Raw genomic sequence first — 55,501 nt, forward strand, 5'->3', positions numbered from 1 at the left:
GACCGAACTCGGCGCGGGCCTCGGCCCGCCGCGCGGCGCGGTCGAGCGAGGAGATCGCCCGGCGCAGCGGCATGCCGACGTGCTCGCCCCGGTGCAACCGCGTGCCGGGCACGGTGACCGCGACGCGCGCGGCGACCCGCGCACCGACGCGGTTGGCCAGCCCCGGCAGGGCGTTCTGCTCGTGCACGACCACCGGCACGCGGGCGCGGCGGGCGGCGAGGTAGGCCGGCAGCGCGACGTAGCCGCCGAAGCCCACCACCACGTCGGCGGCCAGCTCGTCGAGCAGCGCCCGGGTCTCGGCGACCGACCGGCGCACCCGACCGGGCACGCGCAGCAGCTCCGGCGTCGGCTTGCGCGGCAGTGGGACCGGCGGGATCAGCCGCAGGTCGTACCCGCGGGCCGGGACCAGCCGGGTCTCCATGCCGCGCGCGGTGCCCAGGCAGGTGATGCGCAGCTCGCCGTCGCGCCGGCGGAGGGCGTCGGCGAGGGCCAGCATCGGCTCGATGTGCCCGCCGGTGCCGCCGCCGGCGAGGACGACCGACCGCACGGCGCTCACCGGTTCCCCCCGGGCCGGCCGCGCGGGGCGACCGGGCGCTGCCGCGGCGCCGGGGTACCGGCGGGGGTGCGCAGGGGCGCGCCGCCCCGGGTCCCGGGCCGGGCCGTGCCGGTGGCCCGTGACGGGGCCTCGGTGCGCGCGGGCGAGCGGCGGACCGCGGCACCACGGGCGTGCAGCAGGGTGCGGGCGCTGCCGACCACCGGCCGCTCGGGGACGCCGGTCGCGGGGACCCGGCGGGGACGCACCTGGTCGACGGCCGTCGTCGGCGCCGGCATGAGCAGCCGGGCCAGCCGGCCGCGCTCGGCGGTGCGCAGGTGCTCGACCGCCGCCGGCTCGGAGCGGGCGAAACGGGCCAGGAGCCCGACGATGAAGAGGGTGAGGATCAGGGAGGTGCCGCCCGCCGAGATCAGCGGCAGCGTCACCCCGGTCACCGGCAGCAGTCCGACCACGTACCCCATGTTCATGGTCGCCTGGCCGATGAGCCACACGGTGATCGCGACGCAGGCGAGCTGGACGAAGCGGTCGGCCGAGCGGCGGGCGATGCGGAAGCCGGCGTAGGCGAGCACCCCGTAGAGGGTGACGACGACCAGGCAGCCGAGGAAGCCCAGCTCCTCGCCGATGATCGCGAAGATGTAGTCGGACTCGGCCTCCGGGAGGATGTTCCACTTCATCGCGCTGTTGCCGAGACCCACGCCCCACAGGCCCCCGGTGGCCAGCGCGTACATGCCGCGGATGGCTTGGAAGCCGGTGTTGGTGGGGTCGGCGAACGGGTCGAGGAACGCGGTGATCCGCTCCATGCGGTACGGCGCCGCCGTCACCATGGCCACGACGGCGACGGCGGCCACGCCGGCGAAGGCCGCGAACCAGCGCATCGGCATCCCACCGGCCCAGAGCAACCCCACCAGCACCAGGCCCAGGCTGACCACGCCGCCGAAGTCGGGCTCGGCGATGAGCAGCAGCGACAGGATGCCGAAGACGGGCAGCACCGGCACCAGCAGCGACGTCGTCGTCAGGTACCGCTCGCGCAGGGCGAGCACGTGCGCGCCCCACAGCGCGAACACCAGCTTGCCCAGCTCGGACGGCTGGAAGTCGGTGACGCCCAGCGAGATCCACTGCCGGGCACCGTTGCGCTCCTGGCCGATGCCGGGGATGAGCACCAGGAGCAGCAGGACGACGACCACGATCAGCGCGATCGGCGACCAGCGGCGCACCAGGCCCACCGGGAGCCGCATGGCGACGACCATGGCCCCCAGCCCGATGCAGGCCAGCACCAGCTGCTTCACGCCCGGCGCCCACGCCGGCTCGTCGGCCAGCGCCGCCTCGATGGAGGAGGCGGAGAAGACCATGACCAGGCCGATGAGCAGCAGCAGCCCGGCGGCGCCCAGCACCAGGTGGCAGCTGGTCATCGGGCCGTCCAGCCACGCCGGGGCCGGCCAGCGGCGGGCCGGGGGCCGGGGAGACGGCATGCGGACCCGGTCGCGGCGGGCCTCGCGCAGCGGTCGTTCGGTGGTGGTCATCGCGTCACCCCAGCGCCCGCACCGCGTCGGCGAAGGCCTGCCCGCGGTGCCCGTAGTCCCGGAAGACGTCCATGGACGCCGCGGCCGGCGCGAGCAGCACCGTGTCCCCGGGCCGGGCCAGGCCCGCGGCGGCGGCGACCACGCGGGCCATCGTCGTCTCGGCGTCGGTCCGGTCGGCGTCCATCGGTCCATCGTTCCCGCTGGCCACCTCGACGACCGGCACCGACGGGGCGTGTCGCGCCAGGGACTGCGCCACCACCGCGCGGTCCCGGCCGAGCAGCACGACCCCGGCCAGCCGGTGGGCGACGGCGGCGACGAGCGGGTCGACGTCGGCGCCCTTGAGCAGGCCACCGGCGATCCAGACGACCCGCGGGTAGGCGGCCAGCGAGGCGCCCGCGGCGTGCGGGTTGGTCGCCTTGCTGTCGTCGACGTAGTCCACCCCGTCGACGGTGGCGACGAGCACGTTGCGGTGGGCTCCGCCGCGGAAGCCGGCCAGCCCGCGGGCGACCGCCGCCACGGGCACGCCGGCCGCGCGGGCGAGCGCCGCGGCGACGAGGGCGTTGACGGTGTTGTGCGGCCCGGGCACGGGCAGCTCCGCGCGCGCCATGATCAGCTCGCCCGCCGGGTCGGCGGCGAACGCGCGGTCCACCAGCGTCCCGGCCCGCACGCCCAGCTGCCCGGGGGCGGGCTCGTCGAGGGTCACGGTGACCGGACGGGGATGGCCGGCGACGAGAGCCGAGGCGACCGGGTCGCCGGCGTCCGCCACGGCGATCGGCGCGCGCTCGAGGATGCGGGCCTTGGCGTCCCGGTAGGCGGCGAAGGAGCCGTGCCAGTCGGTGTGGTCGTCGGCGACGTTCAGCACCGCCGCGGCGGCCGGGGCCAGCGACGAGGACCAGTGCAGCTGGAAGCTGGAGAGCTCCACCGCCACCACGTCGTGGGCCGGGGCGCCGTCGCCGTCCCGGGCGGTGACCACCTCGACGAGGGGCCGGCCGACGTTGCCGGCGGCCACCGCGCGGTGCCCGGCGGCGGTGAGGATCGCCTCGAGCATGGTGACCGTCGTCGTCTTGCCGTTGGTGCCGGTGACGGCCAGCCAGGGCGCCGGCGTGCCGTCCGGGCCGGGGATGCGCAGCCGCCAGGCCAGCTCGGGCTCGCCGATGACCTCGACCCCGGCGGCCGCGGCACCGGCCAGCAGCGGCGCGTCGGGCCGCCAGCCCGGCGAGGTGACCACCAGGTCGAGGCCCTCGGGCAGGGCCTCGGGAGCGCCCAGCCACTCGGCGCCCCGGCCGGTCAGCTCGTCGACGGCCGGGGGCCGGGTGGCATCGGTGAGCAGCACGCGGGCCCCGGAGTCGAGCAGCACCCGCGCGGCGGCGGCGCCGGAGACGCCCAGCCCGGCGACCAGGACGGCGCGTCCGGCGACCACGGATCCCGTCGCGCGCACGGCGTGCTCCCCTCCGCTCACAGGCCCACGAAGTTCAGCCAGTCGGCGTAGAACAGCCCGAGGCCGAACGCGACCGCCATGCCCGTGACCAGCCAGAACCGCACGATCACGGTGTTCTCGGTCCAGCCGGCCAGCTCGAAGTGGTGGTGCAGCGGCGCCATGCGGAACACCCGCCGGCGGGTGGCGCGGAAGAAGGCCACCTGGATGATCACCGAGAGCGTCACCGCCACGAACAACCCGCCGAGGACGACGAGCAGCAGCTCGGTGCGGGTCACGATCGCCAGGCCCGAGAGCAGGCCACCGAGGGCCAGCGAGCCGGTGTCGCCCATGAAGATGCGCGCCGGGCTGGTGTTCCACCACAGGAAGCCCAGGCAGGCGCCCATGCCGGCGGCGGCCACCAGGGTGACGTCCAGCGGGTCGCGCACCGTGTAGCAGCCCTCGATGAGCTCGTTGGCGCAGTCGTGGGTGAACTGCCAGAAGGAGATGAAGATGTAGGCCGCGAAGACCATCGCCGAGGAGCCGGCGGCGAGCCCGTCCAGCCCGTCGGTGAGGTTGACGGCGTTGGAGAACCCGGCGATGAACAGGTAGGCCAGGATCACGAACGCGATCGGGCCGAGGGCCAGCGGCGCGATGTCGCGGACGTAGGACACCACCGTCGAGGCCGGGGTGATCCCGTTGGACGGGAAGTTGATCGCCAGCACGGCGAAGGTGACGCCGACGACGAGCTGGCCCACCAGCTTGGCCGTCTTGTTCAGCCCCAGACTGCGCCGGTGACGGATCTTCAGGTAGTCGTCGAGGAAGCCGACGGTGCCCATGCCGACCATGAGGAACAGCAGCAGCAGGCCGGTGGCGCTGAACCCCCAGCCGGACTCCCCGACGAACGCCAGGTGGGCGGCGAGGTAGCCGACCACGGTGGCACCGACGATGACGGTGCCACCCATGGTGGGCGTGCCCTTCTTCGACAGGTGGCTCTCGGGGCCGTCGTCGCGGATCTCCTGCCCCAGCCCCTGCCGCCGGAACGCGCGGATGGCCAGCGGTGTCAGCAGGATCGAGACGATCAGGCCGACGGCCGCCGCGATGAGGACGCTCCTCACTGCCCGGCACCGCCCAGCAGGTCGGCCGCGAGCAGCTCCAGGCCGTAGGAGCGACTGGCCTTGACGAGGACGACGTCCCCCGGGCGCAGCACCTCCGTCAGCCACGCAAGGGCAGCGCCCCGGTCCGGCACGTGCACCGACTCCTCTCCTGCGCGCCGCCCACCGGCGACCGCGCCCTCCGCTATGCCTACCGCATCGGCACCGACCGCAACGACCAGGTCGGCCCCGGCCGCGACCGCGTCCCGGCCCAGCCGCTCGTGCTCGGCGGCGGCGTCGGGGCCCAGCTCGGCCATGCCGCCGAGGACGGCGATGCGCCGCTCCCCCGGCAGCCCGGCGAGCGCCGCCAGCGCGGCCCGCATCGACTCGGGGTTGGCGTTGTAGGCGTCGTTGACCACGACGACGCCGTCGGCCCGCCGGTCGACCTCCATGCGCCAGCGGCTCCGGGTCTCCGCCGCCGACAGCGCGGCGGCGACGTCGGCGGGGCGCAGTCCGGCCGCCAGGGCCGCGCCCGCGGCCGACAGCGCGTTCGCGACCTGGTGCTCCCCGACCACGCGCAGCGCCACCGGGTGCCGCTCGCCGCCGGCGACCAGGGTGAACCGGGCGCGGGCCGAGTCGTCCAGGGCGACGTCGACCGCGCGGACGTCGGCCGCCGCGGACCGGCCGGTAGTGACCACGCGGGCGCTGGTCCGGGGGGCCATGCCCAGCACGCGCGGGTCGTCGGCGTTGAGCACCGCGGTGCAGTCGGCGGTCAGCGCCTCGACGAGCTCCCCCTTTGCCTGCGCGATGCCGTCGGCGCTGCCGAACTCCCCGAGGTGGGCGGAGCCCACGTTCAGCACGACACCGACCTGCGGCGGGGCCACCCGGCACAGACGGGCGATGTGCCCGGGGCCGCGCGCGCCCATCTCGAGCACGAGGAACCGGGTGTCCCGGTCGGCCGAGAGCACCGTGAGGGGCAGGCCGATGTCGTTGTTGTAGGAGCCGGGCGGGCTGACCGTGGGCCCGGCCGCCGCGAGCACCTGGCCGAGCAGGTCCTTGGTCGAGGTCTTGCCCGACGAGCCGGTGATGGCGAGCGTGCGCACGCCCGCGGCGGTCAGCCGCTCGTGGACCCCGGCGGCCAGTCGGCCCAGCGCGACCACCGGGTCGTCGACCACGACGCACGGCAGCGCCGGGTCCGGCCGGGCGGCCAGCGCGGCCACCGCGCCCGCCGCCGCGGCCGCGGGCAGGAAGTCGTGACCGTCGGCCCGCTCCCCCGCCACCGCGACGAACAGGTCGCCGGTCGCGACCGCGCGCGAGTCGAGGGTGACCGTGCCGGTGACGGCACCCTCCGGTGCGCCCACCAGGCGCCCACCGGCGAGCTCGGCGAGCTCGGTCAGCGACAGCTCGATCACGACGCCCCTCCGCTCAGGACCTCGCGCAACGCCGTGCGGTCGTCGAAGGGGTGCACCGTGCCCGCGATCTCCTGCCCCGTCTCGTGGCCCTTGCCGGCCACCAGCAGCGTGTCCCCCGGCCGGGCCAACCGCACGGCGGCGGCCAGGGCGGCCCGCCGGTCCCCCACCTCGAGCACCTCGGCGCCCCGGCCTGCGGGGACCTCGCCGGCACCGGCGAGCACCGCGGCGCGGATGGCGGCGGGCTCCTCGGAGCGGGGGTTGTCGTCGGTGACCACCAGGACGTCGCTGCCCTCCGCGGCCGCCCGGCCCATCTCGGGGCGCTTGCCCGGATCCCGGTCGCCGCCGCAGCCCAGCACGGTGATCAGCCGACCCGAGGTGGCGCCGCGCAGGGCGCCCAGGGCGGTGCGCACGGCGTCCGGGGTGTGCGCGTAGTCCACGACGGCGACGAAGGGCTGGCCGGCGTCGACCGGCTCCATGCGCCCGGGGACGACGGTCTCGGCCAGACCCGCCAGCGCGTCCTCGACGGCGACGCCGATGCCCTCCAGCAGCGCGACCGCCAGCACCGCGTTGGCCACGTTGAACCGGCCGGGCAGACGCAGCCGGGCCGGCCAGGTGCGGCCACCGGGCCCGTGCAGGGTGAACGCCGAGCCGCCGCCGGGCGCCGTCGTGACGCCGGACGCGGTCCAGTCGGCGGCTGCGCCCTCGCTGCTGGCGACCGTCACCGGGCGCGGGCGGCCGGGGCGCGCCACGAGCCGCCGGCCGTACGGGTCGTCGACGTCGACCACCTCCACCGCGGCGCGGCCGTCGAACAGCAGGGCCTTGGCCTGGAAGTACTCCTCCATGTCGCGGTGGAAGTCGAGGTGGTCGCGGCCGAGGTTGGTGAAGCCGGCGGCGGCGAACCGCACGCCGCCGACCCGCCCCTGGATCAGCGCGTGGCTGGAGACCTCCATGACCACGGTGGAGACGCCCGCGTCGGCCATGCCGGCCAGCAGGGCGTGCAGCGCCGGCGCCTCCGGCGTGGTGCGGATGCTGGGCAGCTCGGTGACCGTCGGGCTGCCGTCGGCGGCCCGCCCGCGGGTGCGGGCCTGCACGGTGCCGATCAGCCCGCTGGACCGCCCGGCCGCGGCCAGGCCGGCCTCGACCAGGTAGCTCGTCGTCGTCTTCCCGTTGGTGCCCGTGATGCCCAGGATCGAGAGCCGGCGGCTCGGCTCCCCGTAGACGCGGTCGGCGACCGTGCCGAGCACGGACCGCGGGTCGTCGACGACGCACACCGGCAGGCCGGTCGCCCGGGCCCGGTCACGGCCGGTGGGGTCGGTCAGGAGCGCCACGGCACCCCGGTCGGCGGCGTCGGCCGCGTAGTGGGCGCCATGCGTCCGGGCGCCGGGCAGCGCGGCGTACAGGAAACCGGGGGCGACCTCGGTGGACGCCAGGGTGACGCCGGCGAGCGCGACGTCGCTGCCGTTCCCCTCCGGGACGCCGATCAGGTCGGCCAGCGCGGCGAGGGGCAACGAGCGGTTCCCCGCGGGCCGGGGGCTCGTCCCGGGGTCGGTCGGGGTCACGAGGCTCCAATCTACCGGCGCGGACCCACCCGACCAGCGCACGTGCACGGGGCACCGCCGGGCGCGTCGCTCCCTCGTGCGGGGCGACGCGGCCGGGGCGCGGTTCAGGGGGTGCCGGTCAGCTCGAACTCGGGGCGCGGGGTGCCCGAGGGCACCACGCCGTCGGCGGTCAGCGCGGCCCGCATGATGTCGGCGAACACCGGCGCGGCGACCTGGCCGCCCTCCGCGGAGCTGGTGGGGCGCTCCAGGTCGACGGCGACGACGTACTGCGGGTCGTCCGCCGGGGCGAACCCCACGAAGGTGGTCACGTAGCCACCGCCGGCGTAGCAGTTGCACTCGGGGTTGGCCCGCTGCGCGGTGCCGGTCTTGCCCGCCACGCGGAAGCCCTCGACCTGGGCCAGCGGCGCGGTGCCGCCGGGGCCGACGACGGCCTCGAGCATGTAGGCCAGCTGATCGGCGGTCGACTCGCTGATGACCCGGGTGCTGGCCGGCTCGGCGGCGGGCTCGGGCCGGCCGTCGGCGCCGGTCACCGACGACACGATCCGGGGCTCGATCCGCATGCCCCCGTTGGCGATCGCCTGGTAGACCGAGGCCATCTGCAGCGTGGTGACCGAGACACCCTGGCCGATGGCCACGTTGGCGGCCCGCACCCCGCTCCACTCCGCGGACTCCTGGAGGATGCCGCGGCTCTCCCCGGGCAGCTCGATGCCGGTCTTCGCGCCGATGCCGAACGCCCCCAGGTACTCCTCGAGCTTCGCGTCACCGACCTCGCGGGCCAGCATGATCGTGCCGACGTTGCTGGACTTGGCGAGGATCCCGGTGACCGTCCAGTCGACCGGCTCGTGGTCGTGGGCGTCGGTGACCACGCGGTCGCCGGCCTGGATGTGGCCGTCGACCGAGAGCACCCGATCCGGCGTCGCGACGCCCTCCTCGACGGCGGCCGCGAGCGTCACCGCCTTCATGACCGACCCGGGCTCGAAGACGTCGGACACGAGCGGGTTGCCCAGCCGGGCGGGGTCGGTCTCGGAGTAGTTGCCGGGGTCGTAGCCCGGGCAGGAGCCCATGGCGACCACCTCGCCGGTCGCGACCTCCATCACCACCGCGGAGGCGCGGGTGGTGGCGCCGTCCGCGCACGACTCGGCCAGCCGCTGCTCGGTGACGAACTGCAGGTCCTGGTCGAGGGTCAGCGTGACGTCCCGGCCGTCGGTCGCCGGCGTGGCCTCGTCGATGCCCGACGGGATCGGGTGCCCCCCGCTGCCGACCTCCACGGTGCGCTTGCCCGGCGTGCCCGACAGCTGCTCCTCGAAGGTCTGCTCGATGCCGGCCAGGCCGCTCCCCTCGCTGCCGACGAAGCCGACGACCTGACCACCGACGGAACCCACCGGGTACAGCCGCTGCGGGTCGTCCTCGAGGAAGACGCCGGCGAGCTCGAGCTCCTCGATGGCGTCGGCGGTCTCCGGCGTGACCTGGGTGGCCAGCACGACGTACCGGCCGTCGGCGGAGAGCTGCTCGGTGAGCTCCGGCACGGGGACGCCGAGCAGCGTGGTCAGCGCCAGCGCCGTCCGGGCCGGGTCGCGGACCACGGTGGGGTCGGCCACCACGCGCGAGGCGTCCACCGTGTAGGCGAGCGGGTTGCCGTCCCGGTCGAGGATCTGGCCGCGGAGGGCGGCGATCGTGTAGTTGCGCAGCCGGTCCTGCTCCGCGGCGCTGGCGTAGGCCGCGCCGTCGATGCCCTGCAGCACGACGAGCTTCCCCACGACGAGCACGAGCAGGGTGATCAGGACGACCAGGCCCCACCGGTTCCGCCGGCCGCGCTGGTCGACCGAGAGGCCGGCGCCACCGCTCCGGCGGGTGCCGGGGGCCCGGCGGGAGACGAACGGGCCGGTCTCAGCCCGGCCCGAGGCCGACGCACGTGCGCTGCGGGGGCCGCCGCCGGGTCCACGGACGCTGCTCGGCACGGGTCAGTTCCCGTCCGACGCGCTGTCCGCGGGTGCCACGCCCTCCGCGGGTGCCACGCCCTCCGCGGGTGCCACGCCCTCTGCCGGTGCCACGCCCTCCGCGGGGGCGGACGGGGCCACCGGCGCAGGCTCCGGCTCCGGCGGTGCGGGCGCGGGCTCAGGGGTGCCGCGCATCGTCGTCGTCCCCTCGGGGCCGAGCACCAGGTAGCCGGCCACGCCCGCGGGCACCAGGCCGGCGGCGACCGCGCCGGCCGCGACGCCGGCCGGCGTGTTCCCGGACACGACGAGCTGCTCCAGCCGCTGGACCTCCTGGGCGCGGGCGGCGTTCTCCGTCCGCAGCTGGGTGGCCTTGAGCGAGTCGACCGCGATGGCGGTGTTGAGCACCAGCAGCCCCAGCGTGGTCAGGGCGAGGAGCGCGACGGCGAGCAGGACGAACGGCGCCTTGCGGGAGCGCAGCGCCCCGCGGGTGCGGGGACGGGACCGGACGGCGGCGCCGGTGGGCACCAGCCGGAGCTCCGGCCGGGGGGTGGCGCGACCGGCGCTCCGCGTCCCCGACAGGGAGGTGCGCGGAGCCGGACCGGTCGTCCGCGTCGAGCCGGTTCGGGGGCCGGCGGTCCGCGGCGCCGTGGTGTGCGGGGCGGCGGCGCGCACCGCTGCGGCGCGGGTCACGCCGCCCGCCGGATGCGCTCGGCCGACCGCACCCGGGCCGAGGCCGCGCGTGGGTTGGTGGCGGTCTCCTCGCCCGTGGGGGCCTCTCCCCCACGGGTGAGCAGCCGCAGGACCGGCCCGTGCTCGGGCAGCGGCACCGGCAGCTCCGGCGGGGTGCGGTCCACGGCACCCGCGGCGAGCGTCTGCTTCACGATCCGGTCCTCCAAGGAGTGGAAGGTGATGACCGCGATGCGACCGCCCACCGCCAGGGCGTCGATCGCGGCGGGGAGGGCGCGCTCCAGCGCACCCAGTTCGTCGTTGACCTCGATGCGCAGCGCCTGGAAGGTCCGCTTCGCGGGGTGCCCCCCGGTGCGCCGGGTGGCGGCGGGGATCGACTCGCGGACCAGCTCCGCCAGTCGCGCGGTGCCGGTGAACGGCTCGCGCGTGCGCTCCCGCTCGATGGCCGACGCGATGCGGGAGGCGAATCGCTCCTCGCCGTAGACGCGCAGCACCCGGGCCAGGTCACCGTGCGCGTAGGTGTTCACGACGTCGGCGGCCGTCCGTGGCGCGCCGGGGTCCATGCGCATGTCGAGCGGGGCGTCGACGGAGTAGCTGAACCCCCGGTCGGGCCGGTCGAGCTGGAGCGATGAGACGCCGAGGTCGAAGAGCACGCCCTGGACCTCGTCGATGCCGAGGCGGTCGAGCACGTCGGGGAGCTCGTCGAAGACGGCCGGCACGACGGTGACCCGCCCGGCGTGGCCGGCGGCCTCGATCCGGCGGGTGGCCTCGGCGCGGGCGTCCGGGTCGCGGTCGAGCCCGACGACGCGCAGCCCGGGGTGGGCGCCGAGCATCGCCAGGGTGTGCCCGGCCAGGCCGAGGGTGGCGTCGACCAGGACGGCGCCCTCGGCGGCGCAGGCGGGACCGAGGAGCTCGACGACCCGGTCGAGGAGGACGGGCACGTGCACCGGAGGCTGCGGGCGGCCCGGTGCGGCCGCGCCTCCGGTGCTGCTCATCGTCTGCTGCCTCTCGAAGGGTCCGGGATGGTGCGGCGATGGTGCCGCGCCGCGCTCGGCCGCGGGGGGACGCGGCGGCGGGCGGAGTGCGGGAGCGGGCGGGTGGGGCCCAGGGGGGCGGTGGGACGCCGTTCCGGTGGTGGGGCGGGGTGGGGGCGGTGGGGCGGAGTGGGGCAGCGGCACGTCGGACCGGGGTGGTCGCCGGCCCCGCGGGGTCCGCCTGGCGTCGGGGAAGAGCGTCAGGTGGCGCCTCGCGGGGCCGGTGGGGCAACCCCGCCGTCCGGGTGTCCCACCGCTGTCCGTGCGGTCCTCCGCTGTGGGACCGAGCCGCGGGGAAGGCGGCTGGGGCCCGGATCCGGTCGAGCCGCGGGGAAGGCGGCTCGAACGGTTGCGGCACGGAGGCCGGTGGGGGCGGGTGGGGCGTCCCGGGATCACGACAACGTCGGCATCCCCTCGCTCTCCATGTCGGCGAAGGCGGCCTCCTGCTCGGCCACGTAGGCGTCCCAGGTGGCGGAGTCCCAGATCTCGAACCGCGTGTCGACCCCGACCACGACGACGTCGCGGTCCAGGTGGGCGTACTCGCGGAGCGTCGCGGGGATGGTGATGCGGCCGGTCTTGTCCGGCTCCAGCTCGACCATCGACCCGAAGCTCATGCGGGCGCGCATCCGCGCCCCGGCGGTGTCGGAGGGCGCCATGGCGGCCATCGCGGCGCTCTGCTCGGCGACCCGGGCCATGGTGAGCCCGTAGATGCAGCGGTCCTGGCCCTTCTTGATCACCATGCCGTCGGACACCTGGTCGCGGAACCGGACGGGCAGCGCGAGCCGGCCCTTCTCGTCGAGGCGCAACTGGTAGCTGCCGACGAACACCGGATCACCTCCCGCATCGGTCCTCCCATGGCTCTGCAGGTCCCCTGGCGGAACCCTGCCTCCCCACCGGACGACACAGTAACCCACTGGCCCCCACCGGACACCACTCGACGCCGTGTCGCGACCCACCCGCTCCACGGGCGTCCCGGCCGCGCCGACCGGGGTCGGGCGGAGGCGGGGACGACGGCCCGCGCCGGGTCCCCCCTGCCACGTACGGTGGGGCGGTGACGGAGGCGACACGGGCCGCCGACGGGACGGCCGACGCGTCGGTCGACGTCGCCGCGGAGAGCGCGCGGATCGCGGCGAGCGTGAGCCGCGTCGTCCAGGGCAAGGAAGGCGTCGTCCGCCTGGCCCTGATCGTGCTGCTGGCCGAGGGGCACCTGCTCATCGAGGACGTCCCGGGGGTCGGCAAGACCACGCTGGCCAAGGCGCTGGCCGGGTCGGTCGACGCGAGCGTGCGGCGCATCCAGTTCACGCCCGACCTGCTGCCGAGCGACGTGACCGGCGTGGCGGTCTACGACCAGGAGACCCGGGCGTTCGAGTTCAAGCCCGGCGCGATCTTCGCCAACATCGTCGTCGCCGACGAGATCAACCGGGCCTCCCCCAAGACGCAGTCGGCGCTGCTGGAGTGCATGGAGGAGCGGCAGGTGACCGTCGACGGCGTCAGCTACGAGCTGGCCCGCCCGTTCATGGTGATGGCCACCCAGAACCCCCTGGAGATGGAGGGCACCTACCCCCTCCCCGAGGCCCAGCGCGACCGGTTCACCGCCCGGGTGTCCATGGGCTATCCCGACCCGGCCGCGGAGCTGGCGATGCTCGACGACCGCGCGACCATCGATCCCCTCGGTGCCCTGCGGCCCGTCGCCGACGCCGCCCTGGTCCGCTCCCTGGTCGCGGCCGTGGGCCGGCTGCACGTCTCCGAGGCGGTACGCCGCTACGTCGTCGCGCTCGTGGAGGCCACCCGCCGCTCCTCCGAGCTGCGCCTGGGCGCCTCACCGCGGGCGGGGCTGCAGCTGCTTCGCGCGGCCCGCGCGTCCGCCGCCCTGGACGGCCGGGACCACGTCCTGCCCGACGACGTCCAGGCCCTCGCCGTGCCGGTCCTGGCGCACCGCCTGCTGCTCAGCAGCGAGGCCTCGGTGAGCCGGCGCACGCCCGAGCAGGTGGTCGCCTCGCTGCTCGGCTCCGTGCCGGTCCTCCGCGGGCGCTGACGCGTGGGCGGAGGATCCGGCCGGGCGCGCTCGGCGCTCACGCTCCGCGGCCGCTGCCTGGTGGGTGGGGGCGCCGCGCTCGGCCTGACCGGTGCGGTGCTGGGCGAGCGGCCACTGGTCCAGCTGGCCGCCTTCGTCCTGGCCCTGCCGCTCCTCGCATCGCTCACCGTGGCCCGGGGGCGGTTCCGGATGACCACCCGGCGCAGCGTCACCCCACCGCGGGTGCCCCGTGGCGCGACGGCCGAGGTCGTCCTGCAACTGGGCAACGACGACACCCGCCGGGGCGGGCTGTGGCTGCTCACCGAGCAGGTGCCCGCGGCCCTCGGCCGCCACCACCGCTTCTCCGTGGCCGGCCTGGCCGCCGGCGCCTCCACCACCGTCCGGTACCGGCTGCTCGGCCGGCACCGGGGCCGCTACCAGCTGGGCCCGCTGCGGCTGCAGATCCTCGATCCCTTCGGTCTGGTGGAGCGCACGGTCGCCGGCACCGGCACCGCACCGCTGGCCGTGGTCCCGCGGGTGCGCCCGCTCGGCCGCGGAGGACCGGGCGGGGAGCACGGCAGCGGGGGCGACGGGGTCCGCCGCGCGCTGGCCGTCCACGGCGACGACGACGTCAGCGTCCGGGAGTACCGGCGGGGTGACGACCTGCGCAAGGTGCACTGGCGGGCCACCGCGCGCACCGGCGAGCTGATGGTCCGGCTCGAGGAACGCCCCTGGCGTGCCCAGGGCACGCTGCTGCTCGACACCCGCGCGCGGGCGCACCTCGTGGCCCCGGCGGGGCACACCACCCGGCAGGTCCCCGGGCCGCCCGGCGACGACTGCCCGCCCGGGGACAGCCTGGAGTGGCTCGTCGAGGCCGCGGCGAGCATCGGGGTCGCCCTGGTGCAGCGGGGCGCGGAGCTGCGGGTGGTCACCGAGACCGGCGAGCTGCCGCCGGCGCCCGGACGCGCCGGGCTCGGGGCCGAAGAGCTGCTGGACCGGCTGGCCGCCGTGGGGCCCTCGCGGGTGAGCGACCTGTCGGCCGCGGTGTCGGCGGCGTGCCGGGCGGCCGGCGACGGCCCGCTCGTCTGCCTGCTGGGCGCGGTGGGCCCCGACGACGTGGCCGACCTCGTGCGGCTGCGCCCCGGCCCGGCCACCGGCCTGGCGGTGCTGATGGACATCACCGGGTGGGGCGATCCGGTCCCCGGGCGGCGACGCGGTGTGGCGGGCGCCGCCCCCGACGCCCTGGCGGAACAGCGCGAGCAGGCCGCGGCGGTGCTGGCCGGCGCCGGCTGGCGGGTGGCCACCGCGGGCGCCGGTCAGGACGTCGCCGAGGTGTGGGCCGCGCTGGGCGCGGTCCCGGCAGGGGCATCGGCATGAGCCCGTCCGACGTCCGCACCCCCGTGGCCGCCGCCGTCGCCACCCTGCTCGGCGCGTTGGCCCTCACCCCCGTGTTCACCAGCCGGGCCTGGCTCCCGCCGGTGGTCCTCGTGGTCGCTGCGGTGCTGGCCGGCGGGCTGCTGCTCCGTGCCGCCGGCGCCCGGCTGACCACGCGGGCGGGCCTCCCGGGGGCCCTCGGAGGGCTCGGCACCGCGCTCGTGCCGGCCGGGCAGCTGGCGCTGGTCGCCTGCGTGCTCACCGCGGTCTTCGCGCCGGAGGGAGCGGTCGCCGGGGTGCTGCCCACCCCCACCTCCCTGGCCGGCCTCGCCGAGGTGTTCGGGAACGGCGCCGCCGAGATCCGGGAGCAGGCGACGCCGGCTCTGCCGCTCACCGGCCTCCTGGCGCTGACCACGCTGTTCGTCGGGCTGATCGCCGTCCTCGTCGACCTGGTCGCGGTCGCCGGCCGGCAGGCCACCCTGGCCGGGGTCGGCCTCCTCGTCCTCTTCTGCGTGCCGGTGGGCACGGTGATCGGCGGGGTGGGCCTGGCGGCCCTGGTGGGACCTGCCGCCGGCTTCGCGCTCCTGCTGTGGGCCGACCAGCGCCGGACCCTGGACGAGCCCGGCGGTGAGCCGGTCACCGGTGGCACGGGCGGTGCGGTGCGCATCGCCGTGACCGCCGTGGCCGCCGGCGTCGTCCTCGGCGCCGTGGTGCCCACCCTCCCGGAGGGCTCGTTCGCCACCGGGCTCGGCGGTGGCGCCGGCTCGGCCACCGGCACCTCGCTCGACCCGGCGGCGGAGCTGCGCGGGCAGCTGACCCTGCCGGAACCGATCGAGCTGCTGCGCGTGGCCTCCTCCGTGGACGACCCCGGGTACCTCAGGTCCGTGGCCCTCGACGAGTACGACCCGGCCGACGGCTGGTCGCTGAGCAATCTCGACGGCGAGGTATCCGTCGCCGACGACCAGCCCCTCGCCCCACCACCGGATCTGCCGGTCCGGACGGTGACCGCCGCGGTCGAGGTCCTCGAGCACGACGACCGGTTCCTGCCCGTGCCCTCCGTGCCGCAGTCGGTGCAGCTGGACGGCGACGGCGACGCGTGGCGGTTCGACGCGGCGACCGGCACGATCTTCGGCCGCGACGTGACGAGCGCGGGGCTCTCCTACCGGGTGAGCGCCGTCGAGCCCCGGCCGTCGGCGGAGCAGCTGGCCGGTGCCGAACCGCTGCCGCCGGGCTCACCGGTCCAGGAGCGCTTCGGCGCCCTCCCCGAGCTGGACCCGTCCATCGGGGAGCTGACCGCCCGGCTGACCGCCGGCGCGACGACGGCCTACGAGCGGGTACGGCGCATCCAGACCTACCTGATCGACCGGTCCAACGGGTTCACCTACAGCCTCTCCACCGCCCCCGGGACCAGCGGCGACGACCTGGTGGACTTCCTCCGCCTCAAGCGCGGCTACTGCGAGCAGTACGCCGGCGCCATGGCGGTGCTGGTCCGGCAGTCGGGCCTGCCGGCGCGGGTGGCGCTGGGGTACACGCCCGGCGACGTCCAGCGGGACCGCAGCCGGCTGATCACCAGCGACGACGCCCACGCCTGGGTGGAGGTCTTCTTCCAGGGCTACGGGTGGGTTCCGTTCGACCCGACGCCGCTGGGTGCCGCCCGGCAGGTGGACCTGCCGTGGTCACCGCGGGACGCCGACGAGGACCGGGTCGACGCCGCGCCCGCCGTGCCGGCCCCGAGCGCGGCCCCGGCGCCGGTCGCGCCCCGCGGGGACCGCCTGCCCGAGGCGGTTCCGCAGGCCGGTGCGCCGGAGCAGACCGGGACGTCGCTGCGGCCGCTGCTGGTGACCGGGGGCCTGGTGACCCTGGTCGCGCTGCTGCTGGCATCGCCGGCCGGGCTGCGCGTCCTGCAGCGCCGGCGCCGGCTGGCCGGGGAGGGCGCCGACGGGCTCTGGGACGAGCTGACGGCCGGCGCCGTCGACCTGGGGGTGCACCTGCACCCGTCCTGGACCCCGCGCCGGGTGGCCGACGCGCTGGCCACGACCCTGACCCGCGGGCCGGGCGGCCCGTCGGTGGCGTCGTCGGTGGCGTCGGTGCGGGAGCTGGCCCGGGCGGAGGAGGCAGCCACCTACGGGCGGCCGACGGACGGCCGCCCCGATCCCGGCCTCCGGGCGGCGCTGCGGACGGCCCGCCGGGGACTGGCGGCGGCGCGGCCGTGGCCGGTGCGGCTGCGGGCGCTGCTGTGGCCGGCCTCGCTGGTCGCGGACGTGCGCACCGCGCTCCCGCGGTGGTGGCGCGACGCCACCGGCCGCCGTCCGAGGAGGACGACGGCCGGGGAGGCAGGAGCGTGAGGGCTGCCGGCCGGAGCTACTGGTCGTAGCGGCGGCGGAAGCGCTCCTCGAGGCGGCTCTTCATCGGCTGCTTGCGGGCGCGGCCACCGCGGCCGGCGGCCGTCGAACCGCGCGGCCCGGACGGGCTGTCGGTGACGTCGACGGCGCCGGTGGCGCCCCGGTAGTTCAGCACCCCGAGGGCAGCACCACCGAAGGCGATCAGGAAGCCCACGACGCCGAGCGGCACGGACTCGGCGACCGCGCCGCCGACGAGGACGGCGAGGCCGACCAGCACCAGCAGCGCGCCGAGCTGCAGCTTGCGGCGGGCTTTGTTACGGCGATCGCCGGTGCGCACCGAGGAAGCGAACTTGGGATCGTCATCGACGAGGGCGCGCTCGATCTGCTCAAGCAGACGCTGCTCGTGCTCGGAGAGCGGCACGTCGACCTCCAAATGGGCGGAGCCAGTTCCGTCGGAGGCTCCCGCCGACGGTACATCCGAGGATACGAGCCGATTGCAAGGCGCGAAAGGCGACGCCGCCGCGACCCGCCGGGCGAGCGCGCCGATCACTCCTCCGGGTGGCCGCACCGGCGCGAACGCGCTGGTCAGCGCCCGGTGGCCCCGGTCGGCCCCGCCCGGTGCAGGAGCGTCGCCGGGCGGACGGCGCCGGCCCCGAACCGGCGGGCGGCGCGATCGGCGGCCAGCTCGGCCTCCCGGCGCCCGTGCTCGCGCGCCCCGAGCTCCAGCTGGCGAGGCGCCGACCCGGCCTCGACGAGCCGTTCGGCCCGGACGCCGACGAGCCGGATGCGGGCCCGGTCGAGCCCCAGGGCGTCGTAGAGGGCGCGGGCGGTGTCGTAGAGCTCCTGCCCCACGTCGGTGGGCGCCCCGAGCGTCCGGCTGCGGGTGATCGTCGCGAAGTCGGCGAAGCGCACCTTGATGCTCACCGTGCGGGCGAGGCTGCCGGACGAGCGCAGCTGCCCCGCCGTCCGCTCCGCCAGGCGCAGCAGCTCCCGGTGGACGACCACGGGGTCGTCGACGTCGGTGGCGAAGGTCTCCTCCGCGCCGGTGGAGCGCTCGGGTTCGTCCGGGACGACCCGACGGGGGTCGCGCCCCCAGGCGAGCTCGTGCAGGTGGGCGCCCGCGGCCACGCCGAGGGCCCGCTGCAGGGTCTTCGCCGGCACGTGCGCCAGATCGCCCACCGTGCGCAGCCCCAGCCGCAGCAGCGTCTCCTCCGTCTTCGGACCCACGCCCCACAGCGCGCCGACCGGCAGCGGGTGCAGGAACCCCATGACCTCGGAGGGCCGGACGACCAGCAGCCCGTCGGGCTTGGCCCGGGTGGAGGCCAGCTTCGCCACGAACTTGGTGCCGGCGACGCCGACCGAGCAGGTGATGCCCTGCTCGTCGAAGACCCGGGCGCGGAGGTACTCGCCGATCTCCGCGGCATCGCCCAGCCGGCGACCGGCACCCGAGACGTCGAGGAACGCCTCGTCCAGCGAGAGCGGCTCGACCAGCGGGGTGATCGACCGGAACAGCGCCATCACCGCCCGGGACACCTCGGTGTAGAGCGCCAGGTCACCCGGCAGCACCGTCGCCGTCGGGCAGAGCCGCAGCGCCCGTGCGGTGGGCATGGCCGCGTGCACCCCGTAGCGCCGGGCCTCGTAGGTGGCCGAGGTGACCACGCCCCGGTTGCCGGCCCCGCCGACGATCACCGGCGTGCCGGCCAGCTCCGGGTGCCGGCGCACCTCGACGCTGGCGAAGAACGCGTCCATGTCGACGTGCAGCACGGTGCAGCCGGCCGCACGCGCACTCTCCCCCACGGCCACCTCCAGCACGTCGCCCCGTGGATCGAACGTGTGTTCGATCCACGGGGCGACGATAGCGGTCAGCGGCGGGGGGGGGGGGGGGGGGCCCCCCCCCCCCGATCCGCTGCTCCGCCGACGTGGCGGCGGTGCTCACCGAGTCAGTTGTTCGTCTCGGTCTCGAACTCGGTCTCGGTCTCGGTGTCGACCTCGGTCTCGGTCTCGACGACCTCTTCCTCGGTCGAGGTCTCGGTCTCGGTCGGCTCGAGGGTCTCGGTGACCTCGGTCTCGAGCTCCTCGGTCTCCGTGAGCTGCTCGGTCTCGGTGACCTCGACCGTGCCCTCCTCCTCGCCGCAGGCCGCGAGGCCCAGGGCCAGGAAGCCGGAGAAGGAAGCAGCGGCGATACCGCGGGTGAGCTTGTTCATGTCGTATCCCTCGTTCGAAAGCGGTGGATCTGCGGTCGGTCCTGTTCCATGTCCGCTCAGGCCCGCCCTATTCGGCATCCGGTGGTAACGACTTGGTGACGAAACAATGTGCGCAACGATGTGGCGGCTCGCGCGTCGGCGCCCGGACCGGTGGGTATCGCTCAGGGTCATTCCACATCCGTCGATCCGCATACGCGGACGCATTGGCCGCCGTTGTCCGCGCCTGCGGAGTTAGACTGCGCCGGTGCCTGCCAGCTACCGCATCGCCGAGGCCGCCGCGCTGCTCGGTGTGAGTGATGACACGGTCCGCCGGTGGATCGATGCCGGCCGGCTGACCGCCCGTCGGGACGGTGCTGGCCCGGCCGTCGTGGACGGCGCCGAGCTCGCGCGGGTCGCCACCGAGCTGCGCGACGCCCCGGAGCCGGGGACGACGCCGTCGTCCGCCCGCAACCGGCTCAGCGGCATCGTCACCCGGGTCGTGCGCGACACCGTGATGGCGCAGGTGGAGCTGCAGGCCGGGCCGTTCCGGCTGGTCTCGCTGATGTCCCGCGAGGCGGCCGACGAGCTGGGCCTGGAGCCGGGGGTGCGGGCGGTGGCCACGGTCAAGGCCACCCAGGTCAGCGTGGACGTGCCGTGAGACGGGTGCCGGTCCTGCTGGTCGGCTGCCTCCTCGGGCTGGCCGGCTGCGGTTCGCCGCAGGGCGACGCGCCACCGGGCGTGGCGGAGGAGGGCCCGGCTGGCCCGGGCGATCCCGGCCTGACGGGCACGCTCACCGTGCTCGCGGCGGCCTCGCTCACCGACGTCTTCACCGTGCTGGAGGAGCGGCTCGAGGGCGCCAACCCGCAGCTGGAGGTGCGGTTCAGCTTCGCCGGCAGCTCCGCGCTGGCGGCCCAGGTGCTGCAGGGCGCCCCGGCCGACGTGCTCGCCACCGCGGACGAGGCGCAGATGGCGCGGGTGGCCGACGCCGGGCTGGTCGGCGATCCGGAGGTCTTCGCGGAGAACCCGCTGGTGCTGGTGACGCCGGCGGAGAACCCGGCCGGCATCGAGCAGCCGGACGATCGGAGCGGGACCCCGGGCCTGGCCGACCTGCTCCTGGCGGACCTCGCGCTCGCCGTCTGCGCCCCGGAGGTGCCCTGCGGGGCGGCCGCGCAGCAGGTGCTCACCGCCTCGGGCTCCCCGGCCTCCCCGGACACCTACGAGGACGACGTCCGGGCCGTGCTCACCAAGGTGGTGCTGGGCGAGGTCGACGCCGGGCTGGTCTACCTCTCCGACGTCTCCGCCGCGGGGGACGACGTGCGTGCGTTCGCCTTCCGCGAGTCGTCGGCCGCGATCAACCGCTACCCGATCGCAGTCCTGGCGGCGTCGGGCAACCCGGCGGCGGCAGAGGCGTTCGTCGACCTGGTGCGCTCCCCGGTGGGGCAGCAGGCCCTGGCCGACGCCGGGTTCTCGCCGCCGTCGTGAGCCGCGCCCGCGAGACGACCCGGGTGCCGGCGCCGCTGCTGGTCCCGGCCGCTCTCGCCGTCGCCTTCCTGGTCCTGCCGCTGGCGGGGCTGCTGGTGCGCACCCCGTGGTCCGAGCTCGGCGCGCAGCTGGCCGCGCCCGGGGTGGGCGAGGCGCTGCGGCTGTCGCTGGTCTCCGCCACGCTCGCCACCGGGCTGTCGCTGCTGCTCGGCGTCCCGCTGGCGTGGGTGCTGGCGCGGTCCCGCATCCGCGGCCGCAGCGTGCTGCGCGCGCTGGTCACCGTCCCGCTGGTGCTGCCACCCGTCGTCGGCGGCGTCGCGCTGTTCCTGGTGCTCGGCCGGCAGGGGATCATCGGCAGCTGGCTCGACGACGCCTTCGGCATCACCATCCCGTTCACCACGACCGCCGTCGTCATCGCCGAGACGTTCGTGGCCATGCCGTTCCTCGTCATCAGCGTGGAGGGGGCGCTGCGGGCGGCCGACGGCCGTTTCGAGGACGTCGCCGCCACGCTCGGAGCCGGCCGCTGGACGACCTTCCGCCGCGTCACGCTGCCGCTGGTCGCTCCAGGCATCGCCGCCGGCGCGGTGCTGTGCTGGGCCCGGGCCCTGGGCGAGTTCGGCGCGACGATCACCTTCGCCGGCAACTTCCCCGGCACGACGCAGACGATGCCGCTGGCGGTGTACCTGGCGCTGCAGCGCGATCCGGACGCGGCGATCGTGCTCTCCGTCGTGCTGCTGGCGGTCTCGCTGGCCACCCTCCTGCTGCTCCGGGACCGCTGGCTCGGCCGGGCGGCGGCATGAGCCTGGCCGCGACGGTCGACACCCGGCGGGGGACGCTGCACCTCGACGTGGCGGTGGAGGTCGCCGACGGCGAGGTGCTCGCCGTCCTGGGCCCCAACGGGGCCGGGAAGTCGACGCTGGTGCGCGTCCTGGCCGGGCTGCTGCGCCCCGACTCCGGCCGGGTCGTCGTCGACGGCGAGGTGTGGGACGGCGGGGGAGTGTTCGTCCCCGCCCACCGGCGACGTCTGGGCATGGTGTTCCAGGACGCGCTGCTCTTCCCGCACCTGAGCGTGGCCGACAACGTCGCCTTCGGGCTGCGCACCCGCGGGACCGGCCGGGCGGCCGCGCGGACGGTCGCGGCGGAGTGGCTGACCCGCGTCGGGCTCGACGGGCTGGGGAGCCGGCGGCCCGCCGAGCTGTCCGGCGGCCAGGCGCAGCGGGCCGCGCTGGCCCGCGCGCTGGTCGGCGACCCGGCCCTGCTCCTGCTCGACGAGCCGCTCTCGGCGCTGGACGCGCGGACCCGGCTGGTGGTCCGCGCCGAGCTGCGCCGGCACCTCGCCGGGTTCGGCGGGAGCACGGTGCTGGTCACGCACGACCCGGTGGACGCGATGGCGCTGGCCGACCGCGTCGTCGTCATCGAGGAGGGGCGGGTGGTGCAGGCCGGGACGCCGGCAGACGTGAGCCGTCGCCCGCGCACCGACTACGTCGCCCGGCTGGTCGGCCTGTCCCTGCTGCCCGGCACGGCCGAGGGGCGGCTGGTGCGCCTCGACGACGGGGGAGCGGTGGCGGTGGCCGAGGAGGCGGCCGGCCCGGTGTTCGCGGCGGTCCGGCCCGAGTCGGTGTCCCTGTACGCCTCGCGCCCGGACGGCAGCCCGCGCAACGTCTGGCCGGCCCGGCTGGTCGGGGCGACCCCGCACGGCGCCACGGTGCGCTGCGAGCTGGCCGGCGAGGTGCCGCTGATCGCCGACGTGACCGCGCCCGCCTTCGCCGAGATGGGGCTGGCCCCGGGCGCGGACGTGTGGGCGAGCGTGAAGGCCTCCGAGGTCGCCGTCTACGCCCGCTGAGACAGCACGGTGATCAGGTGACCTGATCGTTCTGGGTCCTGGCTCACCATCGGTCGTGAGCCAGGACCCGTTGTGATCAGGTCACCTGATCACGACGGGGGCCTGGGAGGGTGGGGGAGTGAGTGCACCGATCGTCGCCGCCGTCGTCCTCGCCGCCGGGGGCGGCCGCCGCTACGGGATGCCGAAGGCGCTGGTCGAGTACGAGGGCAGCCTGCTGGTCGAACGCGCCGTGGCGACCGCGGCCGCCGTCTGCGATCCGGTGCTGGTCGTGCTCGGGGCCCGCGCGGTCGACGTGTGGCGCAGTGCCCGGCTGGAGAACGCCGTCGTGCTCGCCAACAAGGACTGGGAGACGGGGATGGCGTCCTCGCTGCGCACCGGCCTCGACGGCCTGCGCGGGTGGCCCGGGCGGGTGGACGCGGCGCTGATCACCCTGGTGGACATGCCGGGGGTGACGGCCGAGGCGCTGGCCGCCGTGTCCGCCGCCGCGGCGCCGGACGTGCTCGCCGTCGCCACCTACGGCGGCGTCCGCGCCCACCCGGTGCTGCTCGGCCGCGACCACTGGGCCGGGGTGGTGGAGACGGCGACCGGCGACGAGGGGGCCCGGCGCTACCTGGCCGACCGGGACGTCGTCGAGGTGGACTGCACCGGGTTGGCCGATCCGACCGACCTCGACGTGCCTCCGCCCGGGGTACCTTCGGGCCCGTGATCGCCCGGGTCGTCGATGCGCCGCTGTCCGTCGCCGAGCACGAGGACGCCGTCGCCGACAAGGCCGCCGGCGCGGTGGTCTCCTTCGCCGGCGTGGTCCGCGACCACGACGGCGGCCGGTCGGTGACCGAACTCGAGTACGTCGGCCATCCGAGCGCGCCCGACGTGATCGCGGAGCTGGCGGAGGAGTTCGCCGCGCGGCCCGGCGTGCACGCCGTCGCCGTGAGCCACCGCGTCGGGCTGCTCGGCATCGGCGACGTCGCCCTGGCCTGCGCCGTCAGCACCTCCCACCGCGGCGAGGCGTTCGCCGTCTGCGCAGAGCTCGTCGACGAGGTGAAGAAGCGGTTGCCGATCTGGAAGCGGCAGGTCTTCACCGACGGCGAGGAGGAGTGGGTGGCCTGCCCCTGAGGGTGCGGTCCGCTATCCGGCGAACTCCCGCGCCGGGAGGCCGGGCACGGCGACGGGCACGCGGAACAGCGAGCCGGCCAGCGGGTCGTCGTCCGGGCCGAGCCCCTCGCGCGAGGTGGTGACGAAGAGCTGGTCGAGCTCCGGTCCGCCCAGCGTGCAGGCCGTCACCTGCGCGGTCGGGATCTCCACCACCGCGTCGCAGTGGCCGTCGGCGTCGTAGTGGTGCACCGTGCCGCTGCCGTACAGGGCCACCCAGACGCCGCCCGCGCTGTCGACGGTGAGGCCGTCCGGGTTGCCGTCGTCCGGGAAGCGCACGAACGGGCGGCGGCCGGTCAGACCGGTGTCCCGGTCGTAGTCGAAGACGTCGATGCGGTGGGTGGCGGTGTCGGCGTAGTAGGCCCGCGACCCGTCCGGGCTCCAGTCCAGGCCGTTGGAGATGGTGAGGTCGCCCAGCACGCGGGAGACGGTGCCGTCGGGGTCCAGCCGGTAGAGCGCCGCCGCGCCCGGCCGCTGGTCGTAGGCCATCGACCCGCACCAGAACCGGCCGTCGGGGTCACAGCCTCCGTCGTTCATCCGGATCGAGCGGTCCGCCCAGACCGGGTCGAGGGTGCGCAGCGCGCCGTCGGCGTCCAGCAGGGCGAAGCCCCGCTCGACGGCGACGACCGCCCCGCCACCCTGGCGCGGCCGCATCGCCGCGGCGACGTCGCCCACGTGCTCGCGACGGACCGTTCCGTCCGCGTCCAGCGCGAGGACGTCACCGGCGAGCATGTCGACCCAGCGCAGCCCGCCCCACCGGGCGGACCAGACGGGGCCCTCCGCGTGATGGGCCACCGGCCCGGTGACCTGTTCCGCCTGCACGGGTCAGCGCGCCCCGGCCAGACCGTCGTCGTCCGGCTTCCCGTCGCGCTCGAGTTCGGCCTCCTCGGCCTCGGCCTCGAGCCGGTGCGCCGCGCCGTCGATCGTCGCGGCGGCGTCGCCGTGCGACTCGCCGTACAGCTCCTCGGCCCGGCCGAACAGCTCCTCGGCCTTGACCTTGGCCTTGTCAAAGATGCCCATGCGCGCCATTCTCCCGGACCGATCAACCCCCGGCGAGAGCGTTCATCCCCCGGCGAAGGGCGGGAGGACGTCGACCACCGAGCCGGGCGACAGCGTGGCCGCCCGGTCACGGGTCTGCGTGCCGTCGATCAGGAACGAGCAGGCGGTGAGCACCCGCTCCAGCCGCTCGCCGTGGTCGGCGACGATCTGCCCGACCAGCTCGTCCAGGCTGCCGGCCTGCCGGGCCTCGGTCTCCACGCCGGCGGCCGCCCGGGCCCCGGCGAAGTACCGCACCGTCACGTCGCTCATCGGGTCAGCCCCCGATCGCCGACATCGGCCGGCTGGGCTGGAGGAACGACGGGTCGTCGATGCCGTGGCCGGGCAGCTTGCCGAGGGTGGCGATCCGCCAGCGGTCGGCGATCTCGGCGTCGGTGGCACCGTCGCGCAGCGCCGCCCGCAGGTCGGACTCCTCGCGGGCGAACAGGCAGTTGCGGATCTGCCCGTCGGCGGTGAGCCGCGTCCGGTCGCAGGAGCCGCAGAACGAGCGGGTCACCGAGGCGATCACCCCGACCGTCGCCGGGCCGCCGTCGACCAGCCACCGCTCGGCCGGCGCGGAGCCGCGGGCCTCGGTGTCGGGTGTGAGCGCGTGTGCTGTGGAGAGGCGCTCGAGGATGTCCTCGGCGGTGACCATCTCGCCGCGGGTCCAGGCGTGGTGGGCATCCAGCGGCATCTGCTCGATGAAGCGCAGCTGGTAACCGCGCTCCAGGCAGAAGTCCAGCAGCGGGACGGCGTCGGCCTCGTTGATCCCGCGCAGCAGCACGGCGTTGACCTTGACCGGCGTGAGCCCCGCCGACTGCGCGGCCGCCAGCCCGGCCAGGACGTCGTCGAGCCGGTCGCGGTGCGTGAGCTGCTTGAACCGGTCGCGGTCGACGGTGTCCAGGCTGACGTTGATCCGGTCCAGCCCCGAGGCGGCCAGCGCCGGCGCCACCCGGGCCAGGCCGATGGCGTTGGTGGTGAGGCTGACCTCCGGGCGGGGCCGGAGCGCCGTGACCGCCGCGACGATGCCGACCAGGCCCGGGCGCAGCAGCGGCTCGCCGCCGGTGAAGCGGACCTCGCGGATGCCCAGCTGCTCGACGCCGATGCGCACCAGCCGGACGATCTCCTCGTCGGTGAGCACCTCCACCTTCGGCAGCCAGTCCAGCCCCTCGGGCGGCATGCAGTAGGTGCAGCGCAGGTTGCAGCGGTCGGTGAGCGAGACGCGCAGGTCGGTGGCGGTGCGGCCGTACCGGTCGACCAGGCCGCCGGAACCCGCGGCTCCCGGGTCCACGGCGCGCCGCACCGTGGGGTCGGGGAGCGAGGCGCTGGTCATGGCCCGAATGTAGCCGCGACCGCCGACGGATGCGGGCCCGTAATCGCGGTGACCACGTGACCGTGGCGTTGCTACCGTCGCACCGCCACCCGAGAGACCGGCGGAGGACGTCCCGCACTCGCCTGTGGCCAGGAAGCGCGAGAAGAACCGTGTCACCCCGCACCCTCTTGGGCCCGTACCGCCAGCTGTTCACCGTCCCCGGCGCCTCCTCCTTCTCCCTCGCCGCCTGGCTCGGCCGGTTCCCGGCGCCGATGCTCGGCCTGGGCGCGGTCCTGCTCGTGGAGGGCGAGTCGGACAGCTACGCCCTGGCCGGCGCGGTGTCGGGCACCCTGGCGCTGGCGTTCGCGGTGGCCGGTCCGCAGTGGGCGCGGCTGATGGACCTGCGGGGGCAGGGGGTGGTCCTGCGCGTGGCCCTGACCGCGACCCTGCTCACCGGCACCGCGTTCGTCGCCGCCGTCGTGGGCGGGGCGCCGCGCTGGAGCTGGTTCCTGCTCGCTGCGGCCACCGGCCTCAGCAGCCCCAACATCGGCTCGCTGGTGCGGGCGCGCTGGTCGGCGGTGCTCGACCCGGTCGGCCGGCAGACCGCCTACGCGTTCGAGGCGGTGGTCGACGAGGTGGTCTTCGTGCTGGGCCCGCCGCTGGTGACGCTGCTGGCGACCCTGATCGCGCCGCCGGTCGGCTTCCTCACCGGGATCGCGCTCGGCGTGGCCGGCGGCTGGTGGCTGGCCGCCCAGCGCGGCACCGAGCCGCCGCTGCACCCGGTCGACCCCTTCGCCCCGAAGCGGCGCCGGTCGGTGCTCACCCCGACACTGCTGGTCGTCGTCGTCACCTACATGGCGGTCGGCACCGTGTTCGGCGCGATCGACGTCGTCGTCGTCGGGTTCGCCGAGGAGGAGGGTGCGCACGCCCTGTCCGGCCTGGTGCTGGCGGTGTTCGCCCTCGGCAGCCTGTTCGCCGGGCTGGTCTACGGCCTGGCGAGGCTGCCGGGGACGCTGGTGAGCCGCTTCGCCGCCACGGCCGTGGCCTTCGGCCTGGCCGCGCAGCTGCTCTGGGGTGTCGGCTCGCTGCCGGTGCTGATCGGCTGCGGCTTCCTCGCCGGGCTCACCATCGCACCGGTGCTGGTGTCCGGGACGTCGCTGGTCGAGTCCCGCGTCGCCCCCGGTGTGCTCACCGAGTCACTGGCCTGGACGATCACCGGCCTCACCCTCGGGGTCACCGCGGGCTCGGCGCTCGCGGGGGCGGCCGTGGACGCCTGGGGCGCCGAGGCGGCGTTCGCCGTCCCGGCCGGGGCCGCCGCCCTCGCGGGGCTGCTCGCGCTGGGCGGAACGGCGCTGATCGGCGAGCGCCGGGTCCCCGCAGGATTGGTTGAGGACCGCACCACCGGGTAGGCGGCGAAGGGCCCGATTGCGCGCGACCGATCGCGCGGTCCGCGGCGCCCACCCCCGAACCGGAAGGACCAGCCCATGGCTTCAGCAGTACCCGCCATCGACCTGAACAACGGCGTGCAGATCCCGCAGCTCGGTTTCGGGACCTACCAGGTCCCGCCCGAGAAGACCGCCGACGTCGTCACGACGGCGCTCGAGGTCGGCTACCGGCACATCGACACCGCCGAGATGTACGGCAACGAGAAGGGCGTCGGCGAGGCCGTCGCGCGCTCCGGCATCGACCGCGGCGAGATCTTCGTGACCAGCAAGCTGAACAACGGCTTCCACCGCCGCGACGACGCCCTGCGCGCCTTCGACCAGACGCTGGCCGATCTCGGCTCCGACTACCTGGACCTGTTCCTCATCCACTGGCCGCTGCCAGGGATCGACGTCGACTACGTCGAGACCTGGAAGGCCATGGAGGAGATCTACGCGAGCGGTCGCTGCAAGGCGATCGGCGTCTCCAACTTCAACCCCCACCACCTGCGGCGGCTGTTCGGCGAGACCGAGATCAAGCCGGCGGTGAACCAGATCGAGGTGCACCCGTTCCTCGCCCAGGACGACGTCCGGGCCTTCAACGCCGAGCACGAGATCGTCACCGAGGCGTGGTCGCCGATCGCCCAGGGCAAGGTGCTCGACGACCAGGCGGTCGTCGCGATCGCCGAGCGGCTCGGCCGGACGCCCGCGCAGATCGTGCTCCGCTGGCACATCGAGCGCGGCGACGTCGTCTTCCCGAAGTCGTCCTCGCGCGAGCGGATGGCGGAGAACTTCGCGCTGTTCGACTTCGAGCTGGAGACCGGAGACCTGGCCACGCTGACCGGCCTGGACCGCGGCGAGCGCACCGGCCCGGACCCGGACACGTTCAACTACATCCCGGGCTGACCTCGCCGTCCTGGCTCACCTGATGGGGTCCTGGCTCAGCGTCGACCGTGAGCCAGGACCCCTGTTGATCAGGTCACCTGATCAACAGCGGGCGCCTCAGCCGGTGGCTGTCCGCAGGAGGGCGGCGCGGACGACGGCGACCACGGTGGCGTCGTCCACGCCGTCCTCCCGGGCCGCCCGGGCCAGCGCCTCCGCGGCGGCGCGCACCCGGTCCTGCACGCCGCGGACCGGGACGCCACCGGTGACGACCGTGCCGGTGCGCCGGCGGCTGGCCACGAGCCCGGCCGTCTCGAGCTCCGCGTAGGCGCGCGCCACCGTGCCGACCGCCACGCCGAGGTCGGCGGCGAGCGCCCGCATGGTGGGCAGCCGGGCGCCCTCGGCGAGCACCCCGCCGTGCACGAGCGCGGCGATCTGGCCGCGGATCTGCTCGTAGGGCGGGATCGGGCTGCCGACGTCGACGGTGAGTGCCGGTGGCTGCGGGCTCATGCCGCGGCGGGCACGCGGTCGGCCGGGACGCCGGGGGCTCGCCAGCACGTGACGACCACGCCCCCGAGCATCGCCGCGAGGCCGGCCAGGGCCGCCACCGCGGCCCAGGTGTCGAGCCACGGGCCGGAACCGGCCGAGCTCGTGCCCAGGCCGTGCAGCGCGGTCCCGCCCACGAGCAGCAGACCCCCGGCGACGACCAGGGTGACGCCGGCGGCGATGCGCAGCACGCGGTGCGCGGAGGCGCGGCGCAGGGCGTCCTCGATCCGCTCGTCCTCGGTGGCCACCGCGGGGCGCTGGGCGACCACCCAGAGGGCCAGCGCCGCGACGGCCGCCAGCGCCAGCAGGCCGATGGCGCCCGGCCGCCCGTAGAAGAGCCCGGGGAAGGGGCTCGCCCTGGCGGAGGAGAAGGCGTCGGGCGCGTAGGTGACGCTGCGGCCGTCAGGGGCGGCGAGGAGCGCCCCGCCCGCGAGGGTGACCACGGCGAGGGCGGCGGCGATCCCGCCGGTGCGCACCAGCCACCGCGGCGCGGTGTGGAGCAGCCCCCGCCGCACCAGCCGGGCCCGGCGCACGTCCCCGGCCGGTCGCGGCCAGGTCAGCTCGCCGAGCCCCAGGACGGCGACGTGCACGACCCCGAACGTCAGGAGCGTGAGCAGGACGGTGACGCCCTGCCCACCCGGCGCGGTGTCGCCGACCTCGGCCTCGAGGACGACGAGGGCCGCGGCGGCGCCGAGGACGTAGGCGGCGGCCGCGGTGCGGGTGGCGTGCCGGCGCGCGGCGGCGACGGCCTCCTCACGGCTGGGTGGCGACCGGCGCGCCAGGCCCGCACCGACGACCACGGTGACGACCAGGACCACCAGCAGCAGGAGCGGTACACCGGCCACGTCGACCTCCACACAGTCAATGAATCAAGAGATTGGAACATTGGCTCAGTCGGCAGCGGCCTGTCAAGGACGCCCGGCGGCGGGTCCCTTGCGTGGGGCATACCGCGTATGCATACTCCGTATCCATGTCCATCCGACACGGTCTGCTCGCGCTCCTGGAGCGCGGCCCCAGCCACGGCTACCAGCTCCGCGCCGAGTTCGACGCGGCCACCGGGGCCACCTGGCCCCTGAACGTCGGGCAGGTCTACTCGACGCTGGACCGGCTCGAGCGCGACGGGCTGGTGGCCCAGGACGGACCGCCGGACGCCGACGGCCGCATCGCCTACCGGATCACCGACGTCGGCCAGGCGGAGCTGCGCGGCTGGTTCGCCTCCCCGGTGAGCCCGAAGGGCGCCCCGCGGGACGAGCTGGCCATCAAGCTGGCCCTGGCGGTCACCACGCCGGGGGTCGACGTCCTGGACGTGGTGCAGACCCAGCGCACCGCGACCATGACCGGCCTCCAGGAGCTCACCCGGCTCAAGACGCGGGTGGCCGACGACGTCGAGCTCGCGTGGTCCCTGGTCCTGGACTCGCTCGTCTTCCGGGCGGAGGCCGAGATCCGCTGGCTCGACCACTGCGAGGCGCGGGTCGCCCGCGCGGCGGCCGAGCGGCGCAGCCCGGCGGCCGCCCCACCCGCGCCGGCGGCCGACACCGTCGCGGCCGGGAAGCGGGGCCGGCGATGAGCGAGGCGGTGCTGCGGCTGTCCGGGGTCACCCGCGAGCACCGGCAGGGCGACGTCGTCGTCCAGGCGCTGCGCGGTGTGGACCTCGCCGTCCACCCGGGGGAACTGGTCGCGGTCATGGGGCCGTCGGGTTCGGGCAAGTCGACCCTGCTGCACCTCGCCGGCGGGCTGGACAGCCCGACGACGGGCGCCGTCGTCGTCGAGGGCCGCGACCTGGCCACCCTCGGCCCGGCCCAGGTGGCGGCGGTCCGCCGCCGCAGCGTCGGCTACGTCTTCCAGGCCCTCAACCTGCTGCCCTCTCTGTCGGCCGTCGAGAACGTCGCCCTGCCGCTGGAGCTGGACGGCGTCCGGGGCGGGATGGCGCGGCGCGCAGCCCGGGAGGCGCTGGACGAGGTGGGGGTGGGCGCGCTGGCCGGGCGCTTCCCCGACGAGATGTCCGGCGGGCAGCAGCAGCGGGTGGCCATCGCCCGCGCGCTCGTCGGCCCGCGCCGGCTGCTGCTCGCCGACGAGCCCACCGGCGCCTTGGACTCGACCACCGGCGAGGAGGTGCTGCGGGTGCTGCGCGGCCGCTGCGAGGCCGGGGCCGCCGGGGTGCTGGTCACCCACGAGGCCCGGCACGCCGCGTGGGCCGACCGCGTCGTCTTCCTGCGGGACGGCGTCGTCGTCGACCAGAGCGGGCCGGCCGCGGCGGCAGAGTCGCTGCTGCCCGCCGGCGGCGTCGGGTGAGCGGCTGGCTGACGCGCTGGCGCCTCGCGCTGCGCATCGCCCGCCGGGACGCGCGGCGGCACCGTGGCCGCACCGCCCTCGTCCTGGTGATGGTCGGGCTGCCCGTCCTCGTCGTCGTCGGTGCCGACACGCTGCTGCGCACCTGGCAGATCAGCCCCGGGGAGTCGGTGCCGTGGACGCTGGGTGCCGCCGACGCGCGCATCGAGGGGATCGCTCGGAGCCCCATCGAGGCCGATCCGCTCACCGGCGAGCCGCTGGTCTACGAGCCGGACGAGGACGCGCCACCGTGGTCCGCCGCCGAGGTCCGCGCCCTGCTGCCGGACGGCGCGGAGGTCGCCGAGCGCATCGTCGGCCGCCTCGCCTACCGGACCGACGCGGGCTACGCCGACGACATCGCCTTCGCCGACGACCTCGGCCGGCCGATCCGGGACGGCGCCGTCGCGGTGGTCGAGGGGCGCGTCCCGGCGACGACCGACGAGGTCGCGGTGAGCGCCGCGGTGGCCGATCGCGCCGGCGTCGCGCTGGGGGACACGCTCCGGGTGACCGCCGACGACGTCCCCCTGACCGTCGTCGGTTTCGTGGCTCCGGGCGCCGGTGGGCGTGACGACCTCCTCGTGGTGGCGCCGGGGTCGGCCGACCTGCTGCGCTCGCCCAGCAGCGAGTTCTACGTCTCGGTGCCCGGCGAGCTGGAGTGGTCTGCCGTGCGCGAGCTCAATGCCGCGGGCCTCGCCGTCGTCTCGCGGGCGGTGGTGGCCGATCCGCCCGCCGAGGAGGAGTACCGGTCGGGTGCCGCGGCGAGCGGCCCGAATGCCGCCGAGATGGCCGTCCTCGCGCTGATCGTGGTCGGCATCCTGCTCGAGGTCGTGCTGCTGGCAGGCCCGGCGTTCGCCGTGGGGTTGCGACGGCAGCGGCGCGACCTCGCCCTGCTGGCCGCGGCCGGCGGGAGCCCCGCGGACCTGCGGCGGACCGTGCTGGCGTCGGGCATGGTGCTCGGCGGTGGGGCGGCGGCCGGCGGCGCGCTGCTGGGCATCGGCCTGGCGTGGCCGGCGCTCCCGCTGATCGCCGAGCGGGCCGACGTGCGGTTCGGCCCGTTCGACGTCGCGCCGTTCGACGTCCTGGCCGTCGTCGCCACCGGGCTGCTCGCGGGCCTCGCCGCCGCCGCCGTCCCGGCACGGCAGGCGGCCCGGACCGATGTCGTCCCCGCACTCGGTGGGCGCCGGGGTCAGGTGCGCACCTCCTGGCGGCTGCCGGTCCTCGGGCTGTGCGCCGTCGCGGCCGGCGCGGTGCTCACCGTGCTCGGCACGCAGGGGAACGAGTTCGGCGTGGCCGCCGGCGCGGTGCTGCTCGTCCTCGGCGCGGTCGTGGCGACGCCGTGGCTGGTCGGGCTGCTCGCCCCGCTGGCCCGGTGGCTGCCGGCCCCGGGGCTGATCGCGGTCCGGGACGCCACCCGCAACCGGACCCGCACCGCCTCGGCCGTCGCCGCCGTCATGGCCACCGTCGCCGCGGTGACGGCGATGGCCATCGGCAGCCAGAGCGACAGCACGCAGGACCGCCGCGACTACGTCGCCCAGGCGCCGATGGGTGCGGCCGTGGTGACCCTCTTCCAGGCCGGCGAGGAAGGCTGGGCCGCCGTCGAGGGGATCGTGGCCGACCAGCTGCCCGGCTCCCCGGTCGGCCGGATCGGGTCCGTCGCCTACACCGAGGACGAGCCCCGCTCGCTGACGCCGGTCCGGGCCGGCTGCACCGGCGGGCCGGGCGAGTGCCACTGGTTCCCCGAGGACGTGGCCTGGCTGCGACCCACCTTCGGCGGCGAGGTGGTGGTGGCGGACGCCGGGACGGCGGCCGCGGCGACCCCTGACCAATGGCGCGACGAGGTGACCGCGGCCCTGCGGGCGGGGCGGGTGGTGGTGTTCGGCGGGGGGGCCGTGGATCCGGCGGGGGAGGTCACGCTGCTGGGTTCCACGTGGAACGGCAGCTCGGACGAGATCCTCGGCCGGGCGGCGCTGCCCGCCACGGAGATCGCGGTCTCGCCCGGTGCCGAGCTCCAGGTGCCGTCGCTGGTGGTGGTGCCCCCCGTGCTGGCCGACCGGCTCCCCGTGCCGGTGACGACGACGTCGCTGGTGATCGGCGGTCCGCAGGCCCCGGTCAGCCCGGCCGCGGAGCAGCGACTGAGCGAGGCGGTGCGCGCCGTGACGGCCCAGGCGTACGTGTACGTGGAGCGGGGATGGTCCGACGGGCTGGCGATCGGCCGGCTGCTGCTGTTCGCCGTGGGCGGGGTGCTGGTGCTCGTGGCCACGCTGACCGCCACCGGGCTCGCGCTCGCCGACGCGCGGCCCGACCTGGCCACGCTCGCGGCGATCGGGGCCGCGCCCCGTACCCGCCGGTCCATCGCGATGGGATCGGCGGCGGTCATCGGCGTCGGCGGGGCGCTGCTCGGCCTGCTGGTGGGCGCCGGACCGGGGATCGCGGTGGCGTACCCGCTCACCAGCACCGACTTCGGCGCGGGCGCACGGCCGCTGATCGACGTCCCGTGGCTGCTGCTCGGCGGCGTGGCCGTGGCGGTGCCGCTGCTCGCCGTCGTCGTCACCGGCCTGGCGGTCCGCTCCCGGCTGCCGATGGTGTCCCGTCTGGACGGGTGACGCCGACAGGCGTCCTGGCTCACCGTTCGGGGTCCTGGCTCACTGTCGACGGTGAGCCAGGACCCGGAACGATCAGGTCACCTGATCATCAGTCGGTGGTGACGAAGTCGATGAGCTCCTCGACCCGGCCGATCAGGGTGGGCTCGAGGTCGGTCCAGACCTTCACCCGGGCGAGGATGCGCTGCGCCCACACGTAGCCGGTGTCGTCCTCCCAGCCCAGCCGCTTGCAGACGCCGGTCTTCCAGTCCTCGCCCTTGGGCACGGTCGGCCAGGCCTTGATCCCGACGACGGACGGCTTGACCGCCTGCCAGATGTCGATGAACGGGTGGCCGACCACCAAGGCGTGGTCGCCGGTGATCTGCGCGGCGATCCGGGACTCCTTGGAGCCGGTCACCAGGTGGTCGACGAGCACGCCGAGCCGGCGTCCGGACGACGGCTTGAAGTCGCGCACGATCCCGGGCAGGTCGTCGACGCCGTGCAGCGGCTCGACGACGACGCCCTCGATCCGCAGGTCGTGGCCCCAGACCTTCTCGACCAGCTCGGCGTCGTGCTTGCCCTCGACGTAGATGCGCCCCTCGCGGGCGACGCGGGCACGGGCGCCGGCGACGTACGTCGACCCCGAGGCGCTGCGCTGCGGGCCCGAGGGCGCGCTCTGCTTCGGCCGCACGAGCCGGACCGGCCGGCCGTCGACCCAGAAGCCGGGGCCGAGGGGGTAGGCGCGGACGCGCCCGAACCGGTCCTCGAGGTGGACGACGTCCTTCTCGCAGCGCACCACGGCGCCGACGAACCCGCTGCTGGGGTCCTCGACGACGACGTCCTTGAGGGCCTCGACCTCGGGGGCCGGCTTCTTGACGGTGCGCGGGTGGACCAGGTTGTCGTACGGCGAACGGGGAGGCACCCCTCCATGCTGGGCACCGCCGCCCGGGTCGTGCGGGCGACGCGCCGAGCGGGGGCGCGGCCGATGTGCCGGACCGCTCCCGGACGACACGCCCGGGTCGTGTCGAACCACGCAGCGTCACGAGCGCTACGGCCACCGGCGCGGGAGACGGGCGGTGCGGTGGCGCTCCGCCCACCCCCCGCGTGACCTGCGTCGATGTCCTCGTCCGAGGGGGGCGCACCCCCGGATCCGGTCGCCTCGAGGAAGGCGGCCCCGGGGCCCGGGGCCCAGCCGATCTCGATCGAGTCGTTTCGCGGCGATCATCCCGGTCACCCATCTCTGCGACGAACGATCCCCGAGCCTGGATAGGAGCGACAAGACGATGATCGGCACCGAGACCATCAGCCGAGTGATCGGCCAGGACGTGTACGACGAGACCGGCAGCAAGATCGGGTCCGCCTCCGAGGTCTACCTCGACGACGAGACCGGTCAGCCCGAGTGGGTCACCGTGAAGACCGGCATGTTCGGGACGAAGGAGTCCTTCGTCCCCATCCGTGACGCGAACCTGACCGACGACGGCCTTCGCGTACCGGTCAGCAAGGACCGCGTCAAGGACGCGCCCAAGATCGACACCGACGGTCACCTCTCCCCGCAGGAGGAGCAGGAGCTGTACCGGTACTACGGCATGGGCACCGGCACGACCGAGACGACGGGTCGCACCGAGACGGCGGGCACGGCCGGCACCACCGGCCGGACCGACACCGCCGGCACCGTCGGCCACGACACCTCCGGCCCCACCACGGACAACGCGATGACGCGGTCCGAGGAGCACCTCAACGTGGGGACCCGTACCGAGGAGACCGGCCGGGCCCGCCTGCGCAAGTTCGTGGTCACCGAGAACGTCACCGAGACCGTGCCGACCTCGCACGAGGAGGTCCGCCTCGAGCGCGAGCCCATCACCGACGCCAACGTCGGCAACGCGATGGACGGGCCCGCGATCAGCGAGGAGGAGCACGAGGTCGTGCTCCACGGCGAGCGCCCGGTCGTCGAGAAGGAGGCCGTCCCGGTGGAGCGTGTCCGCCTGGACAAGGAGACGGTCACCGAGCAGGCCCAGGTCAACGAGACCCTCCGCAAGGAAGAGGTCGAGATCGAGGGTGGCGACGACAACCGCCGCATGTGATCGACACCCGGCGCACGCGCCGGGGCACTGACGCACGGCGGCCGACCGAGACCAGACTCCGGTCGGCCGCCGTTGTCGTGCGTGCAGCAGGTCAGTCGCGCAGGCAGGCGGTCAGCGCGCCGACCATCAGCGGGACGTCCCGGGCCGACGCCAGCTCGCGGCACGAGTGCATCGCGAGCATCGGCGCCCCGATGTCGACCGTCGCGACGCCCAGCCGGGTCGCGGTCAGCGGGCCGATCGTGCTCCCGCACGGGAGGTCGGCCCGGGTGACGAACGTCTGCACCGGCACGCCGGCGTCGTCGCAGCGCTCGGTGAACCAGCCGCCGGAGGCGGCGTCGGTGGCGTAGGCCTGGTTGGCGTTCACCTTCAGCACGGGCCCGCCGCCCAGCTCCGGCCGGTGCGCCGGCTCGTGCCGCTCGGCCCGGGTCGGGTGGACGGCGTGGGCCATGTCGGCCGACACCAGCACGGAGCGGGCCAGCGCACGGTGCACCCCCTGCGCATCCGCCGGGTCGGTCGCCGCGGCCAGCCGCTGGACGACGTCCTCGAGGAAGCTGCCGCGGGCACCGGACATCGAGCCGCTGCCCACCTCCTCGTGGTCGTTGCAGACGAGCAGCTGGGTGCGCGGCCCCGCCGGCGCGGCGAGCAGTGCCAGCAGCCCGGAGTGGCAGCAGGCCAGATCGTCCAGCCGGGGTGCGGCCACCCAGGAGCCGTCCGCTCCGGCCCGTGACGACGGCTGGGTGTCGGCCAGCACCAGGTCGGTGCCGACGACGTCGCCGACGCCCACCCCGGCCTCGGCGGCGAGCGCCTCGGTGAGCCCGGGGCCGGTGCCGAGGTCGCGGTCCCACACCGGCACGAGGTGCTGCTGCGGGTCGAGGGTCAGCCCCTCGCGGACGCTGCGGTCCAGGTGGATGGCCAGGGACGGCAGCCGCAGCGGCGCGCCGGGCAGCCGGACCAGGGCGGTGGTCCCGCCGCGCAGGGCGAGCCGCCCCGCCACGGTCAGCTCGCGGTCCAGCCAGGTGTGCCAGAGGCCGCCGCCGTAGGGCTCGACGCCGACCAGCCGGTACCCGGACTGCCGGACGTCGGTGCGCGGGCGCACCTTGAACGTCGGCGAGTCGGTGTGCGCGCCGACCAGCCGCATGCCGGTCTCCGCCAGCGGGCCGCTGCCCATCCGGAAGGCGATCAGGCTGCCGTGCCGGACCACGAAGTGCTGGCCCCCGGGCGCCGGTGCCCAGGAGTCGGCCTCGGACAGCTCGGTGAACCCGGCGGCGCGCAGCCGGCGCGCCAGCTCGGCGACCGCGTGGGCGGGGGAGGGCGAGGCGTCGACGAACGCCCGCAGGTCGTCGCCGAGGGCGAACTCGTCGGTCGGGGCGGCATCCGTCGTCGGCATGCGGCCATGGTGCCCGACGCCCGGGCGGCGGCGGGCGCGCGGGAGGAAGCGCCCAGGTGGGATGCTCGCCGGGTGAGCCAGCCCACGGTCCCCGGGAGTCCCATCGAGCTGTCCGCCGCGCTCGAGGGCACCGGCTACCTGCCCGACGACGGCCTGGCCACCGCCGCCTACCTGGCGCTGGCCATGCACCGCCCGCTGTTCCTGGAGGGGGAGGCCGGCGTCGGGAAGACCGCGCTGGCCCAGGCCCTGGCGCAGATCACCGGCCGGCCGCTCTACCGGCTGCAGTGCTACGAGGGGCTCGAGGCCAGCCAGGCGCTCTACGACTGGGACTTCGGCCGCCAGTTGCTGCACCTGCGGGCCGCCGAGGCCGCGCACGCCGCCGACGACCCGGCGAGCCTGGAGGCCTCCCTCTACGACCGCCGGTTCCTCCTGGCCCGGCCGCTGCTGCAGGCGCTCGAGGACTCACCGAGCGTGCTGCTCGTCGACGAGGTGGACCGCGCCGACGACGAGTTCGAGGCGTTCCTGCTCGAGGTGCTGAGCGACTTCACCATCTCCATCCCCGAGCTCGGGACGGTGCGCGCGCAGACGCCCCCGCTGGTCGTCCTCACCTCCAACCGCACGCGCGAGGTGCACGACGCGCTCAAGCGCCGCTGCCTCTACCACTGGCTGGCTCACCCGGACTTCGACCGCGAGGTGGCGATCCTGCGCCGCCGGCTGCCGCAGGTGACCGAGCAGCTGGCCCGGCAGGTGGCCCGGGCGACGTCGACGTTGCGGACTCTCGACCTGCTCAAGCCGCCGGGGGTCGCCGAGGCCATGGACTGGGCGACGGCGCTGCACACGCTGGGGGCCCGCGACCTCGACCCCGACCTCGCGGCCCGCACGCTCGGCGCGGTGCTGAAGTACCGGGAGGACACCGAGCGGGTGCGGTCGCTGGCGCCGGAGGCCCTCTTCGGTGGCTGACGGTCCGGGGACGGCGGGAGGGCGCGACGTCGTCGACACCGTGCTGGGCTTCGCCCGCACGCTGCGGCACGCCGGCGTGGCCGCCTCGCCGGACCGGGTCGAGGCGATGCTCGGCGCGCTGGGCCACCTCGACGTCCTCGCGCCGTCCGCCGTCTACTGGGCCGGGCGGCTGACGCTGTGCTCGGGGCCGGACGACCTGGACCGCTACGACGCCGCCTTCCTCGCCTGGTTCTCCGGGCGCCGGCCGCGACCGGTCCCGCCGAGCGCACAGGTGCCGCCGCGGCTGGCCGCGAGCGCGCCGCTGGACGCAGGCAGCGGCGAGGGTGACGACGACACCGACACGCCGGACCTGGCCGCGCGGGCGAGCGCCGACGAGGTGCTGCGGCACCGGGACGTGGCCGGGCTGACAGACGCCGAGCGGGCGCACCTGCGCCGGCTGTTCGCGCTGCTCGTGCCCGCCGCGCCGATGCGCCCGGCCCGGCGGCGGCGCCCGGCGGCACACGGCGGGGTGCACCCGGCCCGGACGGTGCGGCGGGCGCTGCGCGACGGCGGGGAGATCAGCCGGCTGGTGCACCGCCGCGCACGGCCGCGCGCCCGCCGGGTCGTGCTGCTGATCGACGTCTCCGGGTCGATGACCCCGTACGCGGACGCGCTGCTGCGGTTCGCCCACGTCGCGGTGCGGGCCCGGCCGGCGTCGACCGAGGTGTTCACGATCGGCACCCGGCTGACCCGGGTCACCCGCGAGCTGCGGCTGCGCGACCCCGACCGGGCGCTGGCCGCGGGCGGGCAGGCGATTCCGGACTGGTCCGGCGGCACCCGGCTCGGCGAGGTGCTCAAGGCCTTCCTCGACCGGTGGGGCCAGCGCGGCACCGCGCGCGGGGCGGTGGTCGTCGTCTGCAGCGACGGCTGGGAGCGTGGGGACGCCGGGCTGCTGCGCGAGCAGATGGCCCGGCTGCGGCGGCTGTCGCACGCCGTGGTCTGGGTCAATCCGCACAAGGGCCGGACGGGGTACGAGCCCCTCACCGGCGGGATGCAGGCGGCGCTGCCGTCGGTGGACCACTTCGTGGCCGGGCACAGCATGGCCGCGTTCGAGGAGCTGTCGGGAGTGATAGCGCATGCGTGATGTCCTGGACGACCTGGTGGGCTGGTGGCAGGCGGGTGAGACCGTCGGCGTGGGCACCGTGGTGGGCACCTGGCGCTCGGCGCCCCGGCCCGCCGGCGCCTCGATGCTGGTCGGCCCGGACGGGACGGCGGTCGGCAGCGTCTCCGGCGGCTGCGTCGAGGGCGCGGTCTACGAGGAGGCCAAGGACGCCGTCGAGACCGGCGAGCCGGTGCTGCGCCGCTACGGCGTCAGCGACGACGACGCCTTCGCGGTGGGCCTGACCTGCGGCGGGATCCTCGACGTCTTCGTGGAGTCGGTCTCGCGCGAGTCGTTCCCGGAGCTGGGCGAGGTCGCCGCGTCGGTGGGGCGGCACGAGCCGGTCGCCGTCGTCACCGTGGTGGCCGGCCCGGACGACCGGCTGGGCCGCCGCCTGGTGCTCTGGCCCGACCGGGCCTCGGGGACGCTGGGCTCCGGGCGGCTGGACGCCGCGGTCGCCGACGACGCCCGCGGCATGCTGGCCGCCGGGCGCACCGCCCTGCTGCACGTGGGTCACGACGGCGAGCGGCGCGGTGACGACCTGACCCTGTTCGTCAACTCCTTCGCCCCGGCGGCCCGGATGGTCGTGTTCGGCGCGATCGACTTCGCCGCCGCCGTCGCCCGGGTCGGGGCGTTCCTCGGCTACCGGGTGACCGTCTGCGACGCCCGTCCGGTGTTCGCCACGGCCAAGCGCTTCCCCGAGGCGCACGAGGTGGTGGTCGAGTGGCCGCACCGCTACCTGCAGGCCGAGCTCGACGCGGAACGGATCGACGAGCGCACGGTGCTGTGCGTGCTCACCCACGACCCCAAGTTCGACGTCCCGCTGCTCGAGGTGGCCCTGCGCGCCCCGGTCGCCTACGTGGGCGCGATGGGCTCGCGGCGCACCCACGACGAGCGGATGACGCGGCTGACCGAGGCGGGGCTGACCGCCGAGGAGCTCGGCCGGCTCGCCTCGCCGATCGGGCTGGACCTGGGCGCCCGCACCCCGGAGGAGACGGCGGTGTCGATCGCCGCCGAGATCATCGCCGGGCGCTGGGGCGGCACGGGCGAGCGGCTGGCCGAGGTGCAGGGCCCGATCCACCGCACCGCCGATCGGTGAGCGCGGCTCCCGCCTTCCCGCACCGCTACGACGTCGAGGTCGTCGGGTTGCTCGCCTCGCCGGTGCACCGGTACGACGGCCGGCCCGGGACGGCGGTGCCGGAGCAGGCGGCGGACCGGCGGGACCGCCTGGAGGTCCGGGCCGGGATCGGCGTCGTGGGGGATCGCTACGCCGGGAAGCCCGCGCACCGGGACGCCCAGGTGACCGTGCTGGCGGTGGAGTCGCTCGAGGCGCTGGCCGCGGAGCTGGGTACCGCGCCGTTCGACCCGCTCCTGGCCCGGCGCACCGTCGTGCTGCGCGGGGCCGAGGTGGAGGCGCTGCGCGGGGTGGAGTTCTCCCTCGACTGCGGCGAGGGGGCCGTCCTCCTGCGGGGTGGCCGGCCGGCGAACCCGTGCGCCTGGATGGACACCGTGCTGGCGGCCGGCGCGCACCGCGGCATGCGGGGGCGCGGCGGGGTGCGGTGCGCCGCCCTGTCCGACGGGGTGCTGCGGCTCGGGCCGGCCGTGCTGGGCAGCGCCGTCCCGCTGGACCCGGCCCGCGCCGGCGCGCCGGTCCGGCCCGCGCCACGCCGGCTGCGCTGACCACCGACACGCCGGGCGGGGCGGCTGCCGGTCCCGGGGCCCGCAGGGCCGCAGGATTCCTCCGGCCGGACGCCTGGGTTCCGGGATCGAGCACCCCCCGGAGGAACCCCCATGCGCACCCCCCAGCTCACCGTGGCCGCGGCCGCGGCGCTCCTGCTCACCGCCTGCGGCGGCGGCGGTCCGCTCGACGGCGCGACCGGCCCCGAGGTGGCCGATGCGGCTGCCGGCGCCCTGGAGGAAGCGGGCTCGTTCCGCGTCTCCGGCGAGATGACCTCGAACGGCGAGGAGGGTGAGGTCGACCTGCACGTGCAGGGGGACGACCTCACCGGGACCATCACGACCGCGGGCGTCGAGCTCCAGCTGCTGAGCGTCGGCGGCTCGGTGTACATGCAGGCGCCACCGGAGTTCTGGGCCTCCTTCGGCATGCCCGAGGACATGGCCGGCACGTTCCAGGACCAGTGGGTTGTCGTGCCCGGCGAGGCGATGGCCGAGTTCGACGAGTTCTCCCTCGACGGCTTCGTCGACCAGCTCCGCAACCCGGAGAGCGAGGTCCAGGAGGAGGTGACCGAGGCCGAGCTCGACGGCGAGGACGTCGTCGTCGTCGAGCAGGAGGACGGGAGCAGGCTGTTCGTCGCCAACGACGACCCGGCCTACCCGCTGCAGATGACCACCGACGGCGACTCGGCCGGGACGATCACGTTCAGCCGGTTCGGCGAGGAGGAGGAGATCTCCGCCCCCGCCGACGCCATCGACCTCATGACGATGATGGGCGGCGCCTGACCGCCGCTGCCCTGGACCGGTCGGCCGTCGCCCGGGCCGGCCGGTCAGGGCAGACTGCGCGCTGAGACCTGCGACGAGGGGAGCCCGGTGCGCGTCGGACCTGCGGTGCCCGGCCCGGTCATCGGGCTGCGGCGGGAGCGCGAGGTGCTCACCGTCGCGCTGCGGACCAACCGGCACGTCGTCCTCGAGGGGCCGCCGGGGACGGGCAAGTCCACCCTGCTGCGCGCCATCGCCGGCGAGGCCGGCCAGGACGTCGTCTTCGTCGAGGGCAACGCGGAGCTGACCCCGGCACGGCTGGTCGGCACCTACGACCCGGCCGCGGTCATGGCCGAGGGCTACGTGCCGGGCAGCTTCACCGACGGCCCGCTGCTCACCGCCATGCGCGGCTCGGGCCTGCTCTACCTGGAGGAGCTCAACCGCATCCCCGAGGAGACCCTCAACGTCCTCATCACCGTGCTGACCGAGGGCGAGATCGCCGTGCCGCGGCTGGGCACCGTGCGGGCGACCGGCGGCTTCCGGCTCATCGCGGCCATGAACCCGTTCGACGCGATCGGCACCGCGCGGGTCGGGCAGGCGATCGCCGACCGGATGTGCCGGGTGGTCCTCGGCTACCAGGACGAGCCCGCCGAGCAGGCGATCGTCGAGGCGGTCACCGCCGCGGAGCCCCGGCCGGTGGCGCTCGCGGTGCGGTTGGTGCGGGCCACCCGGGACCACCGCGACCTGCGCACCGGGTCGTCGGTACGCGGCGCGATCGACCTCGTCCTGCTGCTCGACGGCCTGCTCGACCTGCGTGGCATCGGCGGTCTGGCCGACGCCGGTGCGCGCGAGGCGGCGCGGGACGCGCTGCACGCTGCGCTGTCCGGCCGGATCAAGGTGACCGAGGGGGTCGAGCGGACACCGGAGAGCGTCCTCGACGAGATCCTGGACCGGGTGTGGCCGGCCGACGCCGGCGCTCCGCCCGACGGGTCGCCCGGCGCGCCCCCGGCCCTCGCCGGGGACGGCCCGGGAAAAGCGGGAGGCCTGCCGCCTGAGGCGGCAGGCCCGGATGCAGGGGGCGCCCCGCGCGAGCGGCCGGGCCGGCGCGGCCCGCGGCAGACCTCGCGGCGGGAGCTGCAGCTGCGGCACGCCTCGTTCGACGAGGTCAGCCCCGAGGTGGGGGAGCTGGACGAGGACGCCTTCGCCGCGGTGATGGGCGCCGACCCCGACGCGGCCGCCGCGCTGCTGGCCGATCTGGCCCTGGCCACCGACCGGGAGCTCCGCTCGGCCGCGCGCCGGCTGGCGGCGCGGGTGTTCGTGCAGGTCGGCCGGGTGGGCAGCGCCCGCGTCCGGGGGACCCGGCGCCTGGTACCGACCCGTGGCGGGGACGGCGACCTGGACCTCGACCGCACGCTGGACCGCTGGAGCGGGCCGTGGCCGCCCGCGCCCGAGGACACGGTGACCCGGCGGTGGACCGGATCGCGCCGGGCCGTGTGCCTGGTGGTCGACCGGTCGGGCTCGATGAGCGGGCTGGGGGTGGCGATCGCGGCGGTGGCCGCCGCCGGCGTCGTCCTGGCGGCCGGTGAGCGGCTGGAGACCAGCGTGCTGGCCTTCGCCGACCGGGTGGAGGTGCTGCAGCAGCACGGTCGGCACCGCTCCGCCGAGGACCTGGTGCTCGCCCTCGTGGGGCTGCGCGGGCACGGGACGACCGACGTCGCCGCCGCCCTGCGGGAGGCGGCGGCGCAGCTGCGCACGGCGGCGCACGCCGACGAGCGGGTGGTCGTGCTGCTGTCGGACTGCCTGGCCACCGCGGGCGACGCCGCCGAGTCCGCGCTGGCCGGCATCGACCGGCTCGACGTGCTCTGCCCGCTGCCCGACGGCGGCCCCGAGGCCGAGGCGCTCACGGCGTCCCGGGCGCTGGCCGCGCGCGGCGGCGGGTCGGTGGCCCCGGTCCGGTCGCTCACCGACCTCGGCCCCGCGCTGACCAGGCTGCTCGCCTGAGCCGCACCCGCGTCGAGCCCGCCGCCCGCGGTAGGTGTCGCTCCGCGACGGTCGGACTCTGCCCACTCCTGCTGGGCAGAGTCCGAAGCGCGCCGAGAGGGGTGTTCTCCGGGCAATCCGTCTCTGCCCACCCAGGGTGGGCAGAGACGGACCAGCGCGGATCAGGACCCGTGGGGGACGAGCCCCGCGGGGGTCAGCGGTCGGCGTCGGTGTAGACGATCATCCCGCGGATGTTCTTGCCGTCGCGCATGTCCTCGTAGCCCTGGTTGACGTCCTCGAGGGAGTACTTGGTCGTCACCAGCTCGTCGAGCTTGAGCTGGCCCTCCTGGTAGAGCGAGAGCAGCTCCGGGATGGCGTTGCGCGGGGCGAGGCCACCGAAGATGGCGCCCTGCAGGTCCTTCTGCAGCAGGGTCAGCTCGAACAGGCTGAGCTTGACGTCGACGTTGGCGGCGTTGCCCATGCCGGTGACGACGGCGCGGCCGCCCTTGCCGGTCACGCTGAGGGCGGCCGCGACGTCCTCGCCCTGGATGTCGCCGACGGTGATGATCGTCTTCTCCGCCATCCGGCCCCAGGTCAGCTCGTTGATCGCCGGGGTGGCCTCCTCGATGTTCGCGAAGGTGTGGGTCGCGCCCATGTCCATCGCCCACTCCCGCTTCTGCGCCACCGGCTCGATGACCATGACCCGCTTCGCGCCGGCCGCGGCCGCGCCCTGGACGGCGTTCATGCCGACGCCGCCGACGCCCATGATCACGACGTTCTCGCCGGGGCGGACGTCGGCGACCTTGGTGGCCGAACCCCAGCCGGTGGTGACCCCGCACCCGACCAGCGCCGCCACCTCGAGCGGGATGTCCGGCTCGATCTTCACCACCGAGGCCTGGTGCACGGTCATGTACGGGGAGAACGTGCCGAGCAGGCACATCGGGATGACGTCCTTGCCGCGGGCCTGCACGCGGTAGCTGCCGTCGGAGATCGACGTGCCGGCCAGCAGGTTGGCGCCCAGGTCGCAGAGGTTCTGCTGCCCGCGCGAGCACGGCGGGCACTGCCCGCAGGCCGGGATGAACGCGGTGACGACGTGGTCGCCCTCCTTGAGCCCGCTGACCCCCGGCCCCACCTTGGTGACGACGCCGGCGCCCTCGTGCCCGCCGATCACCGGGTAGAACGCGACCGGGGTGCCGCCGGTGACCAGGTGCTCGTCGCTGTGGCACAGGCCCGATGCGGCGAGCTCGACCTGGACCTCGCCCTCCCGCGGATCGCCGATCTCGATCTCCTCGACCGACCAGTCCTCGCCCACGCCCCACAGGATCGCGCCCTTGGTCTTCACCCAGGTCTTCCTTCCGTCGGCCCGCGTCGTCGCGGGTGCCCGGGCACACGTCGCAGCGGCGTGTGCAGTGCGTCACAGACTGCGGAGCCGGGCGCCCGCCCGTCAAGGCGGGGCAGGTGTGGTGCAACGTGCTGCAGCGACGGGGGCGGGCGTCGGCGAGACTGGCGGCATGCCCGGCGCCCCCGTCCTCGTGGTCGGGGCCGGCCCGGTCGGGTTGACCGCGGCTCTGCTGCTGGCCCGGCGGGGGCTCGACGTCCTCGTCCTGGAGCGGCACGCGGCGCCCTATCCACTGCCGCGTGCGGTGCACCTGGACGACGAGGTCTTCCGGGCGCTGCAGGCCGCCGGGGTGGCCGACGACGTCGCCGCGCGTTGCCGGCCGATGGCCGGGTTGCGGCTGCTGGACGGCGCACACCGGGTGCTCGCGGAGTTCCGCCGGGCCCCGGACGCCGGCGCGCACGGCTGGCCGCAGGGGTCGTTCGTCCACCAGCCCGACCTGGAGGAGGTGCTGGCCGCCGCGGTGGCGTCGACGCCCGGGATCGAGGTGCACCGCGGCAGCGAGGTGACCGGGCTGCAGCAGTACGGCGCCGCGGTCACCGTGCGGGTGACCGACCGGGCGACCGGGGCGGACCGGTCCGTCCGGGCGGCGGCGGTGCTGGGCTGCGACGGCGCCGGCAGCACCGTCCGGGAGCTGATCGGGGCCCGCATGCGCGACCTCGGCCCGGCCGACCGCTGGCTCGTCGTCGACGGGCGATCAGCCCAGCCGCTGCCGGTCTGGCCCGGGGTGCACCAGGTGTGCGACCCGCGCCGGGCGGCCACGTTCATGCCGGTCACCGGCGACCGCTACCGCTGGGAGTTCCGGCTGGCACCGGGGGAGACGGCCGAGGAGCTGGCCGACCCGGGCCGGCTGGCATCGCTGCTGGCGCCCGTCGCGCAGGCGGCCGACGTCGAGGTGCTGCGGGCGGTCGAGTACACCTTCCGGGCGCAGGTCGCCGACCGCTGGCGGAGCGGTCGGGTGCTGCTGGCCGGCGACGCCGCCCACCTCACCCCGCCGTTCGTCGGTCAGGGTCTGGGGCTCGGGCTGCGCGACGTCCACCAGCTGGCCTGGAAGCTCGCCGCCGTGCTGCGGGGGGAGGCGCCGGACACGCTGCTGGACACCTACCAGGCCGAGCGGGAGCCGCACGCCCGGGCGCTGATCCGGGTGGCGCTGCTGCTGGGCGCGCTGATGACCGGCGGTGGGCGTGGTGGCGCCGTCGCCCGGCGGGCCGTGCTGGCCGCCGTCCGGCGGATCCCCGCGGTGGCCCGGCTGGCCACCGACAGCCGCACCCCACCGCTGCCGCGCGGTCCGCTCGTGGCGCGCCGGGGCCGGGCCGGCCGCCGGCTGGCCGGCACGCTGCTCCCGCAGCCGGAGGTGCTGGTCGACGGTCGCCCCCGCCGGCTGGACGACGTCCTGGGGGACGGCTACGTCGAGATCACCGCGGACCTGCGGATCCGGCGGCCGGACGGCACGGCGCTCCGGATCGAGGACCCGTCCGGTGTGCTCCGGCGCTGGCTGGGCGGGGCCGCACTGGTGCGCGTGCGCCCCGACCGCATCGTCCGGTCCGTCCGGGTGTGAGCGACCGGCCCGGGGTACCGCTCCGGCCATGAACATCGACAAGGGTCAGATCCTGCAGCTGCTGCGCTCCCAGGGCGACGACGCCAAGGCCCAGCAGGCCGACCAGGAGCTCCCCGGCCAGGTGGACACCGAGCGCGACGCCGGGCTGCTGCAGAAGTTCGGCATCGACCCGACGGACCTGGTGAAGAAGCTGGGCGGCGGCGGGGGACTGGGCGGCCTGCTCGGCCGCTGAACCCGGGCGGCCGGGTCTCAGCTACGGCCCGGCCGGCCGATGCCGATGGCGTAGAGGGTGCCGAGGACGGCGCCCGGGGGCAGCGCCACGTAGAGCCACCAGGGGTGGATCCCGCCCACGGTCAGCTCGAGGATGCCCCAGACGAGCAGGTTCACCAGGCTCAGGCAGAGCCAGACGACGGCGAGCACCTGCATGGCCCCGCCGGCGTCGTCGTCGCTGAACGCCCGGCGCGGGCCGGGGGGCGGCGGGAGCGCGGGCAGGTCGGCGGTGACGCGGGCCAGGTCGCCCCGGGTGCGGGCGACCCAGACGTCCTGCACCCGCTGGTCGAACTCCTGCAGGTCGAGCTGGCCGGCGTCGTGCGCACGCTGGAGCCCGGCCGCGACGTCGCTCCGCTCCGCGTCGGAGATGCGCAGGTCGTCGGGGCGCACCGGGTCCGTCACGCCGGTCATCCTCGCAGGACGACCGGCGTGACAGGGGTCAGGTGCGGCGGGGGTCAGGCCTCGCGGCGCCGGCGGGCGGGGGAGGTGGCCAGCAGGGCGTTCTCGACGGCGGTGTCGCCCAGCGCCCGCTCGAAGCCCGGCGGGACGACGAGGTCGTCGCGGCACAGGTCGGAGACCTCCGGGCGGCCGAGGCCGACCATCGCCGAGCCGAGCCCGTCGCGCAGCAGGTCGAGGACGTTCTCCACACCGGCCTGCCCGTTGGCGGCGAGGCCCCACAGGTAGGCGCGGCCGACCATGACGGCCTTGGCGCCGAGGGCGAGGGCCTTGGCGACGTCGCCGCCGCGGCGGATGCCGCCGTCGAGCAGCACCTCGATCTGCTCGCCCACCGCCTCGGCGACGGCCGGGAGCGCGCGGATCGAGGCCGGGGTGCCGTCGAGGTTGTTGCCGCCGTGGTTGGAGACCGAGATGGCGGTGACACCGGCGTCGACGGCGCGCCTGGCGTCGTCGACCCGCATGACGCCCTTGAGCATGAAGGGGCCGTCCCACTGCGAGCGCAGCCAGGCGACGTCCTCCCACGTGGGCATCGGGGAGGCGTTCCACATGCCGTACGCGCCGAAGAACGTGGGCGCCGGGTCGCCCGGCGTCGCGACCATGTTCGGGACGGTCAGGTCGGGGATGCTGCCGGTCCGCGCGAAGTCCAGCAGCCAGCGCGGCTTGACGAGCACCTGCGGCGCGTACTTCCGGGCGGCCTGGAAGTCGATCTTCTCGGGGATGAACGGGCTGCCCCAGTCACGGCCGTAGGCGAACGACCAGTCGAGGGTGGCGATCATCCCGACGGCGCCGGCCTTCCGGGCCCGCTCCATGCGGGCGAGCATCTCGTCGCGGGTGCCCACCCAGTACATCTGGAAGAAGGTCTGCGGGTTGGCCGCGACGACCTCCTCGATCGGCTTGCTGGCGAACGACGACAGCCCCATCGCGACGCCACGGGCGGCCGCGGCCCGGGCGACGGCGACCTCGCCGTCCGGGTGGACGGCCTGCACGCCGGTGGGGCTGATCAGGACCGGCATCGACATGGGCTGGCCCATGACGGTCACCGCCATGTTGCGCTCGTTGGCCAGCCCCGCGGTGTGCGGCGCGAAGCCGATCTCGGCGAACGCCGCGAGGTTGTCCTCCAGCGTCAGCCCGCGCTCGGAGCCCGCGACCAGTGCTCCGTAGACCCCCTTGGGCAGCCGCTTCTTCGCGCGCCGCTGCGCTTCGGCGACCGACTCGAACCACGCGTTGGCCATCGGAACCTCCTCGTCGGCCCGGTCGACCGGGCTGGTGGGCCGGCCCGACGGCCGGTGACACTGAGTGCCACGCTACTGCCGCGGGTGAGACCGCGGCCACACGGGGCCGCCCCGCTGCCCCGGGAGGGTCAGCCGCGCAGGCTGGGGAAGCCCGCCGCCATCTCGGCGAAGGCCTCGCGCAGGTGCGCGGCCAGGCTGGAGTCGCCGTCGGCCAGCCAGGCCTCGAACGCGGTGGTGGCCGCGGCCCGGGTGCTCGCGGCGACCAGCCGGGGGAGCAGGCCGGACGCGGGCGTCCCGGTCCGCGCGGCCACGTGCTGCGCGACCACGCGGTCGACCTCGGCGAAGCGCAGCTGGCTGTGCGCCAGCAGCGCCGGCTCGGTGAGGATCAGCCGCATGCGCTCGCGCAGCAGCGGCAGCTCGGCCTCGGGGTAGTCGTTGACCTCGACGTAGGCGGCGCACACCGTGGTGAGCACCGGCTGGGCGGGGTCCGCCGCGGCGAGCAGCTCCTCGAGCCGGGTCACGTGCCCGCCGAAGTCGCCCCAGACGGCGTCGGCCTTGGTCGGGAAGTAGCGGAAGAAGGTGCGGCGGCTGATCCCGGCGGAGTCGGCCACCTCGTCGCTGGTGACCTCCTCGAACCCGCGGACGGTGAACAGGTCGAGGGCCGCCCGCTCGACCCGGGCCCGCCCCACCGGCGCCGTCCTCGTCTGGGTCACGCGCCGCATTCTGCCCGGCCGCCCCGCGCGCGGCGGTCGGCCGGACACGCGGGGCCCGCTGTTGCCCCTGGCACCGGGTGTCACTAACGTCCGCCTCGACCATGTGACCGCGTTCACGGAGGCCCTCATGCCCGAGCCCACCCAGACCGACGTCGTCGTCCCCGAGGCGCCCGCGACCGAGGAGGCCCTCGTCGAGGAGTCGCTCGTCGAGGAGGTCTCCATCGACGGCATGTGCGGGGTGTACTGATCGACGCCGCGCCGATGACGGACGGGGCCGGCCCGGCGGCCGCGGGGGACTCCGCGTTCGACGCGGAGCTGCCCTGGCGCCGGGCCCGTTCCGTCGCGCTGCGGCCCGAGCCGTTCGGCGCGCTCGTCTACCACTTCGGCAACCGGAAGCTGTCCTTCCTGAAGTCGAAGACGCTGGTCGCCGTCGTCGAGGCGCTCGCGGAGCACCCGACCGCGGCCGCCACGCTGACCGCCTGCGGCGTCCCCGACGCCCAGCGCGGGGCCTACGTGAAGGCGCTGGCCGACCTCGCCCGCTCGCAGATGATCGAACGCCGGGAGACCCCGTGACCGCCGTCCTGCCGTCCCGCCCCACCACGCCCGAGCGCCCCACCGGCGGCCGGCTGATCGACCAGTTCGAGTACGGGCTCGACGCCCCGATCTGCCTGACCTGGGAGCTCACCTACGCCTGCAACCTGGCGTGCGCCCACTGCCTGTCCTCGTCGGGACGGCGCGACCCGCGCGAGCTCTCCACCGCCGAGGCCGAGGCGGTCATCGACGAGCTGCAGCGGATGCAGGTCTTCTACGTCAACGTCGGCGGCGGCGAGCCCACCGTGCGGCCGGACTTCTGGCACCTGCTCGACTACGCCATCGGGCACGACGTCGGCGTCAAGTTCTCCACCAACGGCATCAAGCTCGACAAGACCCGCGCGGCGCAGCTGGCCCGGACCGACTACGTCGACGTGCAGATCTCCCTGGACGGCGCCACGGCCGAGGTGAACGACCGCGTGCGCGGCACCGGCTCCTACGCCACCGCGATCCGGGCGCTGGAGAACCTGGCCGAGGCCGGGATGAAGGACTTCAAGGTCTCCGTCGTCGTCACCCGGGAGAACGCCGGGCAGCTCGACGCGTTCAAGGAGCTCACCGACTCCTTCGGCGCGCAGCTGCGGATCACCCGGCTGCGCCCCTCCGGCCGCGGAGCCGACGTCTGGGACGAGCTGCACCCGACCATGGCCCAGCAGCGCGACCTCTACCAGTGGCTGCTGGCCAACGGCGACGACGTGCTCACCGGCGACTCGTTCTTCCACCTGTCGGCGTTCGGCGAGGCGCTGCCCGGGCTCAACCTCTGCGGCGCCGGCCGGGTCGTCTGCCTGATCGACCCGGTGGGCGACGTCTACGCCTGCCCGTTCGCCATCCACGAGAACTTCCTCGCCGGCAACGTGCGCGACGAGGGCGGCTTCCAGCGGGTCTGGCAGTCCTCGGAGCTGTTCGCCGACCTGCGCAGCCCGCAGACCGGCGGCGCGTGCACCAAGTGCGCGCACTTCGACGCCTGCCGAGGCGGCTGCATGGCGGCGAAGTTCTTCACCGGCCTGCCGCTGGACGGCCCCGACCCCGAGTGCGTGCAGGGCTACGGGGAGACGGCGCTGGCTGCCCGGGACCTCGAGCTGGTCGCCCCCAAGAGCCACATCGACCACTCGCACAAGGGCCCGGTCCGCGGGCAGCCCACCCTGCTCGGCATGCCGGCGATCCCGGTCAAGCCGTGCGACGAGTCGCCGCTGGCCGGGCTGCAGCGCGGCTGATGCGGCGCCGGGCACCACGAGCCCGGTCCCGTCCCGGGGTCGGGCACCCCTGGCACCGGCACCGGGGAGCGCCGACCACCGAGAGGAGAGCGACATCTCCGACGACGACCTGAGGCTCGGCGACCCGGTGGTGACCGGCTCCAGGGTCACCGGCGACGACGGCGCATCCGTCCTGGCCGTGCGGGCCCGCGTGGCGAGGCACCTCGTGGGCCGCGAGCGCGAGCTCGATCTGCTGCTGGCCGCGGTCGCCGCCGGCCGCGACGTGCTGCTGGAGGGGCCGCCGGGCACCTCGAAGTCGACGCTCCTGCGCGCCCTCACGGCGGAGTGGGGCATCCCGCTGGTGTTCGTCGAGGGCAACGCCGACCTCACGCCCACCCGGCTGGTCGGCCACCACGACCCGTCCCGGGTGCTGCGCGAGGACTACACCCCCGCCAACTTCGTGTCCGGTCCCCTGCTCGAGGCCATGCGCTCCGGAGGCTTCCTGTACGTCGAGGAGTTCAACCGGGCGCCCGAGGACACGCTCAACACGCTGCTGACCGCGATGGCGGAGCGCCGGATCGCCGTGCCCCGGGTGGGCACGGTGGCCGCCGAGCCGTCGTTCCGGGTGATCGCGTCGATGAACCCGTACGACAACGTGGGCACGACCCGGCTCTCGACCTCGGTGCACGACCGGCTGTGCCGGCTGGCGATCGGCTACCAGGACGCCGAGGCCGAACGGGGCATCGTCGACCGGCGGACGGGCGTCGGGTCGCCGCGGCTGGTCGCCGACGCGGTCTCGCTCACGCGGGCCACCCGGCAGCGGGAGGACGTCCGCCAGGGCAGCAGCGTGCGCGGGGCCATCGACGTCGCCCTGGTCGCGGCGCAGCTGGCGGCGATGCGCGGGACACCGCTGCCGGGCGAGCCGTCGATCGAGCCGCCGCGTGGCCTGCCCGAGGCGTACACGGCGGTCGTGCTGGACGCCCTCATGCTGGCGCTGTCGGGGCGGATCTTCCTCGACGAGACGGTCGAGAGCACTCCGGAGGCGGTGCTGCGGGAGATCTGGGAGGACCACTTCCTCCTCGCCCCCGCCGCGGCCGAGCCCGGTTGAAGGGCGGTCGAGGCCGACTCCCCGGTCACCCGCCGGGACCGACCCGGTCGCCCGCGGGGTGCCCGGCCGTTGCGGCGCACGCCGAAGCAGCTCACCGAGCAGCCCACACTCTACGAGCCGTCGCCCGGCGGCCGGGGGCTCGCGCTCTCCTCCGGTGACCGGCGCCGCACCCGCGGTGGCGCGAAGGCGCCGGGGGGAAGTGCTCCCGGGACGACGGACGAGCCGGCCGAGCTCATCGCGCTCACCGACCTGGCAGCCGGCTCCACGGCCGATCAGCTCACGCGTCAGCGGGCCCGGCAGATCGCGCGCCGGCTGGCCGTCCCCCGCCCGCCGCGCGACCGCCGGCCCCGCCGGGGTGCCGGTGACCTGGTCAGCCTGTCGTGGCGCGGCGGCTCCGACGAGCTGGACCTGGAGCGGACCCTCGAGCAGATCGCCGGGATCCCGTTCCCCGAGGCGAGCGACGTGGTCGTCCGCGAGCGGGTCCGCCAGCGCCGATCGGTGGCCCTGGTCGTCGACGTGTCCGGATCCATGAAGGGTGAGCGGGTGCGCACCGCGGCCGCGACCGTGGGGGCGCTCGCGGGTGAGCTGACGCGCGACGCCGTCGCCGTCGTCGCGTTCTGGTCCGACGCCGCCGTCCTGGTGCGGTGCGGGGAGCAGGTGTCCCCGCCGGCTGTCCTCGACCTGCTGCTGCGGGTGCCGGCGCAGGGGCTGACCAACGTGACCTTCGCGCTCGAGACGGCGGCGAGGCAGCTGGCCGGTGTCCCGCCCCGGGACGCGCGGGTGCTGCTGCTCAGCGACTGCGTGCACAACGCCGGCCCCGATCCGCGGCCGACCGCGGCCCGGCTGCCGCGCCTGGACGTCCTGCTGGACGTCTCCGGTGAGCACGACGTCGAGCTCGGTCGCGACCTGGCACGGGCCGGCCGCGGGCGCGCGCGGCTGGTCCGCGACCACCGGGACGTCCCCGGCGCCCTGGCCGCGGTCTTCGCGGGCTGAGCCCGCGCCGGAGAGCGCCTCGGGCGCGGGCCGGCGCCGGAGGGCGGCTAGAGGTCGACCTTCTTGTTGTCCCCGGCGTCGATCCGCTCGCCGGTGGCCTTGGCCTTCACGAAGCTGAACGCCGTGGCGAGGCGGCCTCCGGGGCTGTCCCAGTACTCCGCCGAGTCGCCCTCGACCTTGATCAGGACGACGTCGGGGTCCTCGGGTCCGTTCGGGAACCACGCCTCCACGCCGCCGTTCCACAGTTCCTTCTTCTTGGCGGTGTCCTCGACCAGGTAGGCGTGCCCGGTCAGCGACACCCAGGTGCCACCGGAGCCGATGCCCACGTTGACCTGCGGGGACGCGGCGATGTGCGTCACCGGGTGGGAGCCGCGCTCGGCGAAGAACCAGAGGTCGCCGTCGAACTCGACCTCCTGCAGCGTCATCGGGCGGCTGGTCAGCTTCCCGCCGGGAGCGATCGTGGTGAGGAAGCCGAAGCGCTCCCCCTTGATCAGCTCGGCGACCTTGCGGGTGTCCTCGGTACTCATGCCGGGCTCGTGCCCACCGCGGTCCCGCCCGACACCCTCACGCCGCGTCGAGATACCGCCAGGCGCCGCCCTCTCGCGCGAACCGGCTGACCTCGTGCTGGCTGCCGCGCTCGCCGGCGGCGACGTACCAGGCGCGGAACTCCACCGTCCCCTCGGCGGCGAGCAGTCCGCCGCCCGTGGTGCCGAGCACGTCCAGGCCGGTCCAGCGCACGGTGGGGTCCAGCTCCACCGACGACGGGCGGGTGGTGGAGTGCCAGGACGCCAGCAGGTACGCGGCGTCGCCGACGGCGAAGGCGCTGTACCGCGAGCGCATCAGCTGCTCGGCGGTCGCCGCCGGTGCGGAGCCGTCGTGCCGCGGCCCGCAGCACTCGGCATAGGGCAGTCCGGTTCCGCAGGGGCAGCGACGAGGAGGCACCCGCCGAGTGTCCCGCCGCGCCTGCCCGTCGGCGGCCCCCGGCTGCCGGCCGGGTACTCGGTGGCGGAGCCGATCGCGGGTGGAGCATCGTGTCCGGTGTGTCAGACACCCTGAGCGGGCCGGCGATCGAGGTCCGCGGGCTCACCAAGCGCTATCCGTCCGGCAGCGGGGTGGTCGAGGCGGTGAAGGGCATCGACCTGCGCGTCGAGGCCGGCCAGACCTACGGGTTCCTGGGCCCCAACGGCGCCGGGAAGTCGACCACCATCGAGATGCTCTGCACCATCCGGAATCCCACGTCCGGCACCGCGCGGGTGGCCGGCTACGACGTCGTCCGCGAGCGTGACCAGGTGCGCCGTCGCATCGGCCTGGTCTTCCAGCAGCAGACGCTCGACCTGCAGCTCTCCGCCGAGCAGAACCTGCGTTTCCACGCCGACCTCTACGGCCTCTCCCGCGCCGAGGGCGCGCGCCGCATCGACGAGGTGCTGGAGATGGTCGACCTGGCGGACCGGCGGCACGACACCGTGACGAAGTTCTCCGGCGGCATGAAGCGGCGGCTGGAGATCGCCCGCGGCCTCGTGCACGCCCCGCAGGTGCTCTTCCTGGACGAGCCGACGATCGGGCTGGACCCGCAGACGCGTGCGGCGATCTGGGACTACCTGCACGACCTGGGACGGCGCACCGGCATCACGGTCTTCGTCACCACGCACTACATGGACGAGGCCGAGCACTGCGACCGGATCGCGATCATGGACCACGGCGAGATCGTCGCCGAGGACACCCCCGAGGCGCTGAAGTCCAGCGTCGGCACCGACCGGATCGCGCTGCGCACCGACGACGACGAGCTGGCCATCGCCCGGATCCGGGTGCGGCTGGGCATCGAGGCCGGCGTCCACGAGGGTCAGGTCACCCTCGCCGTCCCGGAGGGGGCGGCGGTCGTGCCCCGGCTCTTCACCGAGCTGGGTGTGGGCATCCGGTCGGTGACGGTGAACCGGCCCAGCCTGGACGACGTCTTCCTGACCTACACCGGCCGCACGATCCGCGACTCCGACGGCCCGCAGGGCCGCACGTTCCCGTTCGCCGGGAGGCGATGAATGACCACCCGCGACACCGCCGCACCCGCCGCCCCGGTCGGCCAGCCGCCGGACGAGGTCCGCAGCGACCTGTCCCACCAGCTGCGCGCCACCTGGGTGGTCACCCGCCGGGAGCTGCTCCGGCTCCGGCGCGATCCGGCCCGCATGCTCACCATGCTGCTGCAGCCGCTGCTGTTCGTCTTCGTGATGGGCACCGGCCTGGGCAGCATCGTGGACACCGGCGGCGACGTCAGCTTCCGCACCTTCCTGTTCCCGGGTGTCCTGGCGACGTCGGTGCTG

General features: G+C 75.7%; 57 protein-coding genes (2 of these 57 cut by a window edge). 30 read left to right on the forward strand and 27 right to left on the reverse strand.

All coding sequences use genetic code 11. The annotated features are described in order from the left end of the window. The 10 genes from murG to mraZ all read right to left on the reverse strand — a co-directional run. A protein-coding gene (murG, locus tag ACI79T_RS01075) for an undecaprenyldiphospho-muramoylpentapeptide beta-N-acetylglucosaminyltransferase (protein ID WP_456608191.1) crosses the window boundary here: on the reverse strand, positions 1–556 show its 5' portion. The gene continues 542 nt to the left of window position 1, outside the view; 556 of the gene's 1,098 nt are visible here — the first part of the coding sequence; it begins with the start codon at positions 554–556; the stop codon falls past the left edge of the window. Next, the gene (ftsW, locus tag ACI79T_RS01080) at positions 553–2,073 is read right to left on the reverse strand and encodes a putative lipid II flippase FtsW (protein WP_456608192.1); all 1,521 of its coding nucleotides are present in this window, start codon (positions 2,071–2,073) and stop codon (positions 553–555) included. The genes murG and ftsW overlap by 4 nt, the downstream gene beginning before the upstream one ends. A 4-nt stretch (positions 2,074–2,077) precedes the next feature. Then, positions 2,078–3,511, reverse strand: a complete 1,434-nt coding sequence (murD, locus tag ACI79T_RS01085; RefSeq protein ID WP_456608193.1) for a UDP-N-acetylmuramoyl-L-alanine--D-glutamate ligase — start codon at positions 3,509–3,511, stop codon at positions 2,078–2,080. A gap of 17 nt (positions 3,512–3,528) precedes the next feature. Further along, entirely contained in the window at positions 3,529–4,605 is a 1,077-nt protein-coding gene (mraY, locus tag ACI79T_RS01090; RefSeq protein ID WP_456608194.1) for a phospho-N-acetylmuramoyl-pentapeptide-transferase, read from the reverse strand. Continuing rightward, positions 4,602–5,993, reverse strand: coding sequence for a UDP-N-acetylmuramoyl-tripeptide--D-alanyl-D-alanine ligase (locus ACI79T_RS01095; RefSeq protein WP_456608195.1), 1,392 nt, complete (start codon positions 5,991–5,993; stop codon positions 4,602–4,604). The genes mraY and ACI79T_RS01095 overlap by 4 nt, the downstream gene beginning before the upstream one ends. Further along, positions 5,990–7,552: a UDP-N-acetylmuramoyl-L-alanyl-D-glutamate--2,6-diaminopimelate ligase gene (locus ACI79T_RS01100; RefSeq protein ID WP_456608196.1), complete on the reverse strand. Its 1,563-nt coding sequence runs from the start codon at positions 7,550–7,552 to the stop codon at positions 5,990–5,992. The genes ACI79T_RS01095 and ACI79T_RS01100 overlap by 4 nt, the downstream gene beginning before the upstream one ends. Before the next feature lie 104 nt (positions 7,553–7,656). Then, positions 7,657–9,510, reverse strand: a complete 1,854-nt coding sequence (locus ACI79T_RS01105; RefSeq protein WP_456608197.1) for a peptidoglycan D,D-transpeptidase FtsI family protein — start codon at positions 9,508–9,510, stop codon at positions 7,657–7,659. Positions 9,511–9,513: 3 nt separating this feature from the next. Beyond that, positions 9,514–10,179, reverse strand: coding sequence for a hypothetical protein (locus ACI79T_RS01110; protein ID WP_456608198.1), 666 nt, complete (start codon positions 10,177–10,179; stop codon positions 9,514–9,516). Further along, positions 10,176–11,171 carry a 16S rRNA (cytosine(1402)-N(4))-methyltransferase RsmH gene (gene rsmH, locus ACI79T_RS01115; protein WP_456608199.1) on the reverse strand — a complete coding sequence of 332 codons (996 nt, stop codon included), beginning with the start codon at positions 11,169–11,171 and terminating at the stop codon, positions 10,176–10,178. Before rsmH ends, ACI79T_RS01110 begins: the two co-directional genes overlap by 4 nt. A gap of 431 nt (positions 11,172–11,602) precedes the next feature. After that, a complete protein-coding gene (gene mraZ, locus ACI79T_RS01120) occupies positions 11,603–12,037 on the reverse strand; it encodes a division/cell wall cluster transcriptional repressor MraZ (RefSeq protein ID WP_456608200.1) in 435 nt (144 codons plus the stop codon). Positions 12,038–12,261: 224 nt separating this feature from the next. Here mraZ and ACI79T_RS01125 point away from each other — a divergent pair, with 224 nt between their 5' ends. The 3 genes from ACI79T_RS01125 to ACI79T_RS01135 are packed head-to-tail and all read left to right on the forward strand — an operon-like array spanning position 12,262 to position 16,943. After that, positions 12,262–13,245, forward strand: coding sequence for an AAA family ATPase (locus ACI79T_RS01125; RefSeq protein ID WP_456608201.1), 984 nt, complete (start codon positions 12,262–12,264; stop codon positions 13,243–13,245). A 3-nt stretch (positions 13,246–13,248) separates the two neighbouring features. Next, positions 13,249–14,601 (forward strand): DUF58 domain-containing protein, encoded by a 1,353-nt coding sequence (locus ACI79T_RS01130; RefSeq protein ID WP_456608202.1) that lies wholly within the window; start codon positions 13,249–13,251, stop codon positions 14,599–14,601. Continuing rightward, complete coding sequence (locus ACI79T_RS01135; protein ID WP_456608203.1) at positions 14,598–16,943, forward strand: transglutaminase family protein; 2,346 nt, start codon at positions 14,598–14,600, stop codon at positions 16,941–16,943. Before ACI79T_RS01130 ends, ACI79T_RS01135 begins: the two co-directional genes overlap by 4 nt. Before the next feature lie 16 nt (positions 16,944–16,959). Here the strand turns inward: ACI79T_RS01135 and ACI79T_RS01140 are convergent, their stop codons facing one another. The 3 genes from ACI79T_RS01140 to ACI79T_RS01150 all read right to left on the reverse strand — a co-directional run bounded on the left by ACI79T_RS01140 (position 16,960) and on the right by ACI79T_RS01150 (position 19,144). Next, the gene (locus tag ACI79T_RS01140) at positions 16,960–17,361 is read right to left on the reverse strand and encodes a DUF3040 domain-containing protein (protein WP_456608204.1); all 402 of its coding nucleotides are present in this window, start codon (positions 17,359–17,361) and stop codon (positions 16,960–16,962) included. A gap of 164 nt (positions 17,362–17,525) precedes the next feature. Then, positions 17,526–18,737, reverse strand: coding sequence for a DNA polymerase IV (dinB, locus tag ACI79T_RS01145; protein WP_456608205.1), 1,212 nt, complete (start codon positions 18,735–18,737; stop codon positions 17,526–17,528). 143 nt (positions 18,738–18,880) lie between these two features. Beyond that, positions 18,881–19,144, reverse strand: a complete 264-nt coding sequence (locus ACI79T_RS01150; RefSeq protein WP_456608206.1) for a hypothetical protein — start codon at positions 19,142–19,144, stop codon at positions 18,881–18,883. 244 nt (positions 19,145–19,388) lie between these two features. On the opposite strand from ACI79T_RS01150, the gene ACI79T_RS01155 reads away from it, so the two are divergent. From ACI79T_RS01155 to ACI79T_RS01180, 6 genes are all read left to right on the forward strand, one after another. Further along, positions 19,389–19,781, forward strand: coding sequence for a TOBE domain-containing protein (locus ACI79T_RS01155; protein ID WP_456608207.1), 393 nt, complete (start codon positions 19,389–19,391; stop codon positions 19,779–19,781). Continuing rightward, entirely contained in the window at positions 19,778–20,605 is an 828-nt protein-coding gene (modA, locus tag ACI79T_RS01160; RefSeq protein WP_456608208.1) for a molybdate ABC transporter substrate-binding protein, read from the forward strand. Before ACI79T_RS01155 ends, modA begins: the two co-directional genes overlap by 4 nt. Next, complete coding sequence (locus ACI79T_RS01165; protein WP_456608209.1) at positions 20,602–21,405, forward strand: ABC transporter permease; 804 nt, start codon at positions 20,602–20,604, stop codon at positions 21,403–21,405. Before modA ends, ACI79T_RS01165 begins: the two co-directional genes overlap by 4 nt. After that, positions 21,402–22,448, forward strand: coding sequence for an ABC transporter ATP-binding protein (locus ACI79T_RS01170; protein WP_456608210.1), 1,047 nt, complete (start codon positions 21,402–21,404; stop codon positions 22,446–22,448). Before ACI79T_RS01165 ends, ACI79T_RS01170 begins: the two co-directional genes overlap by 4 nt. A gap of 118 nt (positions 22,449–22,566) precedes the next feature. Then, positions 22,567–23,154: a nucleotidyltransferase family protein gene (locus tag ACI79T_RS01175; RefSeq protein ID WP_456608211.1), complete on the forward strand. Its 588-nt coding sequence runs from the start codon at positions 22,567–22,569 to the stop codon at positions 23,152–23,154. Then, positions 23,151–23,561, forward strand: coding sequence for a molybdenum cofactor biosynthesis protein MoaE (locus tag ACI79T_RS01180; RefSeq protein ID WP_456608212.1), 411 nt, complete (start codon positions 23,151–23,153; stop codon positions 23,559–23,561). The genes ACI79T_RS01175 and ACI79T_RS01180 overlap by 4 nt, the downstream gene beginning before the upstream one ends. 12 nt (positions 23,562–23,573) lie before the next feature. Here the strand turns inward: ACI79T_RS01180 and ACI79T_RS01185 are convergent, their stop codons facing one another. From ACI79T_RS01185 to moaA, 4 genes are read right to left on the reverse strand one after another with little or no spacing between them, the layout of a single operon-like run. Continuing rightward, the gene (locus ACI79T_RS01185) at positions 23,574–24,392 is read right to left on the reverse strand and encodes an SMP-30/gluconolactonase/LRE family protein (protein WP_456608213.1); all 819 of its coding nucleotides are present in this window, start codon (positions 24,390–24,392) and stop codon (positions 23,574–23,576) included. 30 nt (positions 24,393–24,422) lie between these two features. After that, positions 24,423–24,617 carry a hypothetical protein gene (locus tag ACI79T_RS01190; RefSeq protein WP_456608214.1) on the reverse strand — a complete coding sequence of 65 codons (195 nt, stop codon included), beginning with the start codon at positions 24,615–24,617 and terminating at the stop codon, positions 24,423–24,425. 42 nt (positions 24,618–24,659) lie between these two features. Next, complete coding sequence (locus tag ACI79T_RS01195; RefSeq protein WP_456608215.1) at positions 24,660–24,905, reverse strand: MoaD/ThiS family protein; 246 nt, start codon at positions 24,903–24,905, stop codon at positions 24,660–24,662. 4 nt (positions 24,906–24,909) lie between these two features. Continuing rightward, on the reverse strand, positions 24,910–25,965 hold the full coding sequence (gene moaA / locus ACI79T_RS01200) for a GTP 3',8-cyclase MoaA (RefSeq protein ID WP_456608216.1): 1,056 nt from the start codon (positions 25,963–25,965) through the stop codon (positions 24,910–24,912). Positions 25,966–26,114: 149 nt separating this feature from the next. Here moaA and ACI79T_RS01205 point away from each other — a divergent pair, with 149 nt between their 5' ends. Continuing rightward, positions 26,115–27,353 carry an MFS transporter gene (locus ACI79T_RS01205; protein ID WP_456608217.1) on the forward strand — a complete coding sequence of 413 codons (1,239 nt, stop codon included), beginning with the start codon at positions 26,115–26,117 and terminating at the stop codon, positions 27,351–27,353. A gap of 75 nt (positions 27,354–27,428) precedes the next feature. Then, the gene (locus ACI79T_RS01210) at positions 27,429–28,271 is read left to right on the forward strand and encodes an aldo/keto reductase (protein WP_456608218.1); all 843 of its coding nucleotides are present in this window, start codon (positions 27,429–27,431) and stop codon (positions 28,269–28,271) included. Positions 28,272–28,367: 96 nt separating this feature from the next. On the opposite strand, the gene ACI79T_RS01215 is transcribed toward ACI79T_RS01210, so the two are convergent. After that, positions 28,368–28,757, reverse strand: a complete 390-nt coding sequence (locus ACI79T_RS01215; protein WP_456608219.1) for a GntR family transcriptional regulator — start codon at positions 28,755–28,757, stop codon at positions 28,368–28,370. Beyond that, positions 28,754–29,638 carry a hypothetical protein gene (locus ACI79T_RS01220; RefSeq protein WP_456608220.1) on the reverse strand — a complete coding sequence of 295 codons (885 nt, stop codon included), beginning with the start codon at positions 29,636–29,638 and terminating at the stop codon, positions 28,754–28,756. The genes ACI79T_RS01215 and ACI79T_RS01220 overlap by 4 nt, the downstream gene beginning before the upstream one ends. Before the next feature lie 125 nt (positions 29,639–29,763). Here ACI79T_RS01220 and ACI79T_RS01225 point away from each other — a divergent pair, with 125 nt between their 5' ends. The 3 genes from ACI79T_RS01225 to ACI79T_RS01235 are packed head-to-tail and all read left to right on the forward strand — an operon-like array spanning position 29,764 to position 33,724. Further along, entirely contained in the window at positions 29,764–30,360 is a 597-nt protein-coding gene (locus tag ACI79T_RS01225) for a PadR family transcriptional regulator (protein ID WP_456608221.1), read from the forward strand. Beyond that, on the forward strand, positions 30,357–31,085 hold the full coding sequence (locus ACI79T_RS01230; protein WP_456608222.1) for an ABC transporter ATP-binding protein: 729 nt from the start codon (positions 30,357–30,359) through the stop codon (positions 31,083–31,085). The genes ACI79T_RS01225 and ACI79T_RS01230 overlap by 4 nt, the downstream gene beginning before the upstream one ends. Beyond that, the gene (locus tag ACI79T_RS01235) at positions 31,082–33,724 is read left to right on the forward strand and encodes an FtsX-like permease family protein (RefSeq protein WP_456608223.1); all 2,643 of its coding nucleotides are present in this window, start codon (positions 31,082–31,084) and stop codon (positions 33,722–33,724) included. The genes ACI79T_RS01230 and ACI79T_RS01235 overlap by 4 nt, the downstream gene beginning before the upstream one ends. 88 nt (positions 33,725–33,812) lie before the next feature. Here ACI79T_RS01235 and ACI79T_RS01240 read toward each other — a convergent pair whose 3' ends face one another. After that, positions 33,813–34,622 carry a DUF3097 domain-containing protein gene (locus ACI79T_RS01240; RefSeq protein ID WP_456608224.1) on the reverse strand — a complete coding sequence of 270 codons (810 nt, stop codon included), beginning with the start codon at positions 34,620–34,622 and terminating at the stop codon, positions 33,813–33,815. A 361-nt stretch (positions 34,623–34,983) separates the two neighbouring features. Here ACI79T_RS01240 and ACI79T_RS01245 point away from each other — a divergent pair, with 361 nt between their 5' ends. Further along, positions 34,984–35,781 carry a DUF2382 domain-containing protein gene (locus ACI79T_RS01245; RefSeq protein WP_456608225.1) on the forward strand — a complete coding sequence of 266 codons (798 nt, stop codon included), beginning with the start codon at positions 34,984–34,986 and terminating at the stop codon, positions 35,779–35,781. 91 nt (positions 35,782–35,872) lie between these two features. On the opposite strand, the gene ACI79T_RS01250 is transcribed toward ACI79T_RS01245, so the two are convergent. Beyond that, on the reverse strand, positions 35,873–37,168 hold the full coding sequence (locus ACI79T_RS01250) for a M18 family aminopeptidase (RefSeq protein WP_456608226.1): 1,296 nt from the start codon (positions 37,166–37,168) through the stop codon (positions 35,873–35,875). 72 nt (positions 37,169–37,240) lie between these two features. Here ACI79T_RS01250 and ACI79T_RS01255 point away from each other — a divergent pair, with 72 nt between their 5' ends. The 6 genes from ACI79T_RS01255 to ACI79T_RS01280 all read left to right on the forward strand — a co-directional run bounded on the left by ACI79T_RS01255 (position 37,241) and on the right by ACI79T_RS01280 (position 43,703). Then, on the forward strand, positions 37,241–38,128 hold the full coding sequence (locus ACI79T_RS01255; protein ID WP_456608227.1) for an AAA family ATPase: 888 nt from the start codon (positions 37,241–37,243) through the stop codon (positions 38,126–38,128). Further along, positions 38,121–39,251, forward strand: a complete 1,131-nt coding sequence (locus tag ACI79T_RS01260) for a vWA domain-containing protein (RefSeq protein WP_456608228.1) — start codon at positions 38,121–38,123, stop codon at positions 39,249–39,251. Before ACI79T_RS01255 ends, ACI79T_RS01260 begins: the two co-directional genes overlap by 8 nt. After that, entirely contained in the window at positions 39,244–40,365 is a 1,122-nt protein-coding gene (locus ACI79T_RS01265; protein ID WP_456608229.1) for an XdhC family protein, read from the forward strand. Before ACI79T_RS01260 ends, ACI79T_RS01265 begins: the two co-directional genes overlap by 8 nt. Beyond that, positions 40,362–40,946 carry an MOSC domain-containing protein gene (locus tag ACI79T_RS01270; protein WP_456608230.1) on the forward strand — a complete coding sequence of 195 codons (585 nt, stop codon included), beginning with the start codon at positions 40,362–40,364 and terminating at the stop codon, positions 40,944–40,946. The genes ACI79T_RS01265 and ACI79T_RS01270 overlap by 4 nt, the downstream gene beginning before the upstream one ends. Positions 40,947–41,057: 111 nt before the next feature. Further along, entirely contained in the window at positions 41,058–41,726 is a 669-nt protein-coding gene (locus ACI79T_RS01275; protein WP_456608231.1) for a hypothetical protein, read from the forward strand. Positions 41,727–41,813: 87 nt separating this feature from the next. Then, on the forward strand, positions 41,814–43,703 hold the full coding sequence (locus ACI79T_RS01280) for an AAA family ATPase (RefSeq protein WP_456608232.1): 1,890 nt from the start codon (positions 41,814–41,816) through the stop codon (positions 43,701–43,703). 193 nt (positions 43,704–43,896) lie between these two features. Here the strand turns inward: ACI79T_RS01280 and ACI79T_RS01285 are convergent, their stop codons facing one another. Beyond that, positions 43,897–45,024, reverse strand: coding sequence for an NDMA-dependent alcohol dehydrogenase (locus ACI79T_RS01285; RefSeq protein ID WP_456608233.1), 1,128 nt, complete (start codon positions 45,022–45,024; stop codon positions 43,897–43,899). Between the two features lie 169 nt (positions 45,025–45,193). Between ACI79T_RS01285 and ACI79T_RS01290 the strand changes: the two genes are divergently transcribed. Next, complete coding sequence (locus ACI79T_RS01290; protein WP_456608234.1) at positions 45,194–46,636, forward strand: bifunctional 3-(3-hydroxy-phenyl)propionate/3-hydroxycinnamic acid hydroxylase; 1,443 nt, start codon at positions 45,194–45,196, stop codon at positions 46,634–46,636. A gap of 28 nt (positions 46,637–46,664) precedes the next feature. After that, a complete protein-coding gene (locus ACI79T_RS01295; protein WP_456608235.1) occupies positions 46,665–46,868 on the forward strand; it encodes a hypothetical protein in 204 nt (67 codons plus the stop codon). A gap of 17 nt (positions 46,869–46,885) precedes the next feature. Here the strand turns inward: ACI79T_RS01295 and ACI79T_RS01300 are convergent, their stop codons facing one another. From ACI79T_RS01300 to mftR, 3 genes are all read right to left on the reverse strand, one after another. Then, entirely contained in the window at positions 46,886–47,317 is a 432-nt protein-coding gene (locus ACI79T_RS01300) for a DUF1707 SHOCT-like domain-containing protein (protein WP_456608236.1), read from the reverse strand. Between the two features lie 44 nt (positions 47,318–47,361). Continuing rightward, a complete protein-coding gene (mftD, locus tag ACI79T_RS01305; RefSeq protein WP_456608237.1) occupies positions 47,362–48,594 on the reverse strand; it encodes a pre-mycofactocin synthase MftD in 1,233 nt (410 codons plus the stop codon). 128 nt (positions 48,595–48,722) lie between these two features. Beyond that, positions 48,723–49,307, reverse strand: coding sequence for a mycofactocin system transcriptional regulator (gene mftR, locus ACI79T_RS01310; RefSeq protein ID WP_456608238.1), 585 nt, complete (start codon positions 49,305–49,307; stop codon positions 48,723–48,725). Between the two features lie 127 nt (positions 49,308–49,434). On the opposite strand from mftR, the gene mftA reads away from it, so the two are divergent. The 5 genes from mftA to ACI79T_RS01335 all read left to right on the forward strand — a co-directional run bounded on the left by mftA (position 49,435) and on the right by ACI79T_RS01335 (position 53,189). Continuing rightward, positions 49,435–49,554: a mycofactocin precursor MftA gene (mftA, locus tag ACI79T_RS01315; RefSeq protein WP_269192365.1), complete on the forward strand. Its 120-nt coding sequence runs from the start codon at positions 49,435–49,437 to the stop codon at positions 49,552–49,554. 14 nt (positions 49,555–49,568) lie between these two features. Further along, positions 49,569–49,880, forward strand: a complete 312-nt coding sequence (gene mftB, locus ACI79T_RS01320; protein ID WP_456608239.1) for a mycofactocin biosynthesis chaperone MftB — start codon at positions 49,569–49,571, stop codon at positions 49,878–49,880. Beyond that, positions 49,877–51,109 (forward strand): mycofactocin radical SAM maturase, encoded by a 1,233-nt coding sequence (gene mftC, locus ACI79T_RS01325; protein WP_456608240.1) that lies wholly within the window; start codon positions 49,877–49,879, stop codon positions 51,107–51,109. Before mftB ends, mftC begins: the two co-directional genes overlap by 4 nt. Before the next feature lie 130 nt (positions 51,110–51,239). Beyond that, entirely contained in the window at positions 51,240–52,196 is a 957-nt protein-coding gene (locus ACI79T_RS01330) for an AAA family ATPase (protein WP_456608241.1), read from the forward strand. 69 nt (positions 52,197–52,265) lie between these two features. Next, positions 52,266–53,189 (forward strand): vWA domain-containing protein, encoded by a 924-nt coding sequence (locus ACI79T_RS01335; protein WP_456608242.1) that lies wholly within the window; start codon positions 52,266–52,268, stop codon positions 53,187–53,189. A 47-nt stretch (positions 53,190–53,236) separates the two neighbouring features. On the opposite strand, the gene ACI79T_RS01340 is transcribed toward ACI79T_RS01335, so the two are convergent. Together ACI79T_RS01340 and ACI79T_RS01345 are read right to left on the reverse strand one after the other, a co-directional pair. Next, entirely contained in the window at positions 53,237–53,716 is a 480-nt protein-coding gene (locus ACI79T_RS01340; protein ID WP_456608243.1) for a pyridoxamine 5'-phosphate oxidase family protein, read from the reverse strand. A 37-nt stretch (positions 53,717–53,753) separates the two neighbouring features. Further along, on the reverse strand, positions 53,754–54,131 hold the full coding sequence (locus tag ACI79T_RS01345; RefSeq protein ID WP_456608244.1) for a YchJ family protein: 378 nt from the start codon (positions 54,129–54,131) through the stop codon (positions 53,754–53,756). A gap of 98 nt (positions 54,132–54,229) precedes the next feature. Here ACI79T_RS01345 and ACI79T_RS01350 point away from each other — a divergent pair, with 98 nt between their 5' ends. Both ACI79T_RS01350 and ACI79T_RS01355 read left to right on the forward strand, forming a co-directional pair. After that, positions 54,230–55,222, forward strand: coding sequence for an ATP-binding cassette domain-containing protein (locus tag ACI79T_RS01350; RefSeq protein ID WP_456608245.1), 993 nt, complete (start codon positions 54,230–54,232; stop codon positions 55,220–55,222). Beyond that, a protein-coding gene (locus ACI79T_RS01355; RefSeq protein WP_456608246.1) for an ABC transporter permease crosses the window boundary here: on the forward strand, positions 55,223–55,501 show its start. Its footprint extends 600 nt past the window's final position; the window shows 279 of its 879 coding nt (coding positions 1–279); its start codon is at positions 55,223–55,225; its stop codon lies off the right edge, out of view.

The sequence above is a fragment of the Blastococcus sp. SYSU DS0619 genome, assembly GCF_054051035.1.

Excerpts from the sequence above, each read along its gene's own strand:
- mftA (WP_269192365.1), top strand. The coding sequence starts at position 49,435 with ATGCCCGAGCCCACCCAGACCGACGTCGTCGTCCCCGAGGCGCCCGCG.
- ACI79T_RS01250 (WP_456608226.1), bottom strand. The coding sequence starts at position 37,168 with ATGCCGACGACGGATGCCGCCCCGACCGACGAGTTCGCCCTCGGCGAC.
- ACI79T_RS01245 (WP_456608225.1), top strand. The coding sequence starts at position 34,984 with ATGATCGGCACCGAGACCATCAGCCGAGTGATCGGCCAGGACGTGTAC.
- ACI79T_RS01290 (WP_456608234.1), top strand. The coding sequence starts at position 45,194 with ATGCCCGGCGCCCCCGTCCTCGTGGTCGGGGCCGGCCCGGTCGGGTTG.
- ACI79T_RS01275 (WP_456608231.1), top strand. The coding sequence starts at position 41,058 with ATGCGCACCCCCCAGCTCACCGTGGCCGCGGCCGCGGCGCTCCTGCTC.
- mftB (WP_456608239.1), top strand. The coding sequence starts at position 49,569 with ATGACGGACGGGGCCGGCCCGGCGGCCGCGGGGGACTCCGCGTTCGAC.
- ACI79T_RS01190 (WP_456608214.1), bottom strand. The coding sequence starts at position 24,617 with ATGGGCATCTTTGACAAGGCCAAGGTCAAGGCCGAGGAGCTGTTCGGC.
- ftsW (WP_456608192.1), bottom strand. The coding sequence starts at position 2,073 with ATGACCACCACCGAACGACCGCTGCGCGAGGCCCGCCGCGACCGGGTC.
- ACI79T_RS01340 (WP_456608243.1), bottom strand. The coding sequence starts at position 53,716 with ATGAGTACCGAGGACACCCGCAAGGTCGCCGAGCTGATCAAGGGGGAG.
- moaA (WP_456608216.1), bottom strand. The coding sequence starts at position 25,965 with ATGACCAGCGCCTCGCTCCCCGACCCCACGGTGCGGCGCGCCGTGGAC.
- mftD (WP_456608237.1), bottom strand. The coding sequence starts at position 48,594 with ATGGCCAACGCGTGGTTCGAGTCGGTCGCCGAAGCGCAGCGGCGCGCG.
- ACI79T_RS01225 (WP_456608221.1), top strand. The coding sequence starts at position 29,764 with ATGTCCATCCGACACGGTCTGCTCGCGCTCCTGGAGCGCGGCCCCAGC.
- ACI79T_RS01300 (WP_456608236.1), bottom strand. The coding sequence starts at position 47,317 with ATGACCGGCGTGACGGACCCGGTGCGCCCCGACGACCTGCGCATCTCC.
- ACI79T_RS01170 (WP_456608210.1), top strand. The coding sequence starts at position 21,402 with ATGAGCCTGGCCGCGACGGTCGACACCCGGCGGGGGACGCTGCACCTC.
- ACI79T_RS01210 (WP_456608218.1), top strand. The coding sequence starts at position 27,429 with ATGGCTTCAGCAGTACCCGCCATCGACCTGAACAACGGCGTGCAGATC.
- ACI79T_RS01150 (WP_456608206.1), bottom strand. The coding sequence starts at position 19,144 with ATGAACAAGCTCACCCGCGGTATCGCCGCTGCTTCCTTCTCCGGCTTC.
- ACI79T_RS01295 (WP_456608235.1), top strand. The coding sequence starts at position 46,665 with ATGAACATCGACAAGGGTCAGATCCTGCAGCTGCTGCGCTCCCAGGGC.
- rsmH (WP_456608199.1), bottom strand. The coding sequence starts at position 11,171 with ATGAGCAGCACCGGAGGCGCGGCCGCACCGGGCCGCCCGCAGCCTCCG.
- ACI79T_RS01195 (WP_456608215.1), bottom strand. The coding sequence starts at position 24,905 with ATGAGCGACGTGACGGTGCGGTACTTCGCCGGGGCCCGGGCGGCCGCC.
- ACI79T_RS01265 (WP_456608229.1), top strand. The coding sequence starts at position 39,244 with ATGCGTGATGTCCTGGACGACCTGGTGGGCTGGTGGCAGGCGGGTGAG.
- ACI79T_RS01230 (WP_456608222.1), top strand. The coding sequence starts at position 30,357 with ATGAGCGAGGCGGTGCTGCGGCTGTCCGGGGTCACCCGCGAGCACCGG.
- ACI79T_RS01135 (WP_456608203.1), top strand. The coding sequence starts at position 14,598 with ATGAGCCCGTCCGACGTCCGCACCCCCGTGGCCGCCGCCGTCGCCACC.
- ACI79T_RS01215 (WP_456608219.1), bottom strand. The coding sequence starts at position 28,757 with ATGAGCCCGCAGCCACCGGCACTCACCGTCGACGTCGGCAGCCCGATC.